67 protein-coding genes and 4 tRNA genes are annotated in these 54,654 nt (G+C 55.1%); 41 read left to right on the top strand and 30 right to left on the bottom strand.

All coding sequences use genetic code 11. The features are described 5' to 3' along the window. The first annotated feature begins 210 nt into the window (after positions 1-210). Positions 211-294 (top strand) — tRNA-Leu (locus tag QZL71_RS04000). Between the two features lie 50 nt (positions 295-344). Here the strand turns inward: QZL71_RS04000 and QZL71_RS03995 are convergent. From QZL71_RS03995 to QZL71_RS03895, 21 genes are all read right to left on the bottom strand, one after another. Continuing rightward, positions 345-1,862 carry a nicotinate phosphoribosyltransferase gene (locus tag QZL71_RS03995; protein ID WP_005937257.1) on the bottom strand — a complete coding sequence of 506 codons (1,518 nt, stop codon included), beginning with the start codon at positions 1,860-1,862 and terminating at the stop codon, positions 345-347. A gap of 224 nt (positions 1,863-2,086) precedes the next feature. Further along, positions 2,087-3,601, bottom strand: coding sequence for an IMP dehydrogenase (locus QZL71_RS03990; protein ID WP_120019819.1), 1,515 nt, complete (start codon positions 3,599-3,601; stop codon positions 2,087-2,089). Positions 3,602-4,147: 546 nt separating this feature from the next. Beyond that, complete coding sequence (locus QZL71_RS03985; protein ID WP_294647866.1) at positions 4,148-4,435, bottom strand: hypothetical protein; 288 nt, start codon at positions 4,433-4,435, stop codon at positions 4,148-4,150. A 177-nt stretch (positions 4,436-4,612) separates the two neighbouring features. Continuing rightward, positions 4,613-5,350, bottom strand: a complete 738-nt coding sequence (locus tag QZL71_RS03980; protein WP_097781859.1) for an acyl-[acyl-carrier-protein] thioesterase — start codon at positions 5,348-5,350, stop codon at positions 4,613-4,615. 62 nt (positions 5,351-5,412) lie between these two features. Further along, a complete protein-coding gene (locus QZL71_RS03975; RefSeq protein WP_154258844.1) occupies positions 5,413-6,645 on the bottom strand; it encodes an ABC transporter substrate-binding protein in 1,233 nt (410 codons plus the stop codon). Continuing rightward, the gene (locus tag QZL71_RS03970; RefSeq protein ID WP_005937234.1) at positions 6,645-7,490 is read right to left on the bottom strand and encodes an ABC transporter permease; all 846 of its coding nucleotides are present in this window, start codon (positions 7,488-7,490) and stop codon (positions 6,645-6,647) included. Before QZL71_RS03970 ends, QZL71_RS03975 begins: the two co-directional genes overlap by 1 nt. Beyond that, positions 7,490-8,305: an ABC transporter permease gene (locus QZL71_RS03965; protein ID WP_044953212.1), complete on the bottom strand. Its 816-nt coding sequence runs from the start codon at positions 8,303-8,305 to the stop codon at positions 7,490-7,492. The genes QZL71_RS03970 and QZL71_RS03965 overlap by 1 nt, the downstream gene beginning before the upstream one ends. A gap of 9 nt (positions 8,306-8,314) precedes the next feature. After that, positions 8,315-9,361 (bottom strand): spermidine/putrescine ABC transporter ATP-binding protein, encoded by a 1,047-nt coding sequence (gene potA, locus QZL71_RS03960; protein ID WP_097774916.1) that lies wholly within the window; start codon positions 9,359-9,361, stop codon positions 8,315-8,317. Between the two features lie 280 nt (positions 9,362-9,641). Beyond that, positions 9,642-10,637: a DUF4340 domain-containing protein gene (locus QZL71_RS03955; protein WP_294647864.1), complete on the bottom strand. Its 996-nt coding sequence runs from the start codon at positions 10,635-10,637 to the stop codon at positions 9,642-9,644. 12 nt (positions 10,638-10,649) lie between these two features. Next, positions 10,650-12,080: a Gldg family protein gene (locus tag QZL71_RS03950; RefSeq protein ID WP_294647863.1), complete on the bottom strand. Its 1,431-nt coding sequence runs from the start codon at positions 12,078-12,080 to the stop codon at positions 10,650-10,652. A 15-nt stretch (positions 12,081-12,095) separates the two neighbouring features. Continuing rightward, positions 12,096-12,968, bottom strand: a complete 873-nt coding sequence (locus QZL71_RS03945; protein ID WP_097774913.1) for an ABC transporter permease — start codon at positions 12,966-12,968, stop codon at positions 12,096-12,098. Continuing rightward, entirely contained in the window at positions 12,965-13,939 is a 975-nt protein-coding gene (locus tag QZL71_RS03940) for an ABC transporter ATP-binding protein (RefSeq protein WP_097774912.1), read from the bottom strand. Before QZL71_RS03940 ends, QZL71_RS03945 begins: the two co-directional genes overlap by 4 nt. Before the next feature lie 189 nt (positions 13,940-14,128). Further along, positions 14,129-14,329, bottom strand: a complete 201-nt coding sequence (gene rpmE / locus QZL71_RS03935) for a 50S ribosomal protein L31 (RefSeq protein ID WP_005937210.1) — start codon at positions 14,327-14,329, stop codon at positions 14,129-14,131. Positions 14,330-14,523: 194 nt separating this feature from the next. After that, positions 14,524-14,772 (bottom strand): type II toxin-antitoxin system RelE family toxin, encoded by a 249-nt coding sequence (locus tag QZL71_RS03930; RefSeq protein ID WP_120079614.1) that lies wholly within the window; start codon positions 14,770-14,772, stop codon positions 14,524-14,526. After that, entirely contained in the window at positions 14,769-14,990 is a 222-nt protein-coding gene (locus tag QZL71_RS03925) for a hypothetical protein (protein WP_120079670.1), read from the bottom strand. Before QZL71_RS03925 ends, QZL71_RS03930 begins: the two co-directional genes overlap by 4 nt. Positions 14,991-15,130: 140 nt before the next feature. Next, a complete protein-coding gene (locus QZL71_RS03920) occupies positions 15,131-16,471 on the bottom strand; it encodes a TRAP transporter large permease (RefSeq protein ID WP_005937207.1) in 1,341 nt (446 codons plus the stop codon). 1 nt (position 16,472) lies between these two features. Continuing rightward, positions 16,473-16,994: a TRAP transporter small permease gene (locus QZL71_RS03915; RefSeq protein WP_097774911.1), complete on the bottom strand. Its 522-nt coding sequence runs from the start codon at positions 16,992-16,994 to the stop codon at positions 16,473-16,475. Positions 16,995-17,093: 99 nt separating this feature from the next. Further along, positions 17,094-18,185, bottom strand: coding sequence for a TRAP transporter substrate-binding protein (locus QZL71_RS03910; protein WP_097774910.1), 1,092 nt, complete (start codon positions 18,183-18,185; stop codon positions 17,094-17,096). Between the two features lie 347 nt (positions 18,186-18,532). Beyond that, positions 18,533-19,543 (bottom strand): TRAP transporter substrate-binding protein, encoded by a 1,011-nt coding sequence (locus tag QZL71_RS03905; RefSeq protein ID WP_294647861.1) that lies wholly within the window; start codon positions 19,541-19,543, stop codon positions 18,533-18,535. Then, positions 19,540-20,349, bottom strand: coding sequence for a response regulator transcription factor (locus QZL71_RS03900; protein WP_005937194.1), 810 nt, complete (start codon positions 20,347-20,349; stop codon positions 19,540-19,542). Before QZL71_RS03900 ends, QZL71_RS03905 begins: the two co-directional genes overlap by 4 nt. Continuing rightward, positions 20,346-21,869, bottom strand: a complete 1,524-nt coding sequence (locus tag QZL71_RS03895) for a sensor histidine kinase (protein ID WP_242959329.1) — start codon at positions 21,867-21,869, stop codon at positions 20,346-20,348. The genes QZL71_RS03900 and QZL71_RS03895 overlap by 4 nt, the downstream gene beginning before the upstream one ends. A 137-nt stretch (positions 21,870-22,006) precedes the next feature. On the opposite strand from QZL71_RS03895, the gene QZL71_RS03890 reads away from it, so the two are divergent. Continuing rightward, complete coding sequence (locus tag QZL71_RS03890; protein ID WP_294647860.1) at positions 22,007-22,540, top strand: YcxB family protein; 534 nt, start codon at positions 22,007-22,009, stop codon at positions 22,538-22,540. Positions 22,541-22,677: 137 nt separating this feature from the next. Here the strand turns inward: QZL71_RS03890 and QZL71_RS03885 are convergent, their stop codons facing one another. The 3 genes from QZL71_RS03885 to QZL71_RS03875 form a co-directional block, all read right to left on the bottom strand. Continuing rightward, positions 22,678-24,264, bottom strand: a complete 1,587-nt coding sequence (locus QZL71_RS03885; protein WP_294647858.1) for a mannitol dehydrogenase family protein — start codon at positions 24,262-24,264, stop codon at positions 22,678-22,680. Between the two features lie 5 nt (positions 24,265-24,269). Further along, on the bottom strand, positions 24,270-25,370 hold the full coding sequence (gene uxuA, locus QZL71_RS03880) for a mannonate dehydratase (RefSeq protein ID WP_005937183.1): 1,101 nt from the start codon (positions 25,368-25,370) through the stop codon (positions 24,270-24,272). 215 nt (positions 25,371-25,585) lie between these two features. Then, complete coding sequence (locus QZL71_RS03875) at positions 25,586-27,040, bottom strand: lipopolysaccharide biosynthesis protein (RefSeq protein WP_097774909.1); 1,455 nt, start codon at positions 27,038-27,040, stop codon at positions 25,586-25,588. A 310-nt stretch (positions 27,041-27,350) separates the two neighbouring features. On the opposite strand from QZL71_RS03875, the gene QZL71_RS03870 reads away from it, so the two are divergent. Continuing rightward, a tRNA-Leu gene (locus QZL71_RS03870) sits at positions 27,351-27,434 on the top strand. An 87-nt stretch (positions 27,435-27,521) separates the two neighbouring features. On the opposite strand, the gene QZL71_RS03865 is transcribed toward QZL71_RS03870, so the two are convergent. Both QZL71_RS03865 and QZL71_RS03860 read right to left on the bottom strand, forming a co-directional pair. Beyond that, entirely contained in the window at positions 27,522-27,704 is a 183-nt protein-coding gene (locus QZL71_RS03865) for a hypothetical protein (protein WP_294647855.1), read from the bottom strand. Between the two features lie 265 nt (positions 27,705-27,969). Further along, a complete protein-coding gene (locus QZL71_RS03860; RefSeq protein WP_294647854.1) occupies positions 27,970-29,106 on the bottom strand; it encodes a tyrosine-type recombinase/integrase in 1,137 nt (378 codons plus the stop codon). Between the two features lie 159 nt (positions 29,107-29,265). Between QZL71_RS03860 and QZL71_RS03855 the strand changes: the two genes are divergently transcribed. Then, positions 29,266-29,430: a hypothetical protein gene (locus tag QZL71_RS03855; RefSeq protein ID WP_223387702.1), complete on the top strand. Its 165-nt coding sequence runs from the start codon at positions 29,266-29,268 to the stop codon at positions 29,428-29,430. Positions 29,431-29,595: 165 nt separating this feature from the next. Here QZL71_RS03855 and QZL71_RS03850 read toward each other — a convergent pair whose 3' ends face one another. The 4 genes from QZL71_RS03850 to QZL71_RS03835 form a co-directional block, all read right to left on the bottom strand. Then, positions 29,596-30,054: a hypothetical protein gene (locus QZL71_RS03850; protein ID WP_005946607.1), complete on the bottom strand. Its 459-nt coding sequence runs from the start codon at positions 30,052-30,054 to the stop codon at positions 29,596-29,598. After that, positions 30,035-30,475 carry a helix-turn-helix domain-containing protein gene (locus tag QZL71_RS03845; RefSeq protein WP_044954352.1) on the bottom strand — a complete coding sequence of 147 codons (441 nt, stop codon included), beginning with the start codon at positions 30,473-30,475 and terminating at the stop codon, positions 30,035-30,037. Before QZL71_RS03845 ends, QZL71_RS03850 begins: the two co-directional genes overlap by 20 nt. 2 nt (positions 30,476-30,477) lie before the next feature. Continuing rightward, positions 30,478-30,891, bottom strand: coding sequence for a hypothetical protein (locus tag QZL71_RS03840; RefSeq protein WP_044954351.1), 414 nt, complete (start codon positions 30,889-30,891; stop codon positions 30,478-30,480). Between the two features lie 105 nt (positions 30,892-30,996). Next, entirely contained in the window at positions 30,997-31,605 is a 609-nt protein-coding gene (locus QZL71_RS03835; RefSeq protein ID WP_294647852.1) for a helix-turn-helix domain-containing protein, read from the bottom strand. Between the two features lie 173 nt (positions 31,606-31,778). On the opposite strand from QZL71_RS03835, the gene QZL71_RS03830 reads away from it, so the two are divergent. From QZL71_RS03830 to QZL71_RS03650, 37 genes are all read left to right on the top strand, one after another. Continuing rightward, on the top strand, positions 31,779-32,024 hold the full coding sequence (locus tag QZL71_RS03830) for a hypothetical protein (protein WP_294647850.1): 246 nt from the start codon (positions 31,779-31,781) through the stop codon (positions 32,022-32,024). 2 nt (positions 32,025-32,026) lie between these two features. After that, entirely contained in the window at positions 32,027-32,278 is a 252-nt protein-coding gene (locus tag QZL71_RS03825; protein ID WP_294647848.1) for a hypothetical protein, read from the top strand. A 15-nt stretch (positions 32,279-32,293) separates the two neighbouring features. Further along, positions 32,294-32,581 carry a hypothetical protein gene (locus tag QZL71_RS03820; protein WP_294647846.1) on the top strand — a complete coding sequence of 96 codons (288 nt, stop codon included), beginning with the start codon at positions 32,294-32,296 and terminating at the stop codon, positions 32,579-32,581. A 3-nt stretch (positions 32,582-32,584) separates the two neighbouring features. Next, positions 32,585-32,749, top strand: coding sequence for a hypothetical protein (locus tag QZL71_RS03815; protein ID WP_294647843.1), 165 nt, complete (start codon positions 32,585-32,587; stop codon positions 32,747-32,749). Between the two features lie 98 nt (positions 32,750-32,847). Then, entirely contained in the window at positions 32,848-33,774 is a 927-nt protein-coding gene (locus QZL71_RS03810) for a DUF932 domain-containing protein (protein WP_294647841.1), read from the top strand. 254 nt (positions 33,775-34,028) lie between these two features. Then, positions 34,029-34,226 (top strand): hypothetical protein, encoded by a 198-nt coding sequence (locus QZL71_RS03805; protein ID WP_294647840.1) that lies wholly within the window; start codon positions 34,029-34,031, stop codon positions 34,224-34,226. Between the two features lie 11 nt (positions 34,227-34,237). After that, positions 34,238-34,738: a hypothetical protein gene (locus tag QZL71_RS03800; RefSeq protein ID WP_294647839.1), complete on the top strand. Its 501-nt coding sequence runs from the start codon at positions 34,238-34,240 to the stop codon at positions 34,736-34,738. A gap of 156 nt (positions 34,739-34,894) precedes the next feature. Next, complete coding sequence (locus tag QZL71_RS03795) at positions 34,895-35,245, top strand: hypothetical protein (RefSeq protein WP_294647838.1); 351 nt, start codon at positions 34,895-34,897, stop codon at positions 35,243-35,245. A gap of 98 nt (positions 35,246-35,343) precedes the next feature. Beyond that, on the top strand, positions 35,344-35,571 hold the full coding sequence (locus QZL71_RS03790) for a helix-turn-helix domain-containing protein (protein WP_294647835.1): 228 nt from the start codon (positions 35,344-35,346) through the stop codon (positions 35,569-35,571). A 93-nt stretch (positions 35,572-35,664) separates the two neighbouring features. Beyond that, positions 35,665-35,925: a DUF739 family protein gene (locus QZL71_RS03785; RefSeq protein ID WP_294647834.1), complete on the top strand. Its 261-nt coding sequence runs from the start codon at positions 35,665-35,667 to the stop codon at positions 35,923-35,925. Then, positions 35,922-36,182, top strand: coding sequence for a hypothetical protein (locus QZL71_RS03780; RefSeq protein ID WP_294647832.1), 261 nt, complete (start codon positions 35,922-35,924; stop codon positions 36,180-36,182). Before QZL71_RS03785 ends, QZL71_RS03780 begins: the two co-directional genes overlap by 4 nt. A gap of 204 nt (positions 36,183-36,386) precedes the next feature. Beyond that, positions 36,387-36,698, top strand: coding sequence for a hypothetical protein (locus tag QZL71_RS03775; protein ID WP_154256164.1), 312 nt, complete (start codon positions 36,387-36,389; stop codon positions 36,696-36,698). Positions 36,699-36,813: 115 nt separating this feature from the next. Further along, positions 36,814-37,467: an ERF family protein gene (locus QZL71_RS03770; RefSeq protein WP_294647830.1), complete on the top strand. Its 654-nt coding sequence runs from the start codon at positions 36,814-36,816 to the stop codon at positions 37,465-37,467. Between the two features lie 3 nt (positions 37,468-37,470). Then, the gene (locus QZL71_RS03765) at positions 37,471-37,935 is read left to right on the top strand and encodes a single-stranded DNA-binding protein (RefSeq protein ID WP_294647828.1); all 465 of its coding nucleotides are present in this window, start codon (positions 37,471-37,473) and stop codon (positions 37,933-37,935) included. 24 nt (positions 37,936-37,959) lie between these two features. Continuing rightward, positions 37,960-38,613, top strand: a complete 654-nt coding sequence (locus QZL71_RS03760) for a hypothetical protein (RefSeq protein WP_294647826.1) — start codon at positions 37,960-37,962, stop codon at positions 38,611-38,613. Positions 38,614-38,684: 71 nt separating this feature from the next. Beyond that, a complete protein-coding gene (locus QZL71_RS03755; RefSeq protein WP_207698155.1) occupies positions 38,685-39,428 on the top strand; it encodes a DUF6291 domain-containing protein in 744 nt (247 codons plus the stop codon). Between the two features lie 140 nt (positions 39,429-39,568). After that, entirely contained in the window at positions 39,569-40,033 is a 465-nt protein-coding gene (locus QZL71_RS03750; RefSeq protein WP_294647823.1) for a siphovirus Gp157 family protein, read from the top strand. Positions 40,034-40,066: 33 nt separating this feature from the next. After that, positions 40,067-42,568: a DNA methyltransferase gene (locus tag QZL71_RS03745; protein WP_294647822.1), complete on the top strand. Its 2,502-nt coding sequence runs from the start codon at positions 40,067-40,069 to the stop codon at positions 42,566-42,568. 2 nt (positions 42,569-42,570) lie between these two features. Next, the gene (locus tag QZL71_RS03740; protein WP_097781808.1) at positions 42,571-42,795 is read left to right on the top strand and encodes a hypothetical protein; all 225 of its coding nucleotides are present in this window, start codon (positions 42,571-42,573) and stop codon (positions 42,793-42,795) included. Then, a complete protein-coding gene (locus QZL71_RS03735; protein WP_097775543.1) occupies positions 42,795-43,097 on the top strand; it encodes a hypothetical protein in 303 nt (100 codons plus the stop codon). Before QZL71_RS03740 ends, QZL71_RS03735 begins: the two co-directional genes overlap by 1 nt. A gap of 63 nt (positions 43,098-43,160) precedes the next feature. Then, on the top strand, positions 43,161-43,325 hold the full coding sequence (locus QZL71_RS03730) for a resolvase (RefSeq protein WP_097781809.1): 165 nt from the start codon (positions 43,161-43,163) through the stop codon (positions 43,323-43,325). Continuing rightward, entirely contained in the window at positions 43,318-43,512 is a 195-nt protein-coding gene (locus QZL71_RS03725) for a hypothetical protein (protein WP_294647820.1), read from the top strand. Before QZL71_RS03730 ends, QZL71_RS03725 begins: the two co-directional genes overlap by 8 nt. A gap of 16 nt (positions 43,513-43,528) precedes the next feature. Next, positions 43,529-43,858: a hypothetical protein gene (locus QZL71_RS03720; protein ID WP_097781810.1), complete on the top strand. Its 330-nt coding sequence runs from the start codon at positions 43,529-43,531 to the stop codon at positions 43,856-43,858. A 98-nt stretch (positions 43,859-43,956) separates the two neighbouring features. Continuing rightward, entirely contained in the window at positions 43,957-44,499 is a 543-nt protein-coding gene (locus QZL71_RS03715) for a Holliday junction resolvase RecU (protein WP_294647817.1), read from the top strand. Further along, positions 44,496-45,011, top strand: a complete 516-nt coding sequence (locus QZL71_RS03710; protein WP_154256179.1) for a hypothetical protein — start codon at positions 44,496-44,498, stop codon at positions 45,009-45,011. Before QZL71_RS03715 ends, QZL71_RS03710 begins: the two co-directional genes overlap by 4 nt. Positions 45,012-45,523: 512 nt before the next feature. After that, a tRNA-Trp gene (locus tag QZL71_RS03705) sits at positions 45,524-45,596 on the top strand. 177 nt (positions 45,597-45,773) lie between these two features. Further along, positions 45,774-46,358: a ParB N-terminal domain-containing protein gene (locus QZL71_RS03700; protein WP_294647816.1), complete on the top strand. Its 585-nt coding sequence runs from the start codon at positions 45,774-45,776 to the stop codon at positions 46,356-46,358. Between the two features lie 28 nt (positions 46,359-46,386). After that, entirely contained in the window at positions 46,387-47,370 is a 984-nt protein-coding gene (locus QZL71_RS03695) for a radical SAM protein (RefSeq protein WP_294647813.1), read from the top strand. 116 nt (positions 47,371-47,486) lie between these two features. Next, positions 47,487-47,894 carry a hypothetical protein gene (locus tag QZL71_RS03690; RefSeq protein WP_294647811.1) on the top strand — a complete coding sequence of 136 codons (408 nt, stop codon included), beginning with the start codon at positions 47,487-47,489 and terminating at the stop codon, positions 47,892-47,894. Beyond that, positions 47,891-49,165: a PBSX family phage terminase large subunit gene (locus tag QZL71_RS03685; protein WP_294647808.1), complete on the top strand. Its 1,275-nt coding sequence runs from the start codon at positions 47,891-47,893 to the stop codon at positions 49,163-49,165. The genes QZL71_RS03690 and QZL71_RS03685 overlap by 4 nt, the downstream gene beginning before the upstream one ends. Continuing rightward, positions 49,165-50,595: a capsid protein gene (locus QZL71_RS03680; protein ID WP_294647806.1), complete on the top strand. Its 1,431-nt coding sequence runs from the start codon at positions 49,165-49,167 to the stop codon at positions 50,593-50,595. The genes QZL71_RS03685 and QZL71_RS03680 overlap by 1 nt, the downstream gene beginning before the upstream one ends. After that, entirely contained in the window at positions 50,595-52,343 is a 1,749-nt protein-coding gene (locus QZL71_RS03675; protein WP_294647802.1) for a phage minor capsid protein, read from the top strand. Before QZL71_RS03680 ends, QZL71_RS03675 begins: the two co-directional genes overlap by 1 nt. A gap of 31 nt (positions 52,344-52,374) precedes the next feature. Next, complete coding sequence (locus QZL71_RS03670; RefSeq protein ID WP_165852862.1) at positions 52,375-52,536, top strand: hypothetical protein; 162 nt, start codon at positions 52,375-52,377, stop codon at positions 52,534-52,536. Positions 52,537-52,600: 64 nt separating this feature from the next. Further along, the gene (locus QZL71_RS03665) at positions 52,601-52,981 is read left to right on the top strand and encodes a beta-sandwich lipoprotein (RefSeq protein WP_294647800.1); all 381 of its coding nucleotides are present in this window, start codon (positions 52,601-52,603) and stop codon (positions 52,979-52,981) included. A 71-nt stretch (positions 52,982-53,052) separates the two neighbouring features. Then, a tRNA-Trp gene (locus QZL71_RS03660) sits at positions 53,053-53,129 on the top strand. A gap of 92 nt (positions 53,130-53,221) precedes the next feature. Further along, on the top strand, positions 53,222-53,770 hold the full coding sequence (locus QZL71_RS03655; protein WP_294647798.1) for a phage scaffolding protein: 549 nt from the start codon (positions 53,222-53,224) through the stop codon (positions 53,768-53,770). A gap of 18 nt (positions 53,771-53,788) precedes the next feature. After that, positions 53,789-54,649, top strand: coding sequence for a phage major capsid protein (locus tag QZL71_RS03650; protein WP_294647796.1), 861 nt, complete (start codon positions 53,789-53,791; stop codon positions 54,647-54,649). The last annotated feature ends 5 nt before the right edge of the window (positions 54,650-54,654 follow it).

Here is a 54,654-nt window from a genome sequence, read left to right as displayed (position 1 = left end):
CGGTACGCTGCCCGCTCTGCCCTCTTCTGCCGCGCTGCCAAAGCATGCGGCTACGGCCCGGAAAACCGTATCTGAAGGTTATTATACCATGAAACCACGGAAAGAAAAAGCACTTTTTACAAATGAATCGTGAATGGAGGATGAAGAGACGGGCTCTGTGCTTTTTCTTGACAAAGAAGCCATTCTATTGTATTATTATTAGCGTTGTATGCCGCTGTGGTGAAATTGGCAGACACGAGGGACTTAAAATCCCTTTCTGGAGACAGAGTACGGGTTCGACCCCCGTCGGCGGCATAAAAAGACCCCCCAAGCTTACGCTTGAGGGGCTTTTTATTTTGCTTATTTTACACCTTGCCGCCGTGCAGCTCTGCATACATCTTGGAACGGCACTCGGCCACAGCCGGGGTCATGTTCACATAATGCTTATGCGGGCACTCCAGACGCAGCTCGCTCTCCCAGGTCTCCTCGGTGAGCTGCTTTGCAATGTAGGCCTTCTTCTCTGCGATCGAAGGCAGCTCAATGGCCAGCTGACCATTCAGCACATGCGGCACCAGCAGCTTTTTGACCTTGGTGGGGGTAATGGTGACGGTGCGCTCGATGGCATCGGAGTCCAGATTGACCATCGTGACGGGCTTGCCCGCCTCGATGACTTCATCATCCATGGCGATCAGGTCACACTGGGCCTGACCATTTTCATCGTAGAGGCGCCACGGCATCTTCTTGCCCGGAATGATGGCCTTGCTGGCGGAATCCGAGCACTTCATCTTGGGAGTGTAGCTGCCGTCCGGCTGCTTGACCGCCACCAGCTTGTACACACCGCCGAACACGGGGTCGGAAGCAGAGGTGATCAGGTTTTCGCCCACGCCGTAGGAGTCAAAATGAGCGTGCTCATACAGCTCCATGTTGGCGATCTTCTTTTCGTCCAGACCATTGGAAGCCACCAGCTTGATGTAAGGCTTACCGGCCGCATCCAGTGCCTTGCGCAGGCGCTTGGAGCCGCGGGCCAGGTCGCCGGAGTCGATACGGGCGCTCTTGACGCGGCGGTTCGGGTCGTTGGGGTATTTTTCGATGAGGTAATCGTCCAGTTTAATGAGGTTGGGCAGACCGCTCTCCATGATATTATAGGTGTCCAGCAGCAGACTGACCGAATCCGGGTAGGTATCGGCAAAGGCCTTGAAGGCATCAAACTCCGTGGGGAAGAACTCGATGAAGCTGTGCGCTACGGTGCCCACAGCCTTGACCTCCGCGCCGAACTTCATCTCGGCCAAGCAGTTGGCAGTGCCCACGCAGCCGCCCAGAACAGCAGCATATGCACCATCGTTGCCGGCGCTTTCGCCCTGCGCACGGCGGGTGCCGAATTCCATCACGCTGCGGGGCGTGTGGGTGTTCAGGCCGGTGACGCGGGTAGCCTTGGTGGCGATCAAACTGTGGAAGTTCATGGTCTGCAGCAGGTAGGTCTCGATCAGAATTGCGCCCACGAGGTCGCACTCGATGCGCACCATCTGCACATGCGGGTATGCCACCGTGCCCTCGGGCAGAGCGTACATGTCGCCCTTCCACTGATAGGTGCGCAGATACTCGCAGAATTCCTCACTCATGCCCTTGGTGCGCAGCCACCAGATATCCTGTGCATTGAAGTGGTAGTTCAGCAGGAAGCGGGTCAGCTTGCGCTGGCCGGCGCTGATGGAGTAGCCCTGAGCATCCGGGTTCTTGCGGAAGAACATATCAAACACCAGCGTGGTGTCCTTGAATCCGTGCAGGAACAGGCAGTTTGCCATTGTAAATTCATAAAAATCCACGACCATTGCGGGGTTGTCGTAGTCCTCATCTGGAATATAAGGCACAACCTTGATTTCGTCCATGAATAGTATCCTCTCTTCTTTACACCCGGCAAAGGCTCCTTGCCGTCCCCTGCCGTTCTGACCTGTGGGAAGGTTTGCGCACCTGCCTGTCTTGACAGTGCGTTTCTATCATGATATCACCAAACGCAGAGCGGTGCAAGCATTTTTGGAAAATCCCGGTCAATTTCCGGTAAGAAAAAGCCGCCCATACACAAACAGCACGGGCGGCTTTCAGAACAAACGTGTTAACCGTTGATGATATTGGGGGTAGCATTCTTCAGCACAACGTCGTGGCTGCCGCCCTCAACGATGGAGGTAGAGGAAACCACGGTCAGCTTTGCTTTCTGCTGCAGCTCCGGGATGGACAGAGCACCGCAGTTGCACATGGTGCTCTTGACCTTGTACAGAGTGGTCTGCACACCGTCAGCCAGAGGGCCGGCATAGGGCACGTAGCTGTCCACGCCTTCCTCAAAGCTCAGCTTGCTGGAACCGCCCAGATCGTAGCGCTGCCAGTTGCGGGCACGGTTGGAGCCTTCGCCCCAGTACTCCTTCATATACTGGCCGTTGATGCGCACCTTATTCGTGGGGCTTTCGTCAAAGCGGGCAAAGTAGCGGCCCAGCATCACAAAATCCGCACCCATGGCCAGTGCCAGCGTGATGTGGTAATCGTGGACGATGCCGCCGTCGGAGCAGATGGGCACGTAGATGCCGGTCTCCTTATAGTACTCATCGCGGGCCTTTGCCACCTCGATGACAGCGGTAGCCTGACCACGGCCAATGCCCTTGGTCTCGCGGGTGATGCAGATAGAACCGCCGCCAATGCCGATCTTCACGAAGTCTGCACCAGCCTCGGCCAGGAAGCGGAAGCCCTCGGCATCCACAACGTTGCCTGCGCCCACCTTGACGGTATCGCCGTAGTGCTCACGGATCCAGCCGATGGTGCGGCTCTGCCACTCGGAGTAACCCTCGGAAGAGTCGATGCACAGCACATCCACACCGGCATCCACCAGTGCGGGCACGCGCTCAGCGTAATCGCGGGTGTTGATGCCAGCACCCACCACATAGCTCTTGTTCTTATCCAGCAGTTCGTTGGCGTTCTTCTTGTGGGAATCGTAGTCCTTACGGAACACCATATACTTCAGGTTGCCCTCGGCATCCACCAGAGGCAGGGTGTTGATCTTGTTATCCCAGATGATGTTGTTGCAATCGTGCAGGGAGGTGTTCTCCGGTGCAGTGACCAGCTTTTCAATGGGAGTCATGAAGGTGGTGACAGAGGCATCATCCGGGGTGTGGTTGATGCGGTAGTCACGAGATGCAACAATGCCCAGCAGCTTGCCGCTCGGAGTGCCATCGGCAGTGATGGCAATGGTGGAGTGGCCGGTGCGTGCCTTCAGCTCCAGCACATCGTGCAGAGTGGCAGTGGGGGCCAGGTTGGAATCGGACACGACATAACCGGCCTTGAAGCTCTTGACACGGCGCACCATGGCAGCCTCGTTCTCAATGCTCTGAGAGCCGTAGATGAAGGACACGCCGCCCTGACGGGCCAGTGCAATGGCCAGCTTATCGCCAGAGACCGCCTGCATGATAGCGCTGATCATGGGAATATTCATCTGCAGGGGGCACTCCTCCTCGCCCTTGCGGTACTTGACCAGCGGGGTCTTGAGGCTGACAGCCGTGGGGATATTCTCTGCAGAGGAATAGCCGGGGATCAGCAGATATTCACCGAAAGTGCGGGAAGGTTCTTTATAGAAATAAGCCATGTTCAAACTCCTTTTCTCTTAACGCATCAACATCAATCGGATTCATGTTTGCAACCTATAAATTGATTGTATATACTGTACCACAAAGCCAGCCGGAATACAAACCCCCGCCGCGCCAAACTTTGTAAATGTCCTTTGCAGAAAAACAGGCAAATTGCCCACCAAAATGGCGTAAGGTCATACTTTCCCGCATGAGAAGCCGGTTTTTGCGTGATTTATGGATGCAAAAAAGCTCGTCCAGAACGGACGAGCTTTTTTGCACACGAAGCGGGATACCGCCTGTGCGGCACATGGATCACGACTGTGAAGGAGAACAGCCGGAGGAGGAGAACCTGTGCCCGATATCCCAAAAAACAAGAAGAAAAAGATTTCACACTCAGCAGGGCTTGTGCCCTTGCTGTAACCATATTGTAACTCTTTTGAAACCATTTTGCAATAGGGTTTTGTAATTTTTCTGTAATTTCTTTTGTTAACTTTTTGTAGACACATATAAAACCCCTGCCAGAAAATTTCCGGCAAGGGCCTTGCAGATCATTCTTTATTTTCTTAATAGCACTTTTTGCAAGCAGTGAAGCCTTCCGCTTTTGCTTTCGACAATGTAACCTTTTCCGGGTCTTTCATATTGCTGCAGGTAGACTTGCTGTGATATTTTTTGCCGCCGTGCGTTGGGACCCAGACCATCTGCTCCGTCTTTTTGCCGGCAGAAATGGTCTGAACGGCTGCAGTGGACGGCTTGCAGGCCGCAGTTTGTACCCTGGCGGCAGACGCCGTCGGGCACAGCAGACTGAAGCACAGTACCAGAATGGCCGCAAGGACTCGGAGATGTTTTTTCATTTGTTTTATCCTCCTTTGGACAATCAGAAAATCCTTCTAATAAAAGAGTACTCCCTGTTCCTCAGAGGATGCAATTCTCAAAATGCGCTGTTTTTTCTGCACGGGTGACGCTTTTTTGCATTGCTCGCTTATTTTCAGCTAAAAGCGGCGCAGCGGTTCTCTTGAAAAATCAACGATTTACACGTTTGTCTTTCCCACCTCCAGATAGCACTCAAAGCTGGTCTGGCCGTTGTGCTTTCCGACCACATACCAGCCATCCGCCGAAGGGGCATAAAACACCTCTGCCGTTTCTCCCATCGGGATCTCGCGGTGGTAGTTGATAGAAGCAAAGGTCACGGGGCCTTTGCGCATCACTTCCAGCGGCAGCGCATCGCAGACAAGGTCCAGATAGAATGCGTTGTTCAAATGGCCGTTCAGATCGCACTGGGAATAATGCGCCGTCCACTCCCCTGCGCTGGTCAGACCATCCTTGCACTTGTGCAGCTGCAAAGGCAGCTCGCCCTCCACCGTATCGTTCCAGAAATTCTCCACCGTCCAGCCCGGCTCCCGCAGGATACGGCCCTCGGCAAGGCTTGCCACGATCCAGCGGCAGTCCACCATAGCCACCTCTTTGCCCTCGGCATCGGTCAGGGTGGTGATGCGTTTGACGGAACCATGTTTGCTGACCTGCGCCCGGGAGGTAAGGGTCAGCGTTTCGGCACGCTGGGGCACGCGGTCAAATTTCAGGGCCTGCTTGCCCACCAGAAAGGTCACACCGCGATCTTTGAAGAACTGGTCATCCATACCAAAGGCGCGGGCGTGGTCTGTCGAAATCTGCTCCACATAGCGCAGCAGGGCGCTGGGCTTGAGCAGGCTGCGGAAGTCAGCATCTGCGTTCATGACTGTCATAGTCTCGGTGTAAAAGAACTGTTCCATGGTTTTCCTTTCTATAAAAAGAGACCACTGCACGTTGTTCTGTGCAGCAGCCTCCTTTGCGTTTAATACTGATTGCGGTTGCGCCTGCGGACCTTGCGCCAGATGTTGAAGCAGGCCAGCGCTACCATGGCTGCCAGCAGCGCAAGGAACAGCAGACTGCTGCCACCCTCGTCGTAGCTCTTCATTTCGCTCCACTTCACGTCCAGCTCGCTGTTCACATCGTCGCTCAGGGCAGTGAACACCTTTTCCTTGGCGGCTTTCTCTTCGGACGGATAAGCGATCTCGCTCTCCTTCAGATCCTCGTCCAGCACCTCCCACACATCCTGCATGGGGGTGGTGTAGCCGATGTACTCGGCGTTTGCCTTGCCGATGTCCGTCTCACACATGAAGTTGATGAACATTTCCGCAGCTTCCTGATGTTCACTGGCAGCAGGAATGGTCATGCAGTCCACGGAAAGCACGCTGCCTTCCTCCGGGAACACCCATGCAAGGTCGGGATTATCGTCGATCATGGTGATGGCATCGCCGGAGTAGTACACACCGACGGCTGCCTCGCCGCCGATCATCTTATCAAAGATCTCGTCCATGACGTAGGCCTGCACCAGCGGTTTCTGAGCCTTCAGCTCTTCCACCACCTCATCCACCTCTTCGGTGGACTGCGGGTTGATATCGTGGCCGCTCTTAAAAGCAGCAATGGCGTAGGCATCGCGGCTGTTGTTGAACATCAGGATATTGCCTGCGTACTGCTCGTCCCACAGGTCGGCCCAGCTGGTGGGCGCTTTGTCCACCATGGTGGTGTTATAAATGATGCCGGTGGTGCAGAGCATATAGGGCACGGTGTAGGCATTCTGCGGATCGTAATCCGGATCCACGTATTCCTGATTGATCTTTTTGAAGTTCGGGATATTGTCGTAGTTCAGAGGCTTGAGCATCCCCTCGGCGATCATTTTTGCCACCATGTAATCCGACGGAATGACCACATCGTAGTTGGCAGCGCCGGACTTGAGCTTTGCGTACATGGACTCGTTGGAGTCGAAGGTGGTGTAGTTCACCTTGATGCCGGTGAGCTTTTCAAAGGCCGCCACCACGTCCACGCTGTCGTCCGAGCCGTTGGAGATGTACTCGCCCCAGTTATAGACATTGATGGCCACGTTCTGGCCCTTGAAGCGGGTCCAGTCGTAATCGTCCGACACCGAGACATCCTCGGTGACTTCGATGGTGCCGGCGGCAAAGGCGGGCATTGCACAGCAGACCGTCATTGCCAGCGCCAGCAGCAGCACAGCAAAACGTTTCATCACACGCCCTCCCCTCTCAGCGCCTTCTGGTCGCGGCGGTAGCTGCGGCTCTCCATTGCGTTGGAGATCAGAATGATGCACAGAATGACCACGAACATGATGGTGGACAGCGCATAGATCTCCGGGCTGACCTTTTTACGGGTCATGGAGTAGATGGCGATGGGCAGCGTTTCCACCGTGCCGCAGTTGAAATAGGAGATCATGAAGTCGTCGATGGAATAGGTCAGGCAGATGAGGAATGCCGACAGGATGGCCGGGCTGATCTCCGGCAGGATGACCTTGAAGAAGGCCTGCTTGGGGTCGCAGCCAAGATCGAGCGCTGCCTCATACAGCTTGATATCCAATTGCTTGAGCTTGGGCGTGACGTTGAAGATGACATACGGCACATTGAACGCGATATGCGCAATGAGCAGCGTCGGGAAGCCCATGATGGTATCCGGCAGCCAGGAGACACCCCCGGCAAAGCGCTGGTAGGCCACAAACAGCAGCATGAGCGAGATGCCGGTGATGATCTCCGGGTTGACCACCGGGATATAGGTGATGTTGGTGACGACAAGGCGGCTCCCGCGGCCCATGGACGCAATGCCCAGACTTGCCGCTGTACCCAACACAGTGGCAATGACCGCAGAGATCAGAGCCACTTCCAGCGAGACCAGCAGCGCATGCAGGATGGAGGAGTTGTGCAGCAGGCTGGAGTACCACTTGAGGGTAAAGCCGGTGAAGAGCGAATAGCCCTTGGACTGGTTGAAGCTGAATACGATCATGTATGCAATGGGCAGGTACATGAAGCAGAAAAACAGCACGATATAGACGCGCTGCATCAGGCGCAGATGTTTCGTTTTCATCAGGACACGCCCTCCATTTCATCTTCATCAAAGCTGGAGGTGAAGCTCATGCACAGCAGCACAATGATCATCAGCACAAGGCTCATGGCAGAACCCACGTTCAGATTGTAGCTGTTGCCCAGAAACTGCATCTCGATCAGATCGCCAATGAGCAGGTTGGAGCCGCCGCCCAGCATACGGCTGATAACAAAGGTGGACACCGCCGGGACGAACACCATGGTGATGCCGGTGCTGATGCCGGGCACGCTCATGGGGATGAGCACCCGGAGAAGGGTCTTGGTGGTGGAAGCGCCCAGATCCTGCGCAGCTTCCACCAGGCTCTGGTCGATCTTGGTCATGCTGGTGTACAGCGGCAGGATCATATAGGGCACATAGTTATACACCATGCCCAGCACCACCGCGCCGGAGGTGTTGAGCATATTGAAGGGGCCAAGGCCGAACACGCCCAGAACGGCGTTCACCGGGCCGTTGATGCTGAGCAGGCCCATCCATGCGTAGGTGCGCAGCAGGAAGTTCATCCACATGGGCAGCATGACCAGCATGAGCATGATGTGCTGCTTGTTCACCCGCAGGCGGGAAAGGAAATAGCCCACCGGGAACGCAATGACCAGACAAATGACCGTGGCAATGAGGGCCAGCAGCAGGCTGCGGGCAAACACCGAGCCGTAGCCGCTGATGGAGGTGAGGTTATCCAGCGTGAAAGCTCCGTTTGCATCCGTAAATGCATAGTACACCACGATGATCAAAGGCACCACTGTGAACAGCGTCATCCATACAAAGTACGGATAGGCCAGCTTTTTATCGTAAATCTTCATCATTGCGGCTCACCCCTCTGAACGCGCCATAATGTGGATCTCGTTGGGGCCGATGCGCATACCAATGGTCTCACCGGGGGTGCAGGCGCGGGTGGAATGGATCAGCCATTCGCGGCCCTCGCACTCCACATGCATCTCAAAGTGGACCCCCTTGAAGATGACATCGTTCACAACGCCGACAAGCTGGCCTTCCACAGGAGAGACCACCTCGATATCCTCGGGGCGCACCACTACCTGCACGCTCTGCTCGCGGGCAAAGCCGCGGTCCACACAGGGGAAGTCCACGCCGGAGAAGGACACCAGAAAATCCCGGTGCATCACGCCGTCCACGATGTTGGAATCGCCAATGAAGTCTGCAACAAAGGCATTCTTCGGCTCATTGTAAATATCCTCCGGCGTGCCGATCTGCTGCACCTTGCCGCCGTTCATGACCACGACGGTATCGGACATGGTAAGGGCTTCCTCCTGATCGTGGGTAACATAAATAAAGGTAATGTTCATTTCGCGCTGCAGGCGCTTCAGCTCCAGCTGCATCTCCTTGCGCAGCTTGAGGTCCAGTGCGCCAAGGGGTTCGTCCAGCAGAAGGATCTCCGGCTCGTTCACCAGACTGCGTGCGATGGCCACGCGCTGCTGCTGGCCGCCGGACATCTGGCTGATGCTGCGGCGCTCGAAGCCTTTCAGGCCAACAACTTCCAGCATGTTGCGCACCTTGCGGCGGATGGTCTCTTCGTCCATCTTTTTGAGCCTCAGACCGAAGGCCACGTTCTCGAACACGTTCAGGTGCGGGAACAGTGCGTATTTCTGAAAAACGGTGTTCACCGGGCGCTTATAGGGCGGCACGCCGGTAATGTCCTCACCTTTCAGCAGCACTTTGCCGGAATTGGGCTCCAGAAAACCTGCGATCAGACGCAGGGTGGTGGTTTTGCCGCAGCCGGAAGGGCCCAGCAGCGTTACGAACTCTTTGTCATGGATGTCGAGGTTCAGCCCATCCAGAATGCGCTGACCGTCAAATTCCACTACGATATCCCGCAGTGAAACGATCACCGAGTTGTCCATTTTTTTACTTTATCCTCCTTGTAACTCAGATACGAAAAAAGACAGGGCCATGCCCCATCCCTCGTACCAGGGCGACCCAGCCCCGCACAACATCCATGACGACCGGAGAACCTGCAAAAGCAGGCTCTTATATTGCGCAGTTATTCTGCCCTGTCTCGTCTATCTTAATCAATCTTTGCTGAAATGTCAATCACTCTGCCAATGTTTGCCGAAGCTTTACACGCCGCAACAAAAAAACATGCGCCGCAGCGGGCTTTCCGCATACGGCGCACAAAGGTTTTTATTCCGCTTTTAAGGCAGCGGCCGTTATCAGAAGGGCCTGCGCAGTGTCAAGGTCAACCGCATAGACGGAACTGTCCCCCTCCACCATCATCCAGCAGCCGTCTGCATTTTCGGCGTAGTGGAGGGTCACGGTCCTATCGGCAGAGGCGGCCCGCACCGTTGCAAGCGGTGCATCAAAGCCATAGGCCGAAGGGTCGGCATCCGTGATTTGTGCGGTCACATAGCCTGCCAGAGCGGAGAGGATGCTCTTCACCTTGCTGTCGTCCAGATCGGCAGAGGGTTCATCGGCCAGCCGCCACACGGTCTGATAGGTGGTGGAATCGGCCGCACTTTCCGAGGAAGCGTCCTCCGAATCGCTCTCCGCTTCCGCAGGCTCAGAGACTGCATTCAGTGCAAGGGTGCCGCTGCCCGTCGTAATGGAAACACTTTCCAGCGCGGAGGCTGTCAGTCCCGCCGGGTTGAACGCGCCAAAAAGGTCCGCTTTGGTCAGCTCAAAGCAGGCCGCCTTGTTGCCAGAAACGGTGTACATGGCATCGTCCCCTGCCTTCTGCACGTACAGATCTCCTGTGACCGGGTTCTCGGTGCCAAAGGCAAAGGTGTTCGTCTCGCCTGCCGCCGTCACCGTGACCGTAACAGCCGGATCGGCAAGGCCGTAGTCCTCGCCAGGCTGAGCCGTGAGCTGACGTTTGGCGTTCAGGGATGCCAGCGCCGTGACCATGGTATTGCAGGCAGATGCATCCAGATGATAGTCCGGGTCATCCGCCAGCGTCCAGCTGCCGGAATCGTAATTTAGGGTAAGCGTTTCGCCGCCATAGGCATACCGGATGCTGGTCACATTGCCTGCCGCAAAAGAAGAAAGCAGGATGCTGCCCTCTGCGGCGGCGCTGGAAGCAGCTTCTTCTGCGGCATTGCTGCGGCTGACAAACCACAGCAGCCCGCCCAGCACAAGCACCAGCACCAGAAGCACCGCAAGGGTGCGCTGTTTTGTTTTCATGGCAGTGCCCCCTTACCTGCGGCGGCGCAGCAGCACCTCCACAGCACCTGCAATGAGCACTGCTGCGGGCAGCACGAATACGAACACCATGCCCAGCGTCATGGATGCGGAAGCCGGGACCGTGATGGGTGCAGCTTCCAGTGCTTTGGTGTCGATGAGCAGGCTCTGCCCTACCAGCGAAGCGGCACAGCCCTGCAGGAAGGTCAGGTTGCCCGGGATGGACTGGTACACCTGCTCGTTGTCCATGTTGGGGCAGCCGATCCAGATCACCTCGGCACCGGTGGATTCATTGCGCGCCCATACGGCCAGCGAGAACGGGCCGTCGGTATCGCCGGCTTCCTTTGCGGAAGAAGAGCTGGCATCAAAGTCCTGCTTGCTGTAGGCATCCTCGGTGGTATACAGCAGCGGTTCCGCCGTCACATCGTCTGTCTCGGTAATGGTGATGCCCTGTGCCACCGAGAGCATCACATGGGTGCTCTGATTCACGCCGTCCAGCGCGGTGCTTTCGTCGGCGGCCGCATAGTCCGGGAACAGCGAGTACGGGTAGCCGTACAGCGCGTGGCCCGCATCGCCCTCCACCACAAGGCCCGGCTCACGTGCAAGGCCGAACTGTGCCATCACTGCATCCAGATTGGGCGTTTCGGTATAGCCGCTGGTGGTCAGCAGCACCTTGCCGCCGTTTTCCAGATAGGCCTGCAGCTGCGCGATCTCATCCACAAGGCCGTCAGCTGCAAAATCCGAAGCGGGGTCGCTGATGATGAGCAGATCACAGTCCTCCGGAATGGTGCCGGTGAGCAGATCCAGCGGCTGGGCATCGATATTCTGCGCCTTGAGCGCCTCGGTCAGCGAGGAGGTAAGCGCCTGCTCGCCGTGGTTGGTGGTGTAGTAGGCATGACTTTCTGCTGCGGCAGTCAGCTTGTAGATGGCAGAGCTGATCTGCTTTTCGCCGCCAAAGGTCACGTTGGCAGCGCCAGTGGTGTAGTAATCGGAGTAATCGTACTCGTAAAGTTCGGCGGCGTTCAGCACTTCGCTGTTCTCACCGCTGACCACGATCAGACTGCCGGTGGATGCATTCTCTGCGCCGTACTGCGCTGCAAAGGTCGGGTAAAGCGCCGGGTCCTTCTGCTCCCAGTGGAAGTGACCGCTCTCGTCGGCGTAGTGATCCAGCAGCTTGGTGATAATGGCATCCTCGCTGCCGGTCTCACAGAGATAATAAACGGTCACGTCCTGATCCAGGCTCTGCATCAGCTGCCTGGAGCTGTCGCCCAGCGTGTACATTTTGGCGGCAGAGAGGTCGAACTCGGTGTATTTTTTCGGGATGGCCCCCACCAGCAGATTGATCAGCACGGCCAACACGATGGCTGCTGCCAGAATGGCCGTGGAGTACAGCCCATTGCGGAACACCTTGCCGTTTGCGGAGGAAGAAAATTTGAAATTTTTCATGTTGTTCCCCTCCCCTCAGTTCCAGCGGCGCTTTTCCAGCCCCTGCGCCGTGAAGAACAAAAACAGCATGGTCACGGTCAGGTAGTACACCAGCGTCGGGATGGAAAAGCTGTTGTTGACAAACTCTTCAAACGGCGTGAACAGGCACAGCCCGCTGAGCACCGCGCTGAACGCTTCGGTCAGCCAGCTGCTCTGCAGCAGGAACAGTGCCGTCAGCACCACACAGCAGCCCGCAAAGGTCAGGCAGCCCAGCGTAAAGCTGCGGGTACGCAGGCCTGCCACCACACTGAGCACTGCCGCAATGGCGGTGAACAGGGCCAGCGCCACTGCGCTGCCTGCGGTGAACATGCTGCGCAGGTTGGGCATCATGTAGGCCAGCAGCAGTGCGGCAACACCTGCCACCGCAGCAATGATTTGATTCTCGGTCAGGCTGGAAAGAAACACGCCAATGGCAATGGCGGCGCAGCCCATGAGATAATAGCACAGCAGAGCGGCCAAGTTTGCCAGCGTGGCCGTGCCGGTGGCACCCAGTGCGGCCAGTACAAGGATCATGACCGCATCGGCAAGGCACGGCAGTGCAAAGATGACGCACAGGGCAAAGAATTTGCCCAGCACGATCTCCCACACAGACACCGGGCTGGTAAGCAGCAGCTGATCGGTGCGGGTGCGGCGTTCCTCTGCAAAGGAGCGCATGGTGAGCACCGGGATATACAAAAGCAGCACAAACGTGGTGCGGTAAAGCGTGTAATAGCCAAAATCCGTCAGGCCGTAGCCCAGATTCAGGGCAACAAAATAGATGGCCGTTGCCGCCAGCATAAAGGCGGTGAGCACGTAGCCGATCATGCCATGAAAGCTGCTGCGGACTTCGCGTTTGAAAATGGCGGTCATTCCGTTTTCTCCTCCCCTTCATCCGATGGTGTTTCAGACTCGTTTTCGGTCAGTGCAAGGAACACTTCCTCCAGCGTCCTGTTTTCCGCTGCCAGCGCCAGCACCGTGCATCCGGCCTGCGAAAGGGCGCGGGACACCTCGGCGCGGCGGTCAGAAGCATCGGCACTTTCTGCGGTAAAGGTCACCTGTCCGTCGGCCTCGGATTCGATCTCCACCTTGCGGATGCCCGGAATGGAGCCGACTGCTTTCAGCACGGTCTTCCCCCCGCCCAGAGCGGTAGCGCGCAGACGGCTGCCGGGGTTCAGTTTTTCGGCCAGCTGTTCCGGCGCACCCACCGCCACCAGATGCCCCTTGGAAAGGATCAGTACCTGACTGCACACTGCCTGCACCTCGCTGAGGATGTGGCTGGACAGGATGACCGTGTGGCTTTTCCCCAGCTCCCGGATCAGTCTGCGGATCTCGATGACCTGTGCAGGGTCAAGGCCCACGGTAGGCTCGTCCAGAATGATGAGCTGCGGCGCGCCCAGCAGTGCCTGCGCAATGCCCACGCGCTGGCGGTAGCCCTTGGACAAACTGCGGATGAGCCGGGGCAGCACCTCTTCCAGCCCGGTGCGGCGGGCAGCTTTGCACACCTGTTCTTTGCGGTCGGCCTTCTTTTTGATGCCTTTCAGCTCTGCAGCAAAATCCAGATATTCCTGCACCGTCATTTCCGGGTAGAGCGGCGGCTGCTCGGGCAGATAGCCCACACAGGCCTTGGCCTGCTGGGCCTGCTCCGGCAGGCTGAAGCCCGCCACCTTCACTTCACCGGAGGTGGGGGCAAGGTAGCCGGTGAGGATATTCATGATCGTGGACTTGCCCGCGCCGTTGGGGCCGAGCAGGCCGAAGATCTGGCCGTCGCCCACCGTAAAGGACAAATCTTCAATGGCAGGGTGCGTGCCATACTTTTTGCTCAGATGCGATACTTCGATCACAGCAAACGCTCCTTTTTCATCTAGTTCAATGCTGGTATATTTTAGACCGAAAATGTGTAAAAAATAAGACAATCCTGTGGTGGGATGCAAAAAGAATTCTTAAGAATGATTAAGGCCGCCCTTTCATATGCCAAAAAGGCAGCAAAAAAGCACCGTCTCCCAAAGGAAACGGTGCTCAGAAAACCATAATTACTTACGGCCGAAACGCTTGTTGAAGCGCTCAACACGTCCGCCGGAGTCAACCAGCTTCTGCTTGCCAGTGTAGAAAGGATGGCACTTGGAGCAAACTTCGACGTGGATCTCAGGCTTGGTGGAACGAGTCTTAATGACGTTGCCGCATGCGCAGGTGATGGTGCAGTCAACGTAGTTCGGATGGATACCCTGTTTCATTCTTTTCACCTCATTTCTGGTTCTGACTTATTGGGGCCATATTATAAATGTATGTGCCCATCACAACCTTCAATATCGGCTACCCCGTCGAGCGGCCTTGGAAACGATTGCCTTACTATTATAGCACGATTCCGACAGAATGCAAGAGGGAAAATAAAGTTTTTCAATCCATCTTCCAACTGACGGTTTTTTACTTATTTATAAATATCTCCCCGGTTTCCGGCTTTTGTTACACAGACCGTGACGATTTCTTCCTTCACCATGTAAACGATCCGGTAGGTTCCCACGCGCAGGCGGTAATATCCTGCCTGCCCTGCCATTGGTTTGATGTCCCCATCTTCCGGAAGTTTCGCAATTGCGGCCATGATCCGCATACGCTGCGGAGCAGGCTGTTTTGCAATAAACTTCAGTGCAATTTTATCGATCTGGATGTTCCACTTCACAGTGAGACCCCCAGTTCTTTGCAGGCATCCTCAAAGCTTACAAACTGGCCCTTTTCAGGGTCGTTCTGATAATCCTCCAGAAGCTTCGCACAATATGCATCATCTGCTGCTTCATCAGCATCCGCCATCAAAAGGCCCTGCATATAGGCCACAACATAAGCCAGTTTATATTCCGGCAGCTTATCCGCCAGAAGTTCCATCTGCTCTCTTGTGCTCATGGTATACGCCTCCATTCTGGCTCCATTATACGGGTTTTGATTTCTTTTGTCAAACAAAATCTTTTTGCACAGCGTCAAAAAAAGTCCCCTGCACTTTCATGCAGAGGACTTTAACGGTTTTACCTTACGCCGTCAGGCCATCAGTGGATGAACACAGGACCCAGCGGGTTGGTGATGGGGCTGACGTAGCCGCCCAGCAGCTTGGGGATCGCCAGGCTGATGTCGGGGATGAAGGTCAGCAGCAGCAGTGCAACGAACATGCACAGGTAGAACGGCAGAGTCGCCTTGACGACCTTTTCCATCGGGCGCTTTGCAACGGCAGAGCCGATGAACAGCACAGCGCCGACAGGAGGAGTCAGCAGGCCAATGCCGCAGTTCAGAACCACGATGATACCGAACTGGATGGGATCGATGCCGATGGAGGTTGCGATGGGCAGCAGGATGGGAGTAGCGATCAGGATGATGGGAGCCATATCCATGATGCAGCCCAGAACCAAGATGATCAGGTCGATCAGCAGAGCGATGATGTAGGGGTTATCGGTGACGCTGGTGATGGCATTTGCAGCCAGATCCGGCACATGCAGCATGGTCAGGCAGTTGCCGAAGACTGCAGAGGTGGCGATCAGGATCAGCACGATGGACAGAGTGTTCACGCACTCATCCAGTGCATGCCAGACACCCTTCCAGTCCAGACCCTTGTAGACGAACACCGACACGAACAGAGAGTAGATAACTGCAATAGCTGCAGACTCGGTAGCGGTGAACACACCGCCAACAACGCCGAACACAACGATAATAACAGCGGCCAGTGCCCAGATGGAAGTGCCCAGCTGCTTAACGAAGCCCTTGATGCTGAACGGAGAGCCCTTGGGGTAATTCTCCTTGACCGAGATGATGTAGGAACCGATCATCAGGACGATGGCCAGCAGAGCACCGGGCAGATAACCTGCCAGGAACAGGCTGCCGACCGAGATGCCGCCGGCAGTGGTGGCATAAATGACCATGTTGTGGCTCGGAGGAACCAGCAGACCCTCGCAGGAGGAGGTGATGGTAACAGCAGTGGAGAAGTCGGCATCGTAGCCCTGATCGACCATCATGGGGATCATGATGGAGCCGATGGAAGCGGTATCTGCAGATGCAGAACCGGAAATACCGCCGAAGAAGTAGGAAGCAACGATGTTGACCATTGCCATGCCGCCGCGCATCCAGCCCACGCAGGCATCAGCCAGAGCGATCAGCTTTTCAGAAATGCCGCCGGAGCCCATGAGTACGCCCATGGTGATGAAGAACGGCACGGCCATCAGGCTGAAGGAAGAGATGCCCTTGACCATCAGACGGCAGACATCGGTCAGTGCCTGACCCTGCACCATCATGCACAGCACGCTGGAAAGACCAACGGCGTATGCAATGGGGAAACGCAGGAAGATCATTACAAAGAAGCTGACAAGAAGGACAATGATTGCCAGTGTCTGAACTGTCATATTACACTTCCTCCTTTACAAAAATGCTCTTGATGTGGTTGTACAGTGCCTCGATCTCGAAGATGATCATGGCAACACCGGCCAGCGGCACCGGGAAGTACATCCAGAAGCGGCTCAGCCAGGGCATGGACACGTAGAAGCCGCGGCCGCCCAGAGTGGTGGCATAGTTCCAGCCGACCACCATCATGATGACACCCAGAATGCACACGGCAAGATCGGCCAGAATATCCAGCACCTTGACGGCGATTTTGGGCAGATACACGTCAAACGCAGTCATGCGGATATGGGCACCGCGGCGGATGGCCAGAGCAGCACTCAGCACGGCCATGTAGCTCATACAGGTCAGCACAACCTCTTCCGACCATGCCGGGTCCGGGATGAACGAGACGTAACGACCAATGACCGACATGGTAGTGATGAGGATATCTGCGATCAGCAGCAGCTTGCAGATAAACAGGACCACTTTGTAGGTGATGTCGTACGCCGGCTTGATCTTATCCAAAGTGGTAAAGATTTTCGGCATATGAATTCCTCCATATAAAAAGCCCGGCAGGTCTGCGGGCGTATCCCGTAGTCCCCCGCCGGGCTATGTACTATCTCAGAACAGGAAAGGCTTTTTCAATTATGCCTTCATGTCCAGCAGCTGCTGATACAGCTCAGCCTGATCGGAGGTGTTCTCGCTGATGACCTTCTGGCAAGCTTCCTGCCAAGGTGCCTTATCGGGAACATCCACGACATTGCAGCCGGAGCTCTTCAGCTCATCCAGAACCTTGTTCTCAGCGGTCTCGGACAGGTCTGCATTGAAGGCCTGCGTATCAGCACCGGCCTCCATGATGGCAGCCTGCTGGTTCTCGGTCAGCTTGCTCCATGCGTTATCGGTGATAACAGCCTGAATAGCGCCCAGAGTGTGGCCGTCCAGGATCAGGTTGTTGGCAACCTCGGGGAATGCATTGGACTTGTAGTTTGCGATGGGCTGCTCAGCACCATCCACAACGCCGGTCTGCAGTGCGCTGTACAGCTCACCGAAGGAAACGACGGTGGGGTTAGCGCCCAGACCCTCGACCATGCCGTTCATAACGGGGTCGTTGGACACGCGCAGCTTCAGGCCCTTGAAATCATCGATGCCGGAGACCGGGTTGACCGTGAAGAAGTGACGGAAGCCCTCTTCGCCGTAGAAGACACCACGAACGGGCAGGCCCAGCTCCTGAGGCTCGTTCAGGAACTCAGGTGCCAGATCGCTGTTGGCGAAGTTCCAGAAGTGTGCGCGGTTCTCGAAGGTGAAGGGGATGGACAGCAACTTGGACTTGTTGCAACCGTAGCTGGTCAGTGCAAAAGCGGAGATACGGCTCATATCGATGGAGGTAGAACCGCCCAGGATTGCGTCCAGAACGTCGTTCTCAGAACCCAGAACGCCGGAAGCCTGCACGTCGATGACGACGGAACCGCCGGTCAGCTCCTCGACCTTCTCCTTGAAGTGGGTAGCGGTCTGACCAACGATGGTATCCAGCGGGTTGACCTCGGCGTAGACCAGAGTCACCTTGGGATCGTTTGCAGCAGCAGTAGCATCACCAGCAGCAGAAGCTGCGGTGGAAGAAGCTGCGGTAGAGGTGGAAGCAGCAGCAGAATTGCTGGAGCCACCACATGCGGTCAGAGCCAGAGCAGCGGCGGAAACACCGGCTGCTGCCAGAAAGCTGCGACGAGTGATCTTTTTCATAATAAATCGTCCTCCTTAAATCTCCCGAACAGCACGGTCTGCACAGGACCCGCATGCCGTTCATTTACTGTACACACTTTAGCAAATTTTTTTAAACGAAACAAGGGCTTTCAAAAAATGTCCTGTTTTTTGAAAAAATGTCAGAATTTCTTTTGTGAAAAATGCCAAGTGCTTTGCTTTTTGTTTGTGCACCTTCGCCTAACAGATGGATACATTTCTGTATTCCAGATAGAAGCAAAGCGCTGGATGCCCTTCCCTTTGGGGTTCAGAGCACACAGCGCTTTGCCGGTTCTTTATTCTGTTTTCCTGATTTCTTTGCCCATCTTTTCCGGGCTTTGCTGTGGGGCTTATGCCTGCCGGATGCGGGCGATCAATTCGCCCTGCTGGGCAAACCGATCATACATCGGCTGCACAGCAGCACGGAACCTTGCCTTTTCTTCTTCGTCCAGCTCTGTCACCTCAATGCCTGCTGCACGCAGATCACTTTCCGATTCCGCCTCCTGCTGCGCCCAGAGCCTGCGCTCCACCTTGGCGCTCTCCCGGGCACACAGGCGAATGATCTCCGGGTAGCGCTCGTCCAGTGCGGCCAGTTTTTCCATCACAGCAGGGCTTGCAAGCTGCACCTCCGGCACGCGGGTGTGCTCATCCTTTAAAAAGTAAGGTGCCACCTCGTAGTGACCCATGGCTTCGTAGCTGGGCCAGTTGTTCTCTGCGCCATCGATCTCACCGTTGTGCAGGGCGGCATACACCTTGCTATACACTACCTTTACCGGCTTTGCGCCGAGGTCGGTGATCATTTCGCTCATCATGTCCGATTCCTGCACGCGGATGGTCAGGCCCTGCAGATCTGCAAGGCCTGTCACCTTCTGCCGGGTGTAGATGCTGCGCACACCGGCATCGAACCAGGAAAGGCCGGTCAGCTCCAGCGACTCCAGCGTGGAGAGGAACTCGTCGCCGATGGTCCCATCCAGCACCCGCCACATCTGGTCGGCATCGGTGTAAAGATACGGCAGCTGCAAAACGCTCAGCGCCGGCTCGTACTCTGCCAGCTGGCTGAGGGACACACGGGAGAAGTCAATGCCGCCGAACTGCATCTGCTGGATCACGCTCTGCTCCGCGCCCAGCTCTCCCCCGCTGTACACCAGCACTTTCACGCGGCCATCGGTGCGCTGGGCTACAAGGTCTGCAAAGGCCAGCGCTGCCTGCGTAGTAGGATAATCCTCCGGCTGGTTCTCCGCATAGCGCAGGATCAGCTCCGCCCCCGGCTCGTCCTGCACCGGCTGATGGCCGCAGCCCGCCACCGGCAGTGCCAGCACGGCTGCGCCGAACAGGGCGGTGAGCATCTGACGGCGGGTCACAGGCGGGCCTCCCGTGCAGCCTTGGCCGCTTCCCTGCGGTACTGGGTGGGGGTCATGCCGGTGCGTTTTTTAAAGGTGCGGGCAAAATAACTGGAATCCTCGTAGCCCACCATGGAAGCTACCTCTGCTGCCGAACGGAACGGGTCGGTGAGCAGCTCCTTGGCAGCGTTGATCCGCAGTTCGGTCAGGCAGTCCAGAAAGTTCATCTTCTGGTACTTCTTGAACTGTGCCGAGAGATACGCCGGGCTGATATGCAGGATCTCGCTCACACTGTCCAGCGAGAGGTCGAACATATAGTTATCCTCCATATACTTGCGCACATGGGCCATGACCAGTGCATTGCGGTCGTTCTCCCCTGCTTCGGCGGCATCGCTCTCCGGGTCAGCTTCCGGCTCCGGTTCCACCGGAGCCAGCTCCGCAAGGCGGCGGCCCGCCTCGATCTGACGGATGGCCTTGCGGATGGAAGCTTCCACTTCGTCCGGGTTCACCGGCTTGAGCAGATAATCGCAGGCACCCAGATGCATGGCCTCGTGGGCGTACTGGAACAGACTGTAGGCTGTAACAAAGATCACCTTGCACTCCGGGCGCTGTTCCAGCACGGCGCGGGCTGCATCCAGACCGTTCATACCGGGCATCTCAATGTCCATCAGGATCAGGTCTGCGCCCCACAGCACCGCCGTATCCGCTGCCTTGCGGCCGTTCTCGGCAGTCTCGATGGTCACTTCGTGCTCAAAGCGGCGGGCCACGATGTCCGCCAGCGTTTCCCGTTCCAGTGCTTCATCATCCGCGATCAACAGACGAATCATTCCTCAAACTCCTCCTCATTCTCCACCAATGGCAGATACAGCACCACCGCCGTACCGCGTCCCGGATGGGACCGTATCACAAAGCGGCTGTTCCGATCCAGCAGACGCAGGCGGGCCGCAACATTATAAATGCCGATATGCTCCCAGCGCTCACCGGGCTGGCTGAGCGCCCCGCGCAGCTGTCGTAATTGATCCAGCTGGATGCCCACGCCGTTATCCACCACGCGGATGCACAGCAGTCCCTTCTCCCGCAGAGGGTTCACGCGGATGCGCACCACACCGCCCTCCTCTTTGGGGCAGATGCCGTGCTTGAAGGCATTTTCCACAATGGGCTGTAAAATAAAGGACGGCACCATGGTCTCGGTAAGATCCAGCGAATCGGAAATGCGCCACTCCATACGCACCCGCTCACCAAAGCGGACATGGTAGATGGAGTAATATTCATCCACGATGCGCACCTCACGGGAGAGCGGCACCTGTTCATCGTTGCTCATCAGGCTGTAGCGCAGCAGGTGCGAAAGCGCCATGATGAGCGCCTGCGTACGGTAGGCCGTCTCGGTACCGGCGGTCTGCTGGATCACATTCAGGGTGTTGAACAGAAAGTGCGGGTCGATCTGGCTGCGCAGCTGCTGCAGCCGGCTGCGCTCCATGCGGTTCTGCAGCTCCAGTGCTTCGGTCTTCTGGCGGTGCAGCTCCCGCTCGATCTCGTTTTTCTCCTGCAGGGTGGTCACCTGCTGGGCCATGGAGTGCTTCATGATGTTGAAGGACTCGGCCAGCTGAGCGATCTCCGGCTGCTTGGGCAGCGGGATGTCCGGGGTGTCGAACTCACTTTTGCCAATGGCGCGGGAGGCAGCGATCATCTGCTGCACCGGCGTGAGCAGACGCATGACCATCAAACCGGTAACGCAGCCCAGCGCCACGCACAGCGCCACCACCACCGTCTGCAGCATGGTGATGCGCTCGTTCAGGGCCGAGATGGTGGTGTAGGTGGTCTGGGAATCCTGAATGGCGGTTTCCAGCAATTGCAGGGTGTACTGGCTCAGGTAATCGCCGCAGGGCACCACCTTTGCATAATACAGCTGGGAAGCTGCGGCATCGTTGCCGCTGAGCAGGTCGTTTTCCAGCTCATCCAGCAGGCCGGTGTAGGTCTGATAGACCGTATCCACTGCGCTGTAGAGCACCCGCTGCTCATCGCTGACGCTTTCCAGACTGTTCAGGCTGGTACCGATGCGCCAGAGCCATGCGTTGCAGGTGGAAGATGCCGACTGCAGCCGGTCAATGATCTCCTCCGGCTCGCTGTTCTCCCAGCGGTAGTTCTCCAGCACGGAGATAGAGCTTTCCACACCGCCCTGAAAGCGGCTGATGGCGTTGAAGCAGCCCATCTGCGCGTCCTGTACTGCCTGCACTGCTCTGGACTGGTAGCCATTGAGCGTGAGCTGCATGGCAAAGGCCGCAAAAAATGCTGCCAGACACAAGCCCATGCGCTGCTTGAGGGTGATCTGCCGCTTGCGGTGCTGCAAAGCCTGCCGCCTCCTTTCGTTTGGTAACGATTTATTGTACCACGCTTTGGGCCGGATTGGCAAGGTTTGCATGTTTTTCTCTTGCCTAAACCGCGCAATTGTGGTACGATGCCTGTAAATACAAAGGAGGCGACTTTATGTCCCAGACCATCTCCGTTTCCACCACCATGGGTGAGCAGGGCTTCCGCGATTTTGCCGTGTTCGATGCATTCCATCACCGCAAAGCATGGCTGCGTCCCGCTGTTTTTGCCGCCATCATGCTGGCTTTTGCCGCCGTCTGCCTTTCGCAGCTGGGCAAGCGCCCGGGTGCCGGGCTGCTGGCTGCTGTGCTTGCCATTGTGGGCATCGGCCTGCCGGTGAGCTACTTTTACTCGTTCTTCCGCAGCGTTTCCCGGCAGATCAAACAGATGCACCTGCCGCGTGCCTTCTACCGTGTGGAACTGGCCGACACCGGCATTGCTGTGTGGATGTACGGCCAGCAGGACAAGCCCGAACCCACCAGCCGCCACACATGGGACAGCTTTTACTGCGCCTACCGCACGGACAATGCGGTGTACCTCTACGTAGAAAAAGAGAAAGCTTACTTACTGAACGACCGCATGGAAGTGGTGTGGAAGTTTTTGGCCGGCATCCTGCCCAAAGAAAAGCTGCACGACTGCAGAAAAGGTTAATCCCAAAAAATATGCACATGCAAAAAAGAACTGCTGACATTTCGTTCAGCAGTTCTTTTCTTTTATAAAGACCCACGCTGCGGCAAAGCAAAGCGCAGCGCGGGTGCGAAGATAGCTTCTGTTATTGCGTCAGCCGATCAGCGGGCCAGCGTATACTTGTGCAGGGTCTTGCGCACAGCGCCGGGGCCTGCAAACAGTTCCTTGGCCATTGCCTCGATCTTCTCGCCCAGACCAACGGCATACAGATCCACGCCGAACACGTCAACACGGCTATACAGCTTCTTCAGGCAGCTGAAGTCCTGCTCGCCTTCCTTGACCTCCAGCGGAGCCACGATGGCCTGCAGCTCAGCCAGCAGCGGATCGCTGGAAGGCTCAAAGGCCTGACCGTTGTCATCGATGCCCTTCAGGTAGCGGGCGTAGCCTGCCAGCACCAGCGGGATCAGGATCAGGTTGCTCTTGTCCAGACCGCGTGCCTCGTAGGCCTTGATGGTCTCGCCAAAGCGGATGGCCAGCTTCTGGGAGGTATCGGTTACGATACGCTGGGGAGCATCCGGCATGAAGGGGTTGGGCAGGCGGCGGTTGATGACAGCGCCGATGAACTCATAGGGGTTCAGCACGCCGGGATCAACGACCACAGGCATGGCCTCGATATAGCCGATCTTCTGGATGAAAGCACGCAGGTCTTCATCGGCCATCTCGGCGGAGATCAGGGTGTAACCCAGCATGCAGCCATAGATGGACATGGCAGTGTGCAGCGGGTTCAGGCAGGTGCACACCTTCATCTTCTCGATCTTGTCCACGGTCTCGCGGTCGCAGTACAGCACACCGCCCAGCTCCAGCGGAGGACGACCATTGGTGTAGTGATCCTCGATGCACAGGTACTGGGTCTCTTCGGCGTTGACGAAGGGAGCGGTGAAGGTGTGCTTCTCGGTGACGATGGTGTAGTTGTCCTCAAAGCCGTCGTCGGCCAGCATCTGCTGGACCTTGGCATCCGGGCGCGGGGTGATCTTGTCGATCATGCTCCACGGGAAGGTGATCTTGGTCTCGTCCTGCACATAGGCCAGGAACTCGGCGGGCACCAGACCCTGCTCCACCCACTTGGCAGCATAGGTGTGGACAGCGTTCTTGACCTTATCGCCGTTGTGGGAGCAGTTATCCATGCTCTGAACGGTCAGGGGCAGCTTGCCGGCCTTGAAGCGCTCGTACAGCAGAGCAGTGACCTTGCCCATGGCCAGCACGGGGGTCAGGCCGCGCTCCAGATCAGCAGGAGCAACGCCGTAGCCCTTCTCAGTGATGGTGAAGGAGATCATCTGCAGGCTGGGGTTCTGGAAGATCTCCACCAGACGTGCCCAGTCCTCGCCGAAGGAGTAGTCAGCCTTCAGGCTCTCGGTAACGGAAGCCACCACCTTCTTCTCGATCTCGCCGGTGGACTTCAGGCAGACCAGCAGGCTCATATTGTCGTAGGGACGATAAGCCTTGTCGATGATCTCGTAGTCAAAGCTCTCGGCCACGATGACACCGCGGTCATACTTGCCGGTGTTCAGCGCATCGTTCAGGATGGCAGCCGGGAATGCACGGAAGATATTGCCTGCGCCGAAGTGCACCCAGGTGGGTTCGGCGTGGGTCTTGGCCTTGACAGCCTCGATATCGAATTTGGGCAGCTCATAGCCCTTCTCTGCCCACTCGGCGGACAGATTGCCGTTTTTGATCTCAGACAGCTTCATATTTATCAGCCCTTCTTTTTCTCTTCATCCAGACGATCCAGTAGATCCCAGACACCCAGCATGTACTGAACGCCCAGAGCACGGTCATACTTGCCGTAACCGGGGCGGCAGTTGCCGGGGCCTTCCTCCCACAGCTGACGGCCGTGGTCGGGACGGATGTAGCCCTCAAAGCCGCAGTCATGGTAAGCACGCAGCACCTCGATGATGCCGGTCTCGCCGCAGCAGTCGCGGTGAGCAGCCTCGGAGAAGTCGCCATTGGGGAAGTGGTGGATGTTGCGGATGTGACCAAAGGCAATGCGGTCGCAGTGCTTGCGCACGATCTCGGCACAGTTGTTGTTGGGGTTTGCGTTCAGGCTGCCGGTGCACAGAGTCAGGCAGTTGTACGGATCATCCACCATGCTCAGGAAGCGGTCGATGCTCTGGGCATCCACCAGCAGACGGGGCAGGCCGAAGATATCCCAAGGGGGATCATCCTGATGGATAGCCATTTTGATGCCGCACTCATGGCAGGTGGGCATCAGTGCTTCCAGGAAGTACTTCAGGTTTTCCCACAGCTTTTCCTTGGTGACAGGGGCGTAAGCCTTGAACAGCTCGTCCAGCTTTGCCATGCGCTCCGGCTCCCAGCCGGGGAAGGTCATGTTATACTTCTCAGTGAAGGACATGATGTACTCAGCCATAGCCTTGTAATCGCCCTTGATCTTGTCCTTCTCGTAGAACAGTGCAGTGGAGCCGTCGCCCACGGGGTGGAACAGATCGGTACGGGTCCAGTCGAACACCGGCATGAAGTTGTAGCAGATGACCTTGACACCGAACTTGGACAGATTGCGGATGCACTGCTTGTAGTTCTCGATGTACTTGTCGCGGGTGGGCAGGCCGATCTTGATGTCATCGTGGACATTGACCGACTCGACCACGTCCATGTCAAAACCGTAAGCGTGGATCTGATCGGCTACCTTCTGGATCTCGTCGATCTCCCAGATCTCGCCGGGCATCTTGTCGTGCAACGCCCAGACGATGCTGGTCACGCCGGGAATCTGCTTGATGTCGCTCAGGCTGATGGGATCGTTGCCCTCGCCATACCAGCGCCAACCCATTTTCATAGGCATAGGAAAATCCTCCTGTTTTATATTTTCTGCTTTGCATTTTCCGCGCAGCCGTGTGCCGCGCTCTTGTACTTATATTCTAGTATATCAGTTGCGTTTTTTCAATGGTCGCTTTGCCGGTTTTTAATGTTTCTTCTTGTATACTTTAGACAAAAAGAACAAAAATCCGTCGGACATTACCCGCCCGACGGATTTTCACACGATTCAAAATGCCGGTTTCAGCGTTTCAGCTTCTGCCGGATGGACGGAGCCAGCACATCCTTGAAATATTCAAAGGTGTCCAATTCCAGAATGGCAGAGCCTGTCAGATAAATGCCCAGACCAACCACCACCTGAATGATCACCGTCAGCAGATCCGGCAGGTGCAGGAAAATGACCAGATACATGCACAGGCCCGCGCCCGCTGCCAGCAGCAGGGTCGGCAGGATATCACGCATCTGTTCCAGATAGCCATAGCCGATCAGCTTTTTGTTGAGCTGTGCATCCAGGATCTGGGTCACAATATTCGTGATCAGCATACCATATGCAATGGCCTCGACGCTGACACGGAATGTTGCCAGCAGAAGAAGGATGCACACCCCTTCGTTCAAAAGCTGACATTTCAGGTAAAGATCGCTGCGGCCCACCGCCTTGGCTGCATTCAGGTTTGCCGTGATGATCGGCCAGCACACATACCCCAGACAGAACACCCTGAGGAACAGCACACAGGGCAGCCACTTCTCGGTGAGGATCAGGCGCACCAGCGGTTCGGCACAGAACGCAGTGCTCATCATCACCGGCGCAATAATATAGGTACAGGTCTTGATGGAGCGGCGGGTCATGTTCTTGACCTGCGCACGGTCATCCTGCAGTGAGGACATGACCGGGAACAAAACGCTCTCAATGGAAGTATCCACGCTTGACGCGATATTATAAGTCAGGTTATCGCCCTGATTGTAATACGCCAGATCCGCCGAGGTGTACATCTTGCCGATGATCAGGCTGCGCAGGTTGTTGTAGATGACGCTGCTCAGCGACGAGGCCAGCAGCTTCCAGCCATAAGAGAGCAGCCCTTTCAGGTGCTGCCACGAAAACTCCATCTTAGGCCGCCAGGAGGACAGCTTCCACAACACCAGCGTGTCCACCGTGATATTGGATACCTGCTGCACCACCAGCGCCCAGACTCCAAAGCCCATATAGGCAAGGCCCAGACCCAGGACCGTGGATACGATCGCGCCCGCAAAGGCGGAATAGAAAAAATACTGGAACTTCATGTTCCGGGTCACATGCGCCTGCTGGATCGTTTTGATGCCGCAGACCGCCACTGTCAGGCTGATGCCGCGAAAGATCGGGGTCATGCTGGGGTCATTGTAGAAAGCAGCCAGATACGGTGCCGCCACGAACATTCCCCCATACAGCACAAAGCTGATCACAATGCTGAAAAAGAACGCCGACGAGTAATCCAGCTCGTCCACTTCCTTCTTCTGCACCAGCGCGGTGCCAATGCCGCAGTCCAGCAGGACATACATGATATTGTTGAACACCGTCACCAGTGCCACCTTGCCGTAATCATCGGGTGTAAGGATGCGCGCCAGAAGGATGGACACCACCGCTGAGATCAGCTGCACACCGCACCGCTCTGCAAAGCGCCAGAAAAAACCGTTTACAATAACATTTTCTTTTTTCTCGTTCATTCCTGCGTCCACTCAAATTCCTTTCAAAAAACCGGTCGGTCTGCACCCTGCGCAGAAATGCATTTCCGCCGTATCCTTATCATCTTCTTCCCTGCTGCCAAAACAACTGAGCAGAGATAGTTAGTTTTATAATATCACACCCATCCATGCATTTCAACCAACATATTCTTAAGAAATGACGGCCCAAAAATTTCATTTAAAAAGAGAAAAAGCGCTTGACTATCTGCCGGGAACGTGGTAATATATTCAAGCAGTCCGCATCACGGTCTTTCACCTCAGAGATTTCAGGGCTGCGAAAACAATACGGTATGCGAGGGTGGCGGAACTGGCAGACGCGCACGTTTGAGGTGCGTGTGGTTTATCCTTGGGGGTTCGAGTCCCCTCCCTCGCACCAAAAACCAGTACACATTGTGTGCTGGTTTTTCTTTTTGTGCGAGGGAGGGAACCTCGAACAAGGCGGCGGCATTTATGCCGCAAGCAATCAGCCCAGTGCAACAACGATGACCGCAGCCTGCGGCTGAAACAGGGAGGAGTTGTTGGGGCCGCGTTCTGATTTTTCAAAGCCCTGCCAAGGGGCTGCGGAAAAATCAGCTAACGCAACCCGTTGCTGTTGCTTAGCCTGCGGGTCCCAATCAATAGGAATGTCTATCAGGGGTGTACTCATTTTGTACCGGTTTCTTTTTGTGCGAGGGAGCAGACCTCGAACAACACGATTTATTATATAAGAAAGCGCGATGAATTCTGAGAACTCATCGCGCTTCTTCTCTTATGCGGGTAGTGGGGGTCGAACAACAAAAAATGATTGAGTAACGTCAAAAGCATATCTGCAACGCGCCTAAGCACTTGCTAAAAGGGTAGTGTGGTTGGCTTGTAGTCCATGTATTTTGCTACGTTTACAAAAAAGAGTGTTACCAAAACTGTTACCAGAGTCAGGCCTGTGCCTTTTTGAATGCCGCGGTGGTAGCGGCAGCAAGATCTTCCCTCTGACCGTCAAGCTCGTGTCGATACACTCCGGCAGTGTCCATGTTCTTGCTGTGACCGACCAGCATCTTCAGCTGGCTGTCGGTCAATACGCCTGATTCAATGCTGACGAAAGTGTGCCTCATCTCATACAGCGTGACCTGAGGCTCAATGCCATTGTCACGCTGGTACTTCTTCCAGCGCTTGAATAAAGCTCTCTGGTTCGGGATCTGGAACAAAGGGGTGGTATAGTTCAGCGGGATATCGGAAGCCTTCAGCAAGGCTACCTGCGCTTCGTAGGCCTCATGGGCTTCCTCGCCCATGTCAAATGAGCGAATGGCGTTTTCGTTCTTGCCGGTGGTTTCCTCATCCAACCGGTTGATGCTGCGGCGCAGATTGACCGTGTTCCCTTTGACGTCACCATACCAGAGCCCTACAAGTTCACCGGGGCGTACACCTGTAGCAACTGCAAACCGGTAGGCATAGATATACTCGTCAAAGACCAGCTTGCCATAGTAAAGGCGAGTGTCCACATCAAACAGAACTTTCAAAGCGGTCGGCTGTAAAATCTTTTTCTTCCCCATGCGGGCATTCTTCGGGATAGACAGCTCAGGGAACATCGTACTGTACCTGTTCCGGCGGCACCATTTCAAAAAGCTGATCTCCGTTGAGCGGATCGTCATAATGGTCTTGCGGCTCAAAGGCTTGTCGCTTGACCTACGCTGACGCTCCTTTTTAAGGCATCGCTTTTTGAAAGACATATTGATGGCTTTTTGCAGATCGCCTTCGGTCAGCTCGTCAATGCGGATGTCCCCACAGACAGGCAGAATATAGTAATCTCCGTATTTCTTGCACTGCTCAACATAGGATGTGCCGCAGGTGAGCTTCAGCTCTTCCACCCACTCTGAATAAAGGGCGCTGACCTTCTTTTTTCCATCTCTGATGCTATCATCAAGCCATGCATCCGCTTTTGCGTTTGCTTCCCGCTGGCCGGTGCGGCCCGGCGTACTGCTGTAAAACCGTTTGCGGGTGCCGTTCTTCTGCACCGCGATGCACCAACGCTTTTCCTTCTCGACCCAAAACGCTGTGTTCGTTCTCTTTTTCATCGTTCTGCTCCTTTCGGTTGAAATTGCAAAAGCATCAAATTTTTTGATATTTGTTGACAGCAACAACCGTTTGATGTAACATATGGTTGTGAGCAGTTGTTTTGTGAGCTTTGGCGAGGTCAACAAAACAAAAAATGGAACCATGGAGGTAACACGCAGATGCAGGATAAAACGGCTGTTCTCGGAAACACCCCGGGTGTTGAGGAGGACGAGCGATACATTGAAAAGGCGTACAGAACTCTCTCAGAGGATAACCGCAAAAAGCTGGAAGTATACGCTGCCGCGCTGCGAAGAACCCAGCTCGCACATGAAGGGACTGATTGAAACGGTTCCTTTATACATTGGCCCTTCGGCTTTGCCGATGGGCTTTTGCTTTAATAGCGAACAAAGAACGGGATCTGCATTCAGCAAACCCCGCTCTTACAAGTGAATGATATTCTACGCCACATGGCACCCCGTCATTCCCGGAGGATAAACATAGAACGAGGATTAACTTTTGTTTTCTTTTTCAAACTGAGCTTTGAGCAGTTCGTACATATTGACCATTGGAAGCTCGATTTTTCCATGATTAAGAACCATAGAGGACATAACCTCCATTTTTGAACGGGCAATGCCATACACCGCTGCAGAGCCGTTGAACCACAATTTTGTTTCAAAATCTTCGTCAGGTACGCTCTTATCAATCATAAACTTGCCGTGTATAACCATGTGATACTTGCAGGAAGCTTCTGAGCCATCCTGCAATGAATAAACGCCGTCAAGAATGAGCCTGACATAAGCAGCCTTCTTAGAAGGATCATCAATTGGAACTTGCTCACTGATAGAAACGGAGAGCTGATGCGTTAATTCACACTGCGACACAGCATCAATGATATTATTATCAAAAGAGCATTCCGTAAGAAAGCTTCCAAGATACTGAATGTCAGCTTCAAACTGCTTTGCATCCATTGTGTGCACCTCCGGTTGGCTTTTTAGGTGTTTCAGGGAACCGAATCAACCTTGACGAAGAAAAGTCAGGCGTTTTAAAAGCTGTGTTGTTTGCAGCATCAGACTTCACATTTTCAGGTTCGGTGGACATGATTCTTTCATCGGGCTTCAAAGGGCACTGTACCGACAGCCCCAAAGCATCGGCAATGTCAATCAAAGTGTCGATGGTATAGTTGCAATCCCCGCTTTCCCAACGGGAAACAAGGCTTTGTTTTACCCTCATTTTATCAGCAAGATCTTTTTGCGTCCAGCCTTTTGCCATGCGGGTGTCGTGTATCATTTGCTGAATTTGGATATTTACAACGGCCTTTGCAAGTTCGGCAGTAGTCATGTTTTTGGCTATGGCAGCGATAAGGTCAGACAATGTTGTTCTATGAGACATTTTCATTCTCCTTCCATAAGTTCTGCAAAACGCGTTTTAGCAATAGGTGTGTGGGTACTGTATTCAGTGTTTTTGTGTCCTTGTCTTTCGTAGAAAGAAGATAGCAAGTATATTAAACCATCTTTATAAACAAAGAAAACCCGAAGATTTGAAATTCCAAGTTTGAACCTCATAGCACAAAGGTTCTTTTGCCCTGCCAAATGTTCGATCGGTGCACCCGGAGGGCCAATTGCGGCTTCCCCATTTTCCACAAGCTGTTGAATATACGATGCTAAACGTTTGAAAAACTTATCCTCTGAACCTGATTTTGCAAGTAAGCCAGCAAGCTCATCTCGGAAAACATCATGAACAATAACTGAATTTCCATATTTTGCAAGCAACATCACTAGTTGCAGCAGTGTTTCAAGATCATTCAATATAACCACATCCTGTCTGCGCCTATGCTATTATATCACTTATAAGTGATATTTACAACACTTTTATACACTTTTACACTATTATTATAGTAGGATGTCTGTACTTTACGGCTTTTCTTTCCCTTGTTCCTGCCCAAGCAGGAGCAGCTCTGCATACTCTCTCAGTTTCCGTATACTTTCGGCATTCAAGCCCTCCATCAGGCGGTCAACGTCTGACTGGGGGGCTTTTTCTTTTTGCTCAGGGGCAGCCGGGGCTGGTACAGGGGAAGGATCATCGGTTTCACCGTTGAGGTATGCTGCGCTGGTGTTCAACTCTGCAGCCCACACCTCAAGGATTTCGGGCTTCACCTTTTTGGTGCGCTTGAGGTTGCTGCCAGCTTTTGACGGCAGGCCAACAAGATCATAGAGGTGTGACTGCATCTTCCCCTGCTTCTTGCACAGGTCGTAAAACCTATCATACTGGAATGTTCCATAATCGTCACTTATCTGCATGTCACTGTCTGTTGCAGAAGGATCATCCGTCTTTCCAAGAAGGTAGTCAACAGACGTTCCAAGCGCTGTTGCAAGTGCAGGGAGGTACTTCACAGGGACATCTGCATCGCGGCTTGTTGCGTTTGCCAGATATCCTGAGCTTTTTCCGATAGCTTGGCTGAGAAATGAAATGGATACTCCATTCTTGTCGGCAAGATCGCGAATCCTTGAAATGTTCCCCATAAATAGCACCTCGCAATAAAGAAATTAACGAAGAATAAAAAAATACGAAAAAATAATAGAAAACTATTTACAAAATAATTGAAAAGTAGTATACTAACAAATGAAAAGAACAGTTATCCTACATAAATAATACTACTATATCAGTAAAAAATCAACAAGCGAGGTACAAAACGATGAAGAAGCTGAACATTACTTACGACACCGCAGAGATCGAGAACGGCGAGATGATCGTCGGAGAGACCTGTTCCACCGTCAAGATGCAGGACGCGCTGGCAGAGCAGCTGTTACACGACCCCGGCTCCTGCGGGGTCATCGATATGGTACACCTCGAGTTTCTGCTCCAGCACGTGGAGATCCTGCAGGGCCGGAGATTCGTGGACGGCAGTATCAAGCACTATGAACTGGTGAAGGAGGACTGAATATGAACGCACTTTCTATTAACATCCCCGCCAACTTTGTTGCAGACTGCAATAACACCTTAGCGCGGTACTACGCCGCCCAGACCGATACCGAGCGCCGGGCGGTCCTTGACCGTCAGACTGTTGAAGGCCTGTGGTGGGCAATCAAGTTCGTCAGCAAGCTCTGCACCCCCTGCATGAGCGACAGGGAGCTGAAGCACGCAATCCGTCTCACTCACTTCCGTGGCTCTGTATGCCCGGAGTTTAAGGCTTGAGAGGAGGGCTAAGGAATGATGGACGTTTACGAGAGCGCAGCTCGGGGCAGGCGCACCCGGGAAGTAGCTGATGCGGACAGCGTTAGTTATGTTGTGCCCACAAGGGGTTACAACTGGTTCCGCTGGAAGGTATGCCGCCGGTCTGGCCAGTGGATTCACGGCGCGGAAGCCGAGACGCATTGCGATGCACTGCAAGTCTACGCCAATGGCGCATGGCACCCGGTCGTTTCTTTTGCTTACGGTTATATGGGCCCGGCGGCTGACTACACCGTGGCCGGCGTGAAGATGTTTAAGGAGGTCTGAACGATGAAAATTTTCAAACAGGATGCACGCACAGGTGTTTCGTGCGGGGTGAATAACTTTGGTGAAGTGTTTTGCGGGAACGATCGTTCGGGTTATACCCTGCCGGACACACCGGAGAATCGGGAGTATGTTCTGGTCGATTTTGATTTCTGGACACAACCCGCCTGATGATGGCTGCCCGGCAGCAGCCGAAACCATCCCGGTGACTTCACCGGGATGGTCGCGGGATCCACCGCACAACACAATAATTTTTGGAGGTACGAAATATGTCTGCAAATGTTGAAACGATGTTCTATATCCGCGAGAAGCCTTGGCACGGTCTGGGAACGATGGTGCAGGAAGCGCCCACCAGTGCTGATGCCCTGCGTCTGGCCGGTCTGGACTGGACGGTTGAGGCCCGCGATATGTGGCTGAACGGCGGTTATGAGCCGATTCCCGGCTACAAGGCGAATGTGCGCAGCTCTGACAACAAGGTGCTGGGCGTTGTCAGCGACAAGTACCGCATTGTGCAGAACGCTGATGCATTTGCCTTCACGGATGCCCTGATTGGTGGCGATGTCCACTACGAGACAGCGGGCAGCCTGCTTGACGGCAAGAAGATCTGGCTGCTGGCAAAGCTGCCCGATTCCGAAATCTGCGGAGATAAGACAGAGCCTTATGTCTGCTTCTCCAACACACATGACGGTTCCGGCGCTGTCCGCGTCTGCATGACCCCTGTTCGGGTGGTCTGCAATAATACCTTGAACCTCGCCCTGAACACGGCACAGCGGGCGTGGAGCGTGCGCCATGTGGGCGATATCAGCACCAAGCTGGTGGAAGCGCAGCAGTGCCTTGAGATGGCCGGAAAGTACATGGACGCTCTGGCTGAGCGTGCAGATCAGATGGCAAACACCACCGTATCTGACGTGCGCCTGCGGAAGATCCTTGACGAGCTGTTCCCTGAAGCGGATGACATGAGCAACATCCAGAAGCGCCATGTGCAGGAGATGAAGGACAGCTACATGGTCTGTATGATGGCCCCCGACCTTGCAAAGTTCCGCAATACCGCATGGGGCGCGGTGAACGCCATGAGCGATTTTGTTACCCACAGCGCTCCTCACCGTAACACGAAGAACTATCAGGCCAACAACTGGAACAACGTCATGGGCGGTCACTTGCTTATCGATGCAATGACCAAGGCTGTTGCCCGGTAAATTAGGAGGGCTGTGCTATCTGGCCTTACGGGCGCTTTTATGAACACACAAAAGTATTACGCATGGTATACCGTTTGGGACAGAAAAACGGGGCGGCTGCTATGCAGTGGTCGTCCGGCAGACTGTGCAAAAGCCCTCGGCTTTGCAAGCAAAAAATCATTCTGGGCCAGCATCAGGCACAGCCAAAAGCGCGGGCACCAGCGGAAATACGAAGTCCTGCGCGAGGAAATCAGAAAATCGGAGGTTGATTGAAAATGACCAGACGTGATGAAATTGACGCAGAAATCAGGAATCAGGCAGTTCGCCTGTATCCGCGCTGCACCGCCCTGTTTGAGCTGCCGACAATGGTTTACTGGCAGATCTTGCAGGACAACACCATGCGGCACAAGCCGTACAGGGTCAGTGAGGAACGCTGTAAGAAGGTCATCTTTGCAATGCCTGAGTTTGACTAAGGAGAAAAACGATGAATGAAAAAGAGCACCAGAGAGCTGCCGATGTAGAAGAAGCCCGTGCAAAGCTTCTTGAATGCTTTCCCGGCAGTTTCATCCGTGATTCTGACGATGTAGGGTACGAGTTTATTGCTCACCCGCGCACAAACCAGTCTTTCATCTTAGAGGATTGTCATTACGTTGAAGATATCGAAGCAAAGGTGTTGGAATGGCTTTCACGGGCAGCATTCAAAACCGCACCGTATTCGCAGGAGTGGCGAAACCGGAGGTTCCACGAATTTATTCTTGCGGGGGTCAATGCTTTTCTTGACACAGATTTCTCGGAAGAAGATATGGATCTGATCTATACCTATATGGGCAACGAAATAAGACACGGTCTCACCATGGCCTTTATCTACCACGACATGAGCATGAAGTGGCTGAGAGAGCATATCCCAACTGAAAGGACATCATGCACTACTCTTGAAGATGCTGAAGATGCTTTGGATATCACCGCATCTTCTACGAAAGAATGACCAGCAGGCACCGGCTGAAAGGCTGGTGCTTAATTTTTTACTCCCTATGAATAAAAATATACTGAAATAATATAAAAAACTATTTACAAAATAATTGAAAAGTAGTATAATAACTAATGTAGAGAGCACTACCAAACAAACAGGAGGAATAGAAAAATGAAGAAGTCCTACATCGTCGCAATCGACTACCGCGCAACCTACAAGCCCATGACCACCGATTACAAGGTTCTTGAAGCTGACAACCTGCTGGACGCAATGAGCGAGGCAGAGAGCTATCTTGACACCGAGAAGGTTTACCTGCTGATCATCATGCAGGCAGACAAGGCAGGCCACAAGGTCAAGGGGATGCCCGGAATCAGGGAGAACACCTACATCGAGCAGATCACCAATCGCGGCAATGGCTGGCACCGCACCGATGCCGCCCACAGCGAAACAGCTTGGAGCCATACCATGTGGGTGGACGAAAGCAAGAACGCCCAGCACATCGACAGCAACGAAGTTGCTTGAAGCCCACCTGATGATGGCCCTGTGGCAGGGGCCGAAACCACCCGGCAGCCAGCCGGGCAAGGTCGTGGGAGCCACCCACAGAAAGGAGATTCGATATCGTGTCGAAGTATTACACCACCAAAGAAACCGCCAAAGCACTTGGCGTTTGCTATTCGCGGGTCTTACAGCTTCGGAAGCAGGGTCTGCTGGATGCCTACTCTCACGGCGAGAAGGGCAGCAAGAGCAAGTTTTACTTCCGCGTTGAGGACGTTGAGCGCTACAAGCAGAGCCGGGACAACCCGGAGCTGCCGCCTTTGATAAAGGTCAACACAAGTGAGACCGCCTGATGAACGGGCGGAACAAATACTGGCGGGAAGCCCGCTGGGACAAGAACCAGCCTGCACGGCTGGCACACATCAAAGAAAAGAGGTCGAAAAAGCATGATGAAGGTCGTACAGGGAACGTTTCAGCAGATTCCGTACTGGAAGCTGCGGGGCCGGTTCCACAGCTGCGGGTTCCGGGATCAGGAGATTGCAAATGCAATCGGCATCGGAAATGACACAATGAGCAAGCGGATGAACGGGAAGCAGCCTTGGACAAGCACTGAGATCGCAGAAATTTGCAAGACGCTTGATATCCCGCAGGATGAAATCGGGGAGCTGTTCTTCCCGGAAGTGGGCAAGGAGGATGAATCCGCATGAGAATCAAATCTGGCGTTTGGTACTGGCTGGCGATGGGCAGCTTTTGCGTTGGCCTTCTGTACAGCATGGGCCTTGAGGGCACCTGTCAGACCGGCGGCATCGTTTCGGACGGTGCGTTCATTACGGCTATGGTGCTGATCCTGCTGGCGGTGTTCTTCATGCTGCAGGGCTTTGCAGCCGAAGCGCGTGAGAAGCGGCCCCGTAAGATTCACCAGCAGCCCCAGAACACCGTGAAGAGCGGTAGAAAGGCGGGCTGAGGCAATCCATCAGGGCCTTGTGGACGACAACGAGCGCTTTACTGCAAGCACAGGCACCTATGGCAAAGGCCGCATCAAAGAGATTTTGGCCGCACAAAAGAAAAAGCAGCCCGCCGGTGCGCCAACACCGACAGGCTGCAAGGGTTGATGGATTTTACAGGTCACATCAACCCGAAGATAACACATTTTCGGAGGTTTTACAAGATGGAAAAAAATTATGTTGAGATTCAGGGCCGCTTTTCCAGTGACGGCAGGTTTGTGGGCGGGAACTATGTCCCGGAAGTCATCGACAAGCTGATGAACGATGTCTATTCTACCCTCGGTCAAGCAGGAAGCCTGTACCGCCTGCGCGTCACGGTCGAGGTCGAAGATCTGGGTGCCGAGGTCAAGTTCGGGAAGCCTGCAAGCGAAACGCAGCACTCCCCTGCTCTGCAGCGTTTGACCGCTGGAAAGCTGATTCCTGCACCGGACATCTCCCCTGCCGCCATTGACCCGGCACCCGAGGTGGCAGTATGAATCCGATGTACGACCTTTCCCTTGACGGCTACGGCCCGGCACTTGAGCCGCCGGATGATTACTATTTCCTGCCGCGAGGGACAGAACAGACCGAAGATCAGGAGGATGAAGAGTAATGGAAAGCACAAGCATTTACGCCGCTCTGGCCGCTGTGCAGAGCGAACTCAAGGCCCCTAAAGGGCAGATGAACACCTTCGGCGGGTACAGATATCGTTCCTGTGAGGACATTTTGGAAGCAGTGAAGCCTATTCTCAAGGCTCATGACCTGCTGCTTACGCTCTCCGATGAACCGAAGGTTCTTGAGGGGTGGCACTACATCGAAGCCACTGCAAAATTGGAATCTCTGGATGGTGGCTGCATTTCCGTGAAGGCATACGCAAGAGAGCCGGAGCAAAAAACCAAGATGGACGCTGCACAGGTGACTGGAACATCCAGCAGCTACGCCCGCAAGTATGCCCTGAACGGCCTGTTCTGCATCGACGATACCAAGGATGCCGACACGGACGAGTATCATGCGGCAGAAGGTCGAAACCCCGCAGGTGTGAACAAGCCGCAGAAGCAGCCTGCTCCGAAGCGTGAAGCTCCTGCTCCGAAGCAGCAGCCCGCACAGGAACAGCCCTTTATCTGCGCCTGCTGCGGCAAACCACTTCAGCCGGTGACCTATAAGGGCCGCACAGTGGAACCGGCAGAGACCGCCGCAAGCACCAAGAAGAAGTTTGGGCGCGTCCTGTGCTGGACGTGTGCCCAGAAGCAGCCGAAGGAGGGCTGATCTATGCTGAACACGATTGCAATTATGGGCCGCCTGACCCACACCCCGGAACTCCGCACCACCACAAGCGGCAAGGAAGTCTGCTCTTTTGATATCGCCTGCGAACGCAGCTATTCTGCAAATGGCCAGCGCGAGACGGATTTCTTGCCCTGCGTTGCATGGGGCAAGACGGCGCAGTTCATCGCCCAGTATTTCAGCAAGGGCAGCATGATCGCCGTCAATGGCAGCTTGCAGACCCGGAAATATCAGGACAAGCAGGGCAACAACCGCACTGCCTATGAGATTCAGGTGCGTGAGGTCAGCTTTTGCGGCTCGAAAGCCCCTGACAGCACGTCTACACGGGGTTTTGATGAACAGACGGAAAGTTATGCCCGCGAAGCTAGAAACGCTCAGAGCGCCCAGCAGACGGCTGAGACCGGCACGGACGATTTTGCCGTTATCAACGACGATGAAGATTTGCCGTTCTGAGCGGCAGAAATGAGGGAGAGAAAAATGCCAGCAAAAAGAAATATTATGCCGGAAGAGGTGCGCAATGCAAAGCTTCTTCTTAGTAAGGGCCTGTCAGATGCAGAGGTCGCAGCCATTATCGGTCGTTCCGTGTCGGCAGTTGTCAATATCCGCAACGGTGCATACGACTTCATGCTTGAGGATGTACCGAATGATACCCCGGATGATAGCCGGGTGTGTATCCTGCTGAAATCTATCGACAGCCGCCTGTACCAGCAGAACGAAGACATGAAGAAGGCCATTGACCAGCTGGTGGGCCTGAACAGTGCCCTTGTTGAGCTTCAGAACGAGATCAAGGTGTGCGCTTCCTGCATGTCTGCAATGCTGTATGCCCTGAACGACCTCAAGAGCAAGAACAGCCAGCAGGCTGAACAGGAAACCACCCCTACGAAGTATCCGGGCAAGAATTTTGCGAACTGGGGAGAGGTTATTCGCCGTGTTGAGGTCTACGGTGACAAGTTCATTGCGGACAACCTGCGCGGAACCAAGGCCAGTCTGGACGGCGTTACGCTGTATCTGGCCTGCACCCCCAGCACGAAGAAGTTCCTCAAAAGCAGCGCTGTTGCAATCCCCCGCATCAAACAGCAGTGCCGGAACGTCATCGGCTACGGCGTAGAGGTTAAGATCATCGACCTGTAAAAACCAAAGAAAACCAAATGGTTTTTACGAAAAGCGTTTGGTTTTCAAAAACGGGAAGGAGGTGGTTAGTGGTGGACGATATCGAAATGGCTCGCCCAAAAGGCTTGTTGATACCCTTTGACAAGTTCGTAATCTTGGACATCCTGCCACCTGAGCAATACAAAAACGTGCTCACAAAAATGCGGCAGTATGTGGAGCACGGCAAAGAGCCGGAAGGGCTTGAGCCTATCGAACAGGTGGCCTTTGAATCCCTGCGCTCATTTATGGACGAAAACATAAAGACGTATCAACGTTCTATTCTTGCGCACCGAGAAGCAGGTCGAAAGGGCGGCAGACCAAAGAAAACCGACGAAAACCAAAAGGTTTTTGACGATAACCAAACGGAACCAATTGGTTTTTTTGAGAAACCAAACGAAACCAAAAGGCCCCTAAAGTACAAAGTACAAAGTACAACAGATACTAAAGTATCTGATAGTAGTAGCGCTGAAGCGCTGTCCCCTACCCCCAAAAGCAGGTTTTCACCGCCGGATGTTGAAACGGTGAAAAGTTACTTTGCGGAGAAGGGTGGCACAGAAGGGCAGGCTATTCGGTTCCATGCCTACTACGAGTCCAACGGCTGGAAGGTGGGCCGGAATCCCATGAAGAACTGGAAGGCTGCAGCATCCGGGTGGATATCCCGTGATAGGGATGAAGCAAAAAAGGCGAATGCCCCGCGCAACCGGGCGTTCATGGCAAGCCGCCCGGCAGAGGAAGCCGAAAATGCAAAGAATTTTCTGGCAGACGCAGCCCGGCGAAGGCCATTAAAAAAGCAATAGCCGGTACACACGCGCTCAGACCGGCATACGCGGCCCTCTGAGCATGGTTTTAGGGTAAACCGGCAAAGTTATAGCACAAAACGCAAAACGCCGTTCAGGGCCGTTTCTCGTGCTCTGAACGAATGGAGGTAAAAAGCACTATGAACCTGTATGAGATCAACTCGCAGATTTTGGACTGCATCGATCAGGAGACCGGCGAGGTTATGGACATCGACCGGCTGGAAGAGCTGAACATGGCAAAGGCCGAGAAGGTGGACAACATCGCCTGCTGGGTAAAGAACCTCGAAGCCGATGTTGCGGCCTTTGAAGCGCAGGAAAAGGCTTTTGCTGACCGCAAGGCAGCCGCAAAGCGCAAGATCGACAGTCTCAAGCACTATCTGACCGATGCTCTGGGTGGGCAGAACTTCAGCAGTGACCGGTGCGCGGTGAGCTTTCGCCGCAGTAAGGCCGTCTGCGTGCTGGATGAAGCTGCCGTCCCTGCCGAGTACATGACCGAGATGACCACCCGCGCACCCAACAAGACGGCCATTGCGGCCCTGCTCAAGACCGGCACTGCAGTGCCCGGCTGTGAACTGGTGGAACGTGTAAACCCGTCTGTGAAGTGAGGGAGGGAGAACAATTGGAGATGAACACGCAAAATGACATACAAGGAGTTTTTGGAGCGCAAAATCGACATTGCGCCCCTGTCCGGTATCGAGATTGACCCCGCCGAGGTCAGCCCGGCGCTGAAAGATCACCAGCGCGTGAGCGTTCTGTGGGCGCTGCGCGGGGGCCGCCGTGGCATTTTCGCCCGCTTCGGTCTGGGAAAGACCATCATGCAGCTCGAATGGTGCAGGCTGCTACAGAAGCACGAGGGCGGACAGACGCTCGTTGTGATGCCGCTGAACGTCCTGCCGGAGTTCAAGGCCGACGCTGTGAACCTGCTGGGCATTGACGAGCCGCCCTATTGCCGCACGATGGCCGAAGTGGAGGCCAGCACAGCCCCCATCGTCCTGACCAACTACGAGCGCGTCAGAGACGGCGACATTGACCCGCATCATTTCACAGCGGTCAGTTTGGACGAGGCCGCCACACTGCGCAGCTTCGGCAGCAAGACCTATCAGAGCTTCATGCAGAAGTTCAAGGGAATCAAGTATAAGCTGACCAACACCGCGACACCCAGCCCGAACCGCTACAAAGAGCTGATTCACTATGCCGGGTTCCTCGAAATTATGGACACCGGCCAGAGCTTGACCCGCTTTTTCAAGAGGGACAGCACCAAAGCGAACAACCTGACCCTTTATCCTGGTCGCGAGCGGGAGTTCTGGATTTGGTGCGCCAGCTGGGGGCTTTTCCTTCAGAAGCCGTCCGATCTCGGATTCTCGGATGATGGTTACGCCCTGCCGCCGCTGGACATCCGGTATCACAAGCTGAACAGCCTTGACCGGCCCGCTGAATTTGAAGCCGACGGCCAGATGAAGCTCGGCCATGATGCCGCGATGGGCTTGCAGGATGCAGCCAAAGAGAAGCGGGACAGCATCGACATTCGCGCCGCCGAGGTAGCCCGCATCATTGCGGAGGCACCGCCGGACGAGCATTTTGTGGTCTGGCACGATTTGGAGGACGAGCGCAAGGCGCTCAAAAAGGCCGTGCCGGAGATGGTCGATATCTACGGCAGCATGGAGCTGGAAACCAGAGAGCAGCGGGTCATGGACTTCGCACAGGGCCGCACCCGCATCTTCGGAACCAAGAAAAGCCTGTCCGGTTCCGGCTGCAATTTCCAGCGCCATTGCCACCGCGCCATTTTCATGGGCATCGACTACGAGTTCAACGACTTCATTCAAGCCATTCACCGCATCTACCGTTTCCTGCAAAAGTCCCCGGTCATCATCGACATCCTGTACATGGACACGGAGACGGAGGTGCTGCTGGCGCTGCAACGCAAGTGGAGACAGTACGATGAACTGAGCGAGCAGATGGAGGAAATCATCAAAGAATACGGTCTCGGTAGCCTTGCGCTTGAGACCCTGAAGAGAACGATAGGATGTGAGAGAGTGGAAGTCAAGGGAAACAATTACACGGCCATCAACAACGACTGTGTGGAAGAAGTCCGGAACTGGCCAACGGACAGCATTGACCTGTATGTGACTAGTATCCCGTTCGGCAACCATTACGAATATTCGCCCTCGTACAATGACTTCGGCCATAACCCGGATGATGCAGAGTTCTTCCGTCAGATGGACTATCTGACCCCGGAACTGCTGCGCACCCTGAAGCCGGGTCGCGTGGCTGCAATCCATGTGAAAGATCGCGTGGAGTTCGCCAACGTCACCGGCCTTGCAGCGCCGACCATTGAGCCGTTTCACGCGGACTGTATCGCTCATTTCCGGAAGCATGGGTTCGCCTATTTCGGAATGATTACGGTTGTCACGGACGTTGTCCGGGAGAATAACCAGACCTACCGTCTGGGATGGACAGAGCAGTGCAAGGACGGCACGAAGATGGGTGTTGGCTGCCCAGAATACATCCTGCTGTTCCGCAAGCTGCCCACCGATTGCAGCCGTGGATATGCCGATACGCCGGTGAAGAAGTCCAAAGAGGAATACACCCGCGCCCAGTGGCAAATTGACGCTCACGCATTCTGGCGCAGCAGCGGCGACCGGCCTTTCACCCGCGAGGAACTGGAAAAAATCCCGACCTCCAAGCTGCAAAACGTATACCGCAAGTTCAGCCGGAACAGCGTCTACTCCTACGAGGAACACGTCAAGCTCGCGGAAAGTCTGGACAAGGATGGCCGTTTGCCGTCCACGTTCATGGTGGTCGCTCCCGGCTCGTGGGACATGACTGTCTGGGACGATATCAACCGGATGCGCACCCTAAACACCACCCAGAGCCAGCGGCGGCAGAACCTCCACGTTTGCCCGCTTCAGATCGACATCGTGCAGCGCCTGATTGAGCGGTACAGCAACGAGGGCGAGCTGGTAGCTGACCCCTTTGCGGGGCTGTTCACTGTGCCGTATGAGGCCGTGAAGATGAACCGCAGAGGCAAGGGCGTGGAGCTGAACCCGGATTATTTCCGTGACGGCGTGGGCTATCTGGAATCTGCGGATGCAGAAAAGGATGCACCCACTCTGTTTGACCTGTTGGAGAATGGAGCTTGAACATGAGCAATGACAACATGAGCCGGAACGCCGAGCATTATGCAGATCCGACCCCCTGCGCAGCTTTCCGCAGCATGCAGAAGGATGAGCGGCAGAAGGAAGCTGCCAAACTGCTGCAAATCAGCCTCCTCGTGCCCCTGCTTCGGCAGGTGGCCGAGTGGGCAGGTTTTGAGATCATTGGACGAATCCCCTTGCGGGACAAGGCAACTGGAAAGGAGTACAGGTAATGGAAAGAGCTGAAGCGATTATCGCCGCCTGTCGCGATACGATGTTGACCACATTGGAAAAGATCGGCGGCCAGAGCCTTATTTGCTCGTGGACCCGTCAGGACGGCTCCGTCGTGAAGCTGGCGCTGGAAATCAGAACGAGCGATCAGACCACGATCGGAGACGCTATCCGGGACATGGATGATGAAGAAATGGCCCGGAAGCTGGTTCCGGCGGTTCTGGCCTTGTGCGACGACGGCGCGCCGTCCGAAGATACCGTCCGCGACTGGCTGGAACGCCCGCAAAGCGATCTCAAGGTCTGAAATACAAACACAGTTACATAAACTGCTGCTGATTATACAAGTAGCGGCACGGAGGATGAATACATGTCACAGCATTACAAGATTGACTGCGACAAGGTGGAGGACCGAAAAGCACTGGTCGTCGTCCTGTCGATGAACGGCTACACCGTCCGTATGGGCAAGGAAAAGCGCAGCGGAAAATCCACTTTGACCTATTTTGTGGAGTATTGGAGGGGCGACGATGAATGATCAAGCGAAATCTAACCCTGAAACCGACACTATGAGTCCGGAGGACATGGCCCATTATTTGATGGATTTTTGCCATTGCCATTTGGCGGCTGGAAATGGCTGCCCGGGGTGCCAGTTTGATAAACCGACCAGTAACGATGGCGATGGAGAATGCCGTCTCGGTGTTCCTTCAGACTGGGACTTTTGAGGAGGAGAAGTGAAGCATGAAAACCGAAAAGAGAATGGTCTGCTTTATCGCAGCAGCTGTGCTGCTGATTCTGACGCTGTGGTTTACATCCTGCGGTGCGGCCACTGCCGAGGCAGAAGTTGAAAGAAAGCCATGCTACCACGTTACTGTCTATTCCCCGGAAATTGTAAAGACCGGATATGCTGGAACACGATCTCCGAAGTATACCATCACCGTGGAGGACTTCAGCGAGCTGCTGCCGAAATCATACGTTTGCAGAGATCAGTATCACCTGCTCCGCATCCCTCTGGAAGATGGACGTTTTGAGCTGGTGTCTACCTCGCTGGTTGAAATCGAGTATTACTGAAGGGAGAGACGTGAGCATGAAAGCTGTGCTTTTGAGCATGCGGCCTGTGGAGATCACTCGCCCGCCCCAAAGCTGGCGCTATGTGGAGGAATTGAGCAATGAATAACAGAAGAACGGCGGCCAGTATTCGCCGCAGCTATACCGGTGCCCGAAGCCGCGCAGAGGGCGCTGGCTTTGAAAGCATCATTGACAATGCCTGCGCCTATTACAGATCCATCGGCCTTGCAGACATCGAAAAGACCCCAGAACCGATGCGTCCGATTGGAAGCCCGGACCGTGCTGGCCGGTTCCTTGCTTGCTACACGAAACAGGCCCAGCCGGACTACAAAGGCGTTCTCAAAGGCGGAAGAGCCATCAATTTTGAAGCAAAGCACACTGACAGTGACCGGCTGACCTTTGATCGTGTGTTGACCGCGCAAGCGCTTCGTTTGAGCCGCACAGAAGCTCTCGGAGGTGTCGCCTTTGTACTATGCTCATTTAGCGGCAGGGCTTTCTACCGCGTCCCGTGGGCCGTATGGAAGGACATGAAACGGCTGTTTGGCCGTAAGTACATCACCCAATCAGACATTGAAATTTACCGCGTCCCGTTTGCAGCACCCGGAGTGCTGCTGTTTTTGGAAGGAGTAAAGGAGGAACAATGATCCGCACATGGACACCTGAAAGCGAGAACGAAAAGCCACCTAAGAATGAAAAGGCCCAGCTGGTGCGGGCATGGTTTGAACGACTGCCAAGAATGCGGGCACAGATTCAGCAGCAGGAAGAGCGCATTGTAGATCTACAGTGCATCGCTACCGCCACCACATCCAGCGTTTCAGCTGCACCTGGTCGTTCTGGAACCAGTGACAAGGTGGGGAACGGTGGCGCGGCCATTGTGGAAGCAGAGGAAAAGCTGGCTGCCCTCAAGTGCGAGTATGTGGAGATGCAGAAGGCGGCCATTGATACGGCATATCTGCTGAATGCTGACACGGCATCCATCCGCCGCAGCAAGTGCATCATCCTGTGTTATGTTGAGGGTAAGACCCGTGAGCAGGCCGCCGCTGAGGTGGGCTTTGCACAGGCACACACGGCATCCAGAGCCATCACAGTAGGGTTTGAAGCCCTTGCAGAGATCTGGGAAGCAACACCTTTTTGCGATTTTGACGAAAGTGCATAAAAAACGCGTGATTTTTTGTACAGCTTCGGGTATGTACGCGGTATGTACGCGGTATGTACAGAAACCGTGCGAAAGTGATTGAATAGTACCATCGGCAATGCCGGAAAGGCAAACCGATACACGCAGTCTCCGAAACGAACCTACATGATAATTTTCCTCCTTTTGGCTTTGCAGGCATTTTTCTCTCTTCACGTTTCGCGGACTGCGCATCTATGCGATACACTGAAACAAAGGCAGCCTGCCGCTCATGAGAGACAGGAGGCGGTTCGATTCCGCCGTATCGCACCGTATGGCGCATGGACCAGACAACCCGAAAGGCCGCACGTGTAACCTCCCGTGCCAAGAAAAGGCCTTAGAATCCTTGCCAAGGTGTAGCTTTCCTGACAGGATGTGCGCCAACCAACAGCCCCGGCGGAGAACCGGAGCTGTTTTTATATGGCCGCCTGAGCGCAGTTTGGAGCGCGGCGCGTGTGTGTAGACACGGCTGGTTCGATTCCAAGGGCGGCTTTTATACTCCGGTAGCTCAAGCGGTAGAGCGGCGGTCTCCAAAACCGCATGTTGCAGGTTCGAGCCCTGCCGGGAGTGCTTGCGTGCCCTATGAGGGGGCGGCGCAATAGCGGGGCATCTGGCCGCGAAAGTTCCAGATGCAGCAGCACCCGCCCGTTTTACGCCTGTCCGTCAAACTGAATGCATGGGTGCTGCTTATTTTTTGATATCTTTGCCGTTCGGTTTTCCGGGCGGCTTTTTATTTGGAGAAAAAAGATGATTCAGAAAGAACTGCTGAAAATGCCGGTCTCCGATCTGGTGCCGTATGAGAACAACCCGCGCGTGATCTCCCCTGCAGCTGTAGACGCTTGCGCTGAGAGCATCAAGCAGTGCAGCGCACTTGATCCCATCGAGGTTGACGAAAACAACGTCATTCTCAGCGGTCACACCCGCCGCCTTGCGTTGATGCAGCTCAATGTGGACATGGCCGACGTGGTGCGCTACACCGGCCTGACGGAAGAGCAGAAACAGAAATACCGCCTGCTGGCGAACAAGACCGGCGAAATGACCGGCTGGGATTTCTCCAAGCTGGAACGGGAGCTGCTTGAAGTCGATTTTGGCGACTTCGACTTTGATTTTGACATTCCGCAGGACGATGATGCCGGCGTATCCTACATTGACAGCCTTATGGAGGACGGTTTCACAAAGGCTTCGGAAAAGAAAGAATTTTCCGTGACCTTCACGTTCCCCGTTGAGTGCGAGGAAGAAATCAAGGGATACATCAGCGAGAACACGAAGGAGCCGCTTGAAAAAGCCATCTTGAACTGTATTCGCGGCGTTATGGAGGATAAAGATGCCTAACTGCGGGTCGCAATGCTGGTTGTGCGATATGCCTATCCGTTTCGACACCTACAAGGGGTGTACGCACGGCTGCAAATACTGCTTTGTGCAGCGGAACGGAAAGTATGACATCAGCAAGGTGCAGAAAGGTGAAGGCGTGAAAGCCCTTCTGAGTTGGATTCAGGGAAAGCGCACATCAGAAACAAACTGGTGTGATTGGAATATTCCTCTTCACTGGGGGGGCGTGAGCGACCCTTTCCAGCCTTGTGAGCGCTATTACCGAATGAGCTACAACGCTCTGCGCGTCTTTGCTGAAACCAAATACCCCTTTGTTGTTTCGACAAAGGGAAGGATCATCGCAGAGCCTGAATATCTCGAACTGCTGAGAAAGTGCAACTGTGTTGTGCAGATCAGCATGGTGTGCAGCAGCTATGACAAGCTCGAAGAAGGCGCACCCACCTTTGAAGAACGTCTTGAAATTGCGAGAAAGGTTGCTCCGAATGTGAAGCGCCTGATCGTCAGGATTCAGCCGTACATGCATGAGGTATACGGAGAGGTTTACGAAAACCTTGAAAAGTTCAAGGCTGCTGGTGCCTACGGCGTTATTGTCGAGGGCATGAAGTTTGCAAGCAAAAGACCGGGCCTTGTGAAGGTTGCAGGCGATTATACCTATCCGAAAGCCCTGATCGAGAGCGATATTCTTAAGCTGAAGCAGAGGGCGCATGAACTTGGCCTTGCTCTTTACAGCGGAGAAAACCGAACAAGAGAACTGGGAGACAGCCTTTGTTGTTGCGGTGTCTCTGACCTTCCCGGATTCAAGGTGAATGAGTATAACCTGAACCACCTGCTTCATGGTGGGAAGCCCGCAAAGACCCCTCAGATGCAGAAAACTGGGACAGCGATGTGCTTTCAGTCGCTTTACCAGAACACAGCCAACTCTCGACGGCTCCGAGGGGAGAGTTTTGAAAGCGAAATGCTCAACGTCTACAAAACGAAGCGTGACTATGTGAACGAGACCTTTGGTCTGAAATGAGGTGATCTGCGATTGGCCGCAAAGGTAAGTATGAGAAGTGGTTAGAGCCGGAAGAGTTGACGCTGCTTCGTGGATGGGCTAGGGACGGCCTGACGCAGGAACAAATAGCTCAGAACATGGGAATACACCGCGATACCCTGAATGAATGGAAAAGCCGATTTCCCGACATTTCCGACGCTTTAAAAGTAGGGCGGGAAAACGCTGATTACATTGTGGAAAATGAGCTGTTCGAGAGCTGCAAGACACGCACCGTGACCGTAAAAAAGCCCATCAAGCTGAAAAAGGTCATGGTGGATGGAAAAAAGCGGCTTGAAGAAGAACGCATTGAGTATGCAGAGGAACAGGTCGTTGTGCCTGCAAACGTCACGGCCCAGATTTTTTATTTGAAAAACCGGAAGCCAGACAAGTGGAAGGACAAACCGCAGGAGAACACGACCGAAGCCCAGAATAACGACATGCAGACGCTTGCAGATCTGCTGCAGCGGCCCGTGCCTGACCGCGATATCAAGGATTTTGAGACATGAACATCCCTGCACCTTTTTCCCAAAACCAGATGCGTTTCTTCTGGAGTTGCTTCGACCACTGGTTCAATGTGGCTGAGGGCGGCAAACGCGGCGGCAAGAACGTGCTTATTACTATGGCCTACTGCACCATCTTGGAAAAGCATCCCAGCAGGATACACCTCATTGCGGGCGTATCCACTGCGACGGCCCGGCTGAACATTCTGGACTGTGACGGCTTCGGACTGAAAAACTATTTTGAGGGCCGCTGCCGTGAGGGCACCTACCAGAACCGCGACTGTCTGTACATCCAGACTGCCACCGGCGAAAAGGTGGTGCTAGTGTCTGGTGGCGGCAAAGCCGGTGACGAAAAGCTCATCAAGGGCAACACCTACGGCACCGCGTACATCACCGAAGCCAATGAATGCAGCGAAACTTTCATCAAGGAAGTATTCGACCGTACCCTGTCCAGCCCGGACAGAAAGGTGTTTCACGACCTGAATCCCAAGGCGGAGGGGCACTGGTACTACGAAAACATTCTGAATCTGCACGAAAAGAAGCAGACGGAGAACCCGAAATACGGCTTCAACTATGGGCATTTCACCATTGCCGATAATATGAGCATTTCGGACGACCAGCTCCGGGCTGTGCTTGCAACCTACGACCGCAGCACGGTCTGGTATGCCCGTGATATCCTCGGTAAAAGGAAAGCTGCCGAGGGTCTTGTATACCCTTTCTTCTCCGCCGGGCAGGACACCTACCTCTTTCACGGTGATGCTTCCCACATCGACGGGCAGTTTTACGTGTCCATCGACTACGGCACGCACAACCCCTGCAGCATGGGCCTGTGGGTCATTCATGATGGCAAGGCCCTGCGAATCAAGGAAAGCTATTTTGACAGCCGTGCCGAGCGTGTGCAGCGCACGGACGAAGAGCACTATGCCGAGCTGGAACGCCTGACCAAGGGTTATTACATTCAGGCGGTGGTGGTTGACCCGTCCGCTGCTTCCTTCATTGAGACCATCCGGCGGCATGGCAAGTATCTGGTGATCCCCGCTGATAACGACGTGCTTAACGGCATCCGCTGCGTGGCATCCCTGATGCAGGCCGGGCTTGTGACTATCCACGAAAGCTGCGCGGCATCCCGCCGGGAGTTCGGCCTGTACTCGTGGGACGACAAAGCCAAAGAGGACCGCGTCGTGAAGGAGAACGACCACGCCATGGACGACATCCGCTATTTCTGCTATACGATACTGGCCCCGCTGATCCGCTGGGCAGATTGGAGACGAAAGTAATGTTTGACAGACTGCTTTTCTGGCTGCGGGAGAAAGCACGGCTGCTGTTCGGTGAAAATACTACTGTCAGCGCCAACGTGTCCTACAGCATGGAGAATGCGATCATCCTGTGGGCGCAGATGTACGATACCGGCGGGCCGTGGTGCCACGGCGGCAAGAACGCCCTGCACAGCCTGAAGCTTGCCCAGAGTGTTGCATCGGAGCTGGCCCGTCTGACCACGCTTGAAATGGAATGCATTGTTTCCGGCAGTGCCCGCGCCGACAGCATCAACACCATGCTGCAGCCTTTCATTGCAGATCTGCGCACCCCGGTGGAATACGGCTGTGCGCTGGGCGGCATCCTGTTCCGGCCCTTCCTCGATGCGGAGGGACGCATCCAGATCGATGCTGTGCAGGGGGATTGCTTCTGCCCTACCCGCTTTGACAGCTCTGGCCGCATGACCGGGGCTATTTTTTATGACCATCTGGTGCGCGGCAACCGCATTTATACCCGTCTGGAAGATCACGAGTTTTCCGGCAGCACGTACAGCATCACGGTCAAGGCGTTCCGTTCCATGACCAGTGCAGACCTCGGCATTGAAGTCCCGCTGACCGATGTGCAGGAGTGGGCCGCGATTTCCCCACACACTGAATTCTCCGATGTAGACCGTCCGCTTTGGGGCTATTTCAGAGTGTCCAGCGGAAATTCCACTGATCGGCACTCCCCGCTGGGCGTGAGCGTCTATGCCGCTGCTGCTGACACCATCCATGATACCGATGAACAGTATGGGCGGCTGCTGTGGGAGTATGACGGCGGGCAGCTGGCCCTTGACGTTGACCAGACCGCCCTGCGGCCCGACATCAACGGCGAGAGCGTTATGCCGCAGCGTGAGCAGCGCCTTTACCGCAACTGGTTGAACGGCAGCTCCGGGTCCAATGGCCGGAACCTTTACGAGGTGTTTGCCCCTGCCCTGCGCGATGAAAGCTATCGTCGGGGGATGGATGCCATGCTCAAGCGGGTGGAGTTCCAGTGCGGCCTTGCCTACGGCACCCTGTCCGACCCGCAGAACGTGGACAAGACCGCCGAGGAAATCAGGAGCAGCAAGCAGCGCAGCTACACTACCGTCAAGGATCTGCAGCGGGCGCTGGGCAATGCGCTGACCGATCTGGTATACTCCATCAGCAAGCTGCTGGATGCCCAGTGGAACAGCGGCGCAGCCGTTTCCCCGCCGGGCGACTGCAACGTGACCTTTGACTTTGACGACAGTATCATCTCCGACCCCAAAGAGCGCAAACAGATGTATTGGGGCTACGTTACCGCAGGCAAGTTCCCGTTCTGGCGGTATCTGGTGGAGTTCGAGGGCTACAGCGAGGACGATGCAAAGGCCATTGCCGCCGAAGCGGATGCCGAGAACCGCAGCCCTGAAGCCCTCACCTTCGGGGGTGCCTGATGCTGCCGCCGAGCTATCTTGACCGGATGCCGGACGCCTTTGTGCAGCTCTGGCAGCAGGTCGAGGACGAGATCTTACAGGACGTTGCCCGGCGCATCGGCAAGATGGACGCCGTGACCCCCACCGCAAACTGGCAGCTGTGGCGCTACCAGCAGACCGAGGCGCTGCGCAACGACGTGGTGCAGCTGCTGGCGAAGTACACCGGCAAGAGCGAAACGGCCATCCGCAAGCTGCTTTTGCAGGCTGCCACTGAAGCCATGGAGCGGGAGGATGCGATCTATTACCACTACGACATGGAGCCGCCCCCTTTTGAAGAGAACGCCGCCCTGAACAACCTGCTGGATGCCGGCGCGCGGCAGACTTGCGGCACATGGCAGAACCTGACCGCCACCACGGCAAACACCGTCACAGGGGCCTTTGAGCGCACGCTGGACGCCGCATGGCTCAAGGTGAGCACCGGCGCCTTTGACTACAAAACCGCCGTCAAACAGGCTGTGGACAGCCTTGCAGACGACATGCCCATGGTCACCTATCCCAGCGGCCACAAGGACAGCATCGAGGTGGCCGCCCGCCGTGCCGTGCTCACCGGTGTAAACCAGACGACTGGCAAGCTGCAGGTGGCCCGCATGGACGAGATGGGCTGCGAATTTGTGGAGACGACCGCCCACGGCGGTGCCCGTCCTTCTCATGCAGAGTGGCAGGGCAGGCGCTTCCACCGGGGTGGCGCTGTGGACTACAAGGGCAGGCACTACCCGGACTTTGAAGCTGCCACCGGCTATGGTACCGGCGCAGGCCTTTGCGGCTGGAACTGCCGCCACACCTTTTTCGCGGTGTTCCCGGAGCTGGGCGACCCGCCCCAATGGACACAGGAGCAGCTGCGGGAGCTGAACGCCCGGAACATCGAGTGGAACGGCAAAAAGTACACCGCCTACGAGATATCACAGATGCAGCGTGCCCGGGAGCGGAACGTCCGCCGCTGGAAAAAGCGGTATCTGGCCGAGGATGCTGCCGGGCTGGACCCCACCGACAGCGCTGTGCGCCTGAAAGCGGCCCGCCAGAGCCTTGCAGAGTTTGCACAGGCCACCGGTGGCCGTGTGGACAGCGCCCGCACCAGCGTGCCGAAGTTTGGCCGGAGCGAGGGCAGTAAGGCAAGCGCACAGGCACGGAAGGCATCCTCTACATACAGCAGCTTGAACACAAAAGCAAAACCTGTTACAATGCAGTCAATCGCAAATGTTAAGGCGTTCAGCTGTGACACACTAGATGCCGCCGGGCAGCAACAGCTGAAAAACGCCCACAAGCGCCTTCTCATGGTCGCTTCAAAGCAGCCGGAAAATGTTGAAGTGGGCAGGGTGTTCGACATCAAGATGAAGCCGCTGACGAAGGATATCATCGGCTTGCCGGATGGTCATTCTGTTCAGCTACCAAACCCGGATGTACCCTATATTGCGATTCATACCCATCCTGCATGCGGTAGCTTTTCAAATGGTGATCTGCGGCAATTTACGCGAAACGCAAATTTGAAGCTGCTTACTGCTCTTGGGCATGATGGGCATATTTACGCAATCGAAAAGACTTCGACTTTTCAAGAAAGCTCCGCGAAACAGGCCATTCGGCAAATGGATTGCGCAATTGATGAATTGCTCAAGTCCACGCTGACGGATGAACAGGTTCTTGAAAAGGCAGAAGGGGTTATTTCGGACTGCATAAAGGAGTTGCAGAAAAATGGTGCCAAATTCTACGAATAAACCTTCTTACACAGAACAGGAAGTCAGGGAAATGCAGCAGGTTCTTCTGGAAACTCCTGTAGATCCGGCATATGATGATATTTGCAACTCATTTTACGATGGGTGGGACAGAACTGTACACCGTCAGATGTATGCTCGTGACTGCTACAGTATTTTGAAAGAACTTGGCAAGCTCCCGCCCGGCATCGAATAACCTTAACCACCATCCACCCGGACGGTGGTTTTCTTTTGCCCATTTTTACAGAAAGGAACGAACCATGGAAAAGATTCTTCTCGCCCTTGCGCTGGCCGCATCCATTCTGCTGTGTGGCTGTTCCAGCGAAGCCGAAAAGGCCAACTACAACATCTCCAAGCAGGCAGATTACTTCGAGAGTGAGCGCAAGATCACCGTCTACAACGCCCGCACCGATAAGGTCATTATGGAAGCCGAAGGCTACATGTCCATCTCCAACAACTCAAACAATGAGCTGGTCTGCACGGTGAAAGTCGGCCCGGATTCCTACCGCAAGAACTACATCTACCTGAACGACTACACCATGTATGTGGTAGAGGACATCACCGGCACCCATACCGACCCCTACCACTACAAGCTCTATTTCCACACTGACATCCTGCCCAGTGTGGAGGTGAAGCCGTAAAAGTCATTCACGGAAATCCCCCATTTTAACCACTATGTGCCCAGAAAAAGGCTTCATAGTGGTTTTTTCATGCCGTTTTAGCTCATGTCGGAAGAGCGCCGGTCTCCAAAACCGGAAGCGGCAGGTTCGAGTCCTGCAAACGGTGCCATGCGGCGGGCGGCGCGTACCCCGCCCACGACCGAATACTGACAGAGAACAGTGTAAAAAACTGAGGTCTCACACACGAAAGGAGTTTCCACCATGAAGCGTGAAGACGTGAAGAACAAGATCCCCGGCATCACCGATGAACAGCTGAACTGGATCATGCAGGAGAACGGCTCAGACATCAACCGGGAGAAGTCTGCCGCCACCGCCCTGCAGACCCAGCTGGACAACGCAAACGCCCAGCTCAAGACCGCACAGGACGGCCTGAAAGCCTTTGACGGCGTGGACGTGGCAGGCCTGCAGGAACAGGTCACCAATCTGAAGGCCGATATGAAGGCGCAGGCCGAGGGCTTTGCCTTCGATAACGCCCTGAATGCCGCCATCATGAGCAAGAAGGGCCGCAGCGTCAAGGCAGTGCGGGCTTTGCTGGATCTGGATGCCCTGAAAGGCTCTGCCGACCGCAGCACCGACATTGCCAAGGCGCTGGACGAAGCCGCCAAGGCGAACCCGTGGGCGTTCGGCGAGGACGGCGCAGCCGGTGTGGCTGTGGTCTCCACCGGTGCCGAGCACGGTGCCCCTCCCGCCAACGAGAGCGATGGTGTGGAAGCCGCTTTCAAATCCCTGAACCCTGAACTGAACCTGTAACAACGAAAGGAGATTTCTATGGCACATGCAAGTCAGGAGCGTTACTCCGCTCTGGTGGATGCAAAGCTGCGTGCGACTCTGGTCACCCGCGACAATACCATCTTCAACAACCGCTACGAGGGCAGCCCCAAGGCCGGTAAGGTCAAGATCCCTGTCCGCGACACTGAGGTTGCCGTCAAGGCCTACGACAAGGCAAACGGCGTGGATGCCGATGCCGGCACCACCACCTATCTGGATCTGGACATCGACAACGACGAGGCCGTGAACGAGATCATCGACGGCTTCGACGCTGCATCCGTGCCCGACGGCATCACCGCCGAGCGTCTGGACAGCGCAGGCTACTCCATGGCTCTGTCCATCGACAAGAAGTCCATCGAGGCGCTGCAGGGCGCAGCGGGTGCCAACATCAGCGCCACCAAGACCGCCTGCACCGCTTCCACCGCCTACAAGGAAGCTCTGGCCGCAAAGCGCACCCTGAGCCGCAACGGCGTGCCGCAGGCCGGCCGCTGGATGATCGTCAGCCCCGAGTATCTGGAGCTCCTCATGCAGGACGACCGCTTCATCAAGCAGGGCGATCTGTCCCAGCAGCTGGTGCAGACCGGCGCAGTGGGTCAGATCGCGGGCTTTGCGGTGTACGAGTCCAACAACATGGATTTCGAGAACACCACCCGCGTGGCCAGCAAGAAAACCACCACCGAGTTCATCTGCGGCCACCCCAACTGGTGCCACCGCGTCATGGAGTGGCAGACCACGGTGCACCTGCAGGATCTGGGCGGCTCCGGCAAGTACATCGGCGCATCCGCTGTGCAGGGGCGCAAGGTGTACGGCATCAAGGTGTCCAAGCCCAAGACCCTGTACATCAAGCGCATCGAGGCGTAAGGCCA

Source organism: uncultured Faecalibacterium sp. (genome assembly GCF_900066275.1).
Classification (GTDB): Bacteria; Bacillota; Clostridia; order Oscillospirales; family Ruminococcaceae; genus Faecalibacterium; species Faecalibacterium taiwanense.
The sequence above is the reverse complement of the archived record's forward strand: the minus strand, read 5'-3'. Positions and strand labels throughout refer to the sequence as shown.

Bases quoted from the DNA above. Each gene is read 5' to 3' on its own strand.
- QZL71_RS03995 (WP_005937257.1), bottom strand. From the start codon at position 1,862: ATGGACGAAATCAAGGTTGTGCCTTATATTCCAGATGAGGACTACGAC.
- QZL71_RS03990 (WP_120019819.1), bottom strand. From the start codon at position 3,601: ATGGCTTATTTCTATAAAGAACCTTCCCGCACTTTCGGTGAATATCTG.
- QZL71_RS03985 (WP_294647866.1), bottom strand. From the start codon at position 4,435: ATGAAAAAACATCTCCGAGTCCTTGCGGCCATTCTGGTACTGTGCTTC.
- QZL71_RS03980 (WP_097781859.1), bottom strand. From the start codon at position 5,350: ATGGAACAGTTCTTTTACACCGAGACTATGACAGTCATGAACGCAGAT.
- QZL71_RS03975 (WP_154258844.1), bottom strand. From the start codon at position 6,645: ATGAAACGTTTTGCTGTGCTGCTGCTGGCGCTGGCAATGACGGTCTGC.
- QZL71_RS03970 (WP_005937234.1), bottom strand. From the start codon at position 7,490: ATGAAAACGAAACATCTGCGCCTGATGCAGCGCGTCTATATCGTGCTG.
- QZL71_RS03965 (WP_044953212.1), bottom strand. From the start codon at position 8,305: ATGAAGATTTACGATAAAAAGCTGGCCTATCCGTACTTTGTATGGATG.
- potA (WP_097774916.1), bottom strand. From the start codon at position 9,361: ATGGACAACTCGGTGATCGTTTCACTGCGGGATATCGTAGTGGAATTT.
- QZL71_RS03955 (WP_294647864.1), bottom strand. From the start codon at position 10,637: ATGAAAACAAAACAGCGCACCCTTGCGGTGCTTCTGGTGCTGGTGCTT.
- QZL71_RS03950 (WP_294647863.1), bottom strand. From the start codon at position 12,080: ATGAAAAATTTCAAATTTTCTTCCTCCGCAAACGGCAAGGTGTTCCGC.
- QZL71_RS03945 (WP_097774913.1), bottom strand. From the start codon at position 12,968: ATGACCGCCATTTTCAAACGCGAAGTCCGCAGCAGCTTTCATGGCATG.
- rpmE (WP_005937210.1), bottom strand. From the start codon at position 14,329: ATGAAACAGGGTATCCATCCGAACTACGTTGACTGCACCATCACCTGC.
- QZL71_RS03925 (WP_120079670.1), bottom strand. From the start codon at position 14,990: ATGAGCACAAGAGAGCAGATGGAACTTCTGGCGGATAAGCTGCCGGAA.
- QZL71_RS03920 (WP_005937207.1), bottom strand. From the start codon at position 16,471: ATGACAGTTCAGACACTGGCAATCATTGTCCTTCTTGTCAGCTTCTTT.
- QZL71_RS03915 (WP_097774911.1), bottom strand. From the start codon at position 16,994: ATGCCGAAAATCTTTACCACTTTGGATAAGATCAAGCCGGCGTACGAC.
- QZL71_RS03910 (WP_097774910.1), bottom strand. From the start codon at position 18,185: ATGAAAAAGATCACTCGTCGCAGCTTTCTGGCAGCAGCCGGTGTTTCC.
- QZL71_RS03900 (WP_005937194.1), bottom strand. From the start codon at position 20,349: ATGATTCGTCTGTTGATCGCGGATGATGAAGCACTGGAACGGGAAACG.
- QZL71_RS03890 (WP_294647860.1), top strand. From the start codon at position 22,007: ATGTCCCAGACCATCTCCGTTTCCACCACCATGGGTGAGCAGGGCTTC.
- QZL71_RS03885 (WP_294647858.1), bottom strand. From the start codon at position 24,264: ATGAAGCTGTCTGAGATCAAAAACGGCAATCTGTCCGCCGAGTGGGCA.
- uxuA (WP_005937183.1), bottom strand. From the start codon at position 25,370: ATGCCTATGAAAATGGGTTGGCGCTGGTATGGCGAGGGCAACGATCCC.
- QZL71_RS03875 (WP_097774909.1), bottom strand. From the start codon at position 27,040: ATGAACGAGAAAAAAGAAAATGTTATTGTAAACGGTTTTTTCTGGCGC.
- QZL71_RS03865 (WP_294647855.1), bottom strand. From the start codon at position 27,704: ATGAGTACACCCCTGATAGACATTCCTATTGATTGGGACCCGCAGGCT.
- QZL71_RS03860 (WP_294647854.1), bottom strand. From the start codon at position 29,106: ATGAAAAAGAGAACGAACACAGCGTTTTGGGTCGAGAAGGAAAAGCGT.
- QZL71_RS03855 (WP_223387702.1), top strand. From the start codon at position 29,266: ATGCAGGATAAAACGGCTGTTCTCGGAAACACCCCGGGTGTTGAGGAG.
- QZL71_RS03850 (WP_005946607.1), bottom strand. From the start codon at position 30,054: ATGGATGCAAAGCAGTTTGAAGCTGACATTCAGTATCTTGGAAGCTTT.
- QZL71_RS03845 (WP_044954352.1), bottom strand. From the start codon at position 30,475: ATGTCTCATAGAACAACATTGTCTGACCTTATCGCTGCCATAGCCAAA.
- QZL71_RS03835 (WP_294647852.1), bottom strand. From the start codon at position 31,605: ATGGGGAACATTTCAAGGATTCGCGATCTTGCCGACAAGAATGGAGTA.
- QZL71_RS03830 (WP_294647850.1), top strand. From the start codon at position 31,779: ATGAAGAAGCTGAACATTACTTACGACACCGCAGAGATCGAGAACGGC.
- QZL71_RS03825 (WP_294647848.1), top strand. From the start codon at position 32,027: ATGAACGCACTTTCTATTAACATCCCCGCCAACTTTGTTGCAGACTGC.
- QZL71_RS03820 (WP_294647846.1), top strand. From the start codon at position 32,294: ATGATGGACGTTTACGAGAGCGCAGCTCGGGGCAGGCGCACCCGGGAA.
- QZL71_RS03815 (WP_294647843.1), top strand. From the start codon at position 32,585: ATGAAAATTTTCAAACAGGATGCACGCACAGGTGTTTCGTGCGGGGTG.
- QZL71_RS03810 (WP_294647841.1), top strand. From the start codon at position 32,848: ATGTCTGCAAATGTTGAAACGATGTTCTATATCCGCGAGAAGCCTTGG.
- QZL71_RS03805 (WP_294647840.1), top strand. From the start codon at position 34,029: ATGACCAGACGTGATGAAATTGACGCAGAAATCAGGAATCAGGCAGTT.
- QZL71_RS03800 (WP_294647839.1), top strand. From the start codon at position 34,238: ATGAATGAAAAAGAGCACCAGAGAGCTGCCGATGTAGAAGAAGCCCGT.
- QZL71_RS03795 (WP_294647838.1), top strand. From the start codon at position 34,895: ATGAAGAAGTCCTACATCGTCGCAATCGACTACCGCGCAACCTACAAG.
- QZL71_RS03785 (WP_294647834.1), top strand. From the start codon at position 35,665: ATGATGAAGGTCGTACAGGGAACGTTTCAGCAGATTCCGTACTGGAAG.
- QZL71_RS03780 (WP_294647832.1), top strand. From the start codon at position 35,922: ATGAGAATCAAATCTGGCGTTTGGTACTGGCTGGCGATGGGCAGCTTT.
- QZL71_RS03775 (WP_154256164.1), top strand. From the start codon at position 36,387: ATGGAAAAAAATTATGTTGAGATTCAGGGCCGCTTTTCCAGTGACGGC.
- QZL71_RS03770 (WP_294647830.1), top strand. From the start codon at position 36,814: ATGGAAAGCACAAGCATTTACGCCGCTCTGGCCGCTGTGCAGAGCGAA.
- QZL71_RS03765 (WP_294647828.1), top strand. From the start codon at position 37,471: ATGCTGAACACGATTGCAATTATGGGCCGCCTGACCCACACCCCGGAA.
- QZL71_RS03760 (WP_294647826.1), top strand. From the start codon at position 37,960: ATGCCAGCAAAAAGAAATATTATGCCGGAAGAGGTGCGCAATGCAAAG.
- QZL71_RS03750 (WP_294647823.1), top strand. From the start codon at position 39,569: ATGAACCTGTATGAGATCAACTCGCAGATTTTGGACTGCATCGATCAG.
- QZL71_RS03745 (WP_294647822.1), top strand. From the start codon at position 40,067: ATGACATACAAGGAGTTTTTGGAGCGCAAAATCGACATTGCGCCCCTG.
- QZL71_RS03740 (WP_097781808.1), top strand. From the start codon at position 42,571: ATGAGCAATGACAACATGAGCCGGAACGCCGAGCATTATGCAGATCCG.
- QZL71_RS03735 (WP_097775543.1), top strand. From the start codon at position 42,795: ATGGAAAGAGCTGAAGCGATTATCGCCGCCTGTCGCGATACGATGTTG.
- QZL71_RS03730 (WP_097781809.1), top strand. From the start codon at position 43,161: ATGTCACAGCATTACAAGATTGACTGCGACAAGGTGGAGGACCGAAAA.
- QZL71_RS03725 (WP_294647820.1), top strand. From the start codon at position 43,318: ATGAATGATCAAGCGAAATCTAACCCTGAAACCGACACTATGAGTCCG.
- QZL71_RS03720 (WP_097781810.1), top strand. From the start codon at position 43,529: ATGAAAACCGAAAAGAGAATGGTCTGCTTTATCGCAGCAGCTGTGCTG.
- QZL71_RS03715 (WP_294647817.1), top strand. From the start codon at position 43,957: ATGAATAACAGAAGAACGGCGGCCAGTATTCGCCGCAGCTATACCGGT.
- QZL71_RS03710 (WP_154256179.1), top strand. From the start codon at position 44,496: ATGATCCGCACATGGACACCTGAAAGCGAGAACGAAAAGCCACCTAAG.
- QZL71_RS03700 (WP_294647816.1), top strand. From the start codon at position 45,774: ATGATTCAGAAAGAACTGCTGAAAATGCCGGTCTCCGATCTGGTGCCG.
- QZL71_RS03695 (WP_294647813.1), top strand. From the start codon at position 46,387: ATGCCTATCCGTTTCGACACCTACAAGGGGTGTACGCACGGCTGCAAA.
- QZL71_RS03690 (WP_294647811.1), top strand. From the start codon at position 47,487: ATGGGAATACACCGCGATACCCTGAATGAATGGAAAAGCCGATTTCCC.
- QZL71_RS03685 (WP_294647808.1), top strand. From the start codon at position 47,891: ATGAACATCCCTGCACCTTTTTCCCAAAACCAGATGCGTTTCTTCTGG.
- QZL71_RS03680 (WP_294647806.1), top strand. From the start codon at position 49,165: ATGTTTGACAGACTGCTTTTCTGGCTGCGGGAGAAAGCACGGCTGCTG.
- QZL71_RS03675 (WP_294647802.1), top strand. From the start codon at position 50,595: ATGCTGCCGCCGAGCTATCTTGACCGGATGCCGGACGCCTTTGTGCAG.
- QZL71_RS03670 (WP_165852862.1), top strand. From the start codon at position 52,375: ATGCAGCAGGTTCTTCTGGAAACTCCTGTAGATCCGGCATATGATGAT.
- QZL71_RS03665 (WP_294647800.1), top strand. From the start codon at position 52,601: ATGGAAAAGATTCTTCTCGCCCTTGCGCTGGCCGCATCCATTCTGCTG.
- QZL71_RS03655 (WP_294647798.1), top strand. From the start codon at position 53,222: ATGAAGCGTGAAGACGTGAAGAACAAGATCCCCGGCATCACCGATGAA.
- QZL71_RS03650 (WP_294647796.1), top strand. From the start codon at position 53,789: ATGGCACATGCAAGTCAGGAGCGTTACTCCGCTCTGGTGGATGCAAAG.